The organism is Leptothrix mechoopdaensis (SeqCode), assembly GCF_053893855.1.
In genome coordinates, this window is the sequence record NZ_CM132699.1 from 2,786,541 (window position 1) to 2,842,729 (window position 56,189).

At 70.6% G+C, this 56,189-nt stretch carries 49 protein-coding genes (2 of these 49 cut by a window edge); 20 read left to right on the forward strand and 29 right to left on the reverse strand.

Annotation, left to right across the window (positions count from 1 at the left end; translation table 11 throughout):
• The 3 genes from ACWA7K_RS12090 to ACWA7K_RS12100 form a co-directional block, all read right to left on the reverse strand.
• Positions 1-924, reverse strand: the 5' portion of a protein-coding gene (locus ACWA7K_RS12090) for a Bug family tripartite tricarboxylate transporter substrate binding protein (protein ID WP_456161655.1). The gene continues 96 nt to the left of window position 1, outside the view; 924 of the gene's 1,020 nt are visible here — the first part of the coding sequence; the start codon lies at positions 922-924; its stop codon lies beyond the left edge, outside the window.
• 66 nt (positions 925-990) lie between these two features.
• Positions 991-2,307, reverse strand: coding sequence for a glycerate kinase type-2 family protein (locus ACWA7K_RS12095; RefSeq protein WP_456161656.1), 1,317 nt, complete (start codon positions 2,305-2,307; stop codon positions 991-993).
• Positions 2,308-2,333: 26 nt separating this feature from the next.
• A complete protein-coding gene (locus ACWA7K_RS12100; protein ID WP_456161657.1) occupies positions 2,334-3,410 on the reverse strand; it encodes a tartrate dehydrogenase in 1,077 nt (358 codons plus the stop codon).
• A gap of 132 nt (positions 3,411-3,542) precedes the next feature.
• On the opposite strand from ACWA7K_RS12100, the gene ACWA7K_RS12105 reads away from it, so the two are divergent.
• From ACWA7K_RS12105 to ACWA7K_RS12140, 8 genes are all read left to right on the forward strand, one after another.
• The gene (locus ACWA7K_RS12105) at positions 3,543-4,466 is read left to right on the forward strand and encodes a LysR substrate-binding domain-containing protein (RefSeq protein ID WP_456161658.1); all 924 of its coding nucleotides are present in this window, start codon (positions 3,543-3,545) and stop codon (positions 4,464-4,466) included.
• A gap of 87 nt (positions 4,467-4,553) precedes the next feature.
• On the forward strand, positions 4,554-6,434 hold the full coding sequence (locus tag ACWA7K_RS12110) for a diguanylate cyclase domain-containing protein (RefSeq protein WP_456161659.1): 1,881 nt from the start codon (positions 4,554-4,556) through the stop codon (positions 6,432-6,434).
• 157 nt (positions 6,435-6,591) lie between these two features.
• The gene (locus ACWA7K_RS12115) at positions 6,592-9,153 is read left to right on the forward strand and encodes a hypothetical protein (protein WP_456161660.1); all 2,562 of its coding nucleotides are present in this window, start codon (positions 6,592-6,594) and stop codon (positions 9,151-9,153) included.
• 10 nt (positions 9,154-9,163) lie between these two features.
• Positions 9,164-11,149, forward strand: a complete 1,986-nt coding sequence (locus tag ACWA7K_RS12120; RefSeq protein ID WP_456161661.1) for a GMC family oxidoreductase — start codon at positions 9,164-9,166, stop codon at positions 11,147-11,149.
• A gap of 10 nt (positions 11,150-11,159) precedes the next feature.
• Positions 11,160-11,591 (forward strand): hypothetical protein, encoded by a 432-nt coding sequence (locus tag ACWA7K_RS12125; RefSeq protein ID WP_456161662.1) that lies wholly within the window; start codon positions 11,160-11,162, stop codon positions 11,589-11,591.
• A 22-nt stretch (positions 11,592-11,613) separates the two neighbouring features.
• A complete protein-coding gene (locus ACWA7K_RS12130) occupies positions 11,614-12,951 on the forward strand; it encodes a hypothetical protein (RefSeq protein ID WP_456161663.1) in 1,338 nt (445 codons plus the stop codon).
• Positions 12,948-14,417 carry a Dyp-type peroxidase gene (locus ACWA7K_RS12135; RefSeq protein WP_456161664.1) on the forward strand — a complete coding sequence of 490 codons (1,470 nt, stop codon included), beginning with the start codon at positions 12,948-12,950 and terminating at the stop codon, positions 14,415-14,417. Before ACWA7K_RS12130 ends, ACWA7K_RS12135 begins: the two co-directional genes overlap by 4 nt.
• On the forward strand, positions 14,414-15,613 hold the full coding sequence (locus ACWA7K_RS12140) for a catalase family protein (protein ID WP_456161665.1): 1,200 nt from the start codon (positions 14,414-14,416) through the stop codon (positions 15,611-15,613). Before ACWA7K_RS12135 ends, ACWA7K_RS12140 begins: the two co-directional genes overlap by 4 nt.
• Before the next feature lie 3 nt (positions 15,614-15,616).
• Here ACWA7K_RS12140 and ACWA7K_RS12145 read toward each other — a convergent pair whose 3' ends face one another.
• From ACWA7K_RS12145 to ACWA7K_RS12160, 4 genes are all read right to left on the reverse strand, one after another.
• A complete protein-coding gene (locus ACWA7K_RS12145) occupies positions 15,617-16,432 on the reverse strand; it encodes an ATP-binding cassette domain-containing protein (protein WP_456161666.1) in 816 nt (271 codons plus the stop codon).
• A 2-nt stretch (positions 16,433-16,434) separates the two neighbouring features.
• The gene (locus ACWA7K_RS12150; RefSeq protein WP_456161667.1) at positions 16,435-17,463 is read right to left on the reverse strand and encodes an ABC transporter permease; all 1,029 of its coding nucleotides are present in this window, start codon (positions 17,461-17,463) and stop codon (positions 16,435-16,437) included.
• A gap of 192 nt (positions 17,464-17,655) precedes the next feature.
• The gene (locus ACWA7K_RS12155) at positions 17,656-18,633 is read right to left on the reverse strand and encodes a sugar ABC transporter substrate-binding protein (protein ID WP_456161668.1); all 978 of its coding nucleotides are present in this window, start codon (positions 18,631-18,633) and stop codon (positions 17,656-17,658) included.
• Between the two features lie 108 nt (positions 18,634-18,741).
• Positions 18,742-19,755 carry a sterol desaturase family protein gene (locus tag ACWA7K_RS12160; protein ID WP_456161669.1) on the reverse strand — a complete coding sequence of 338 codons (1,014 nt, stop codon included), beginning with the start codon at positions 19,753-19,755 and terminating at the stop codon, positions 18,742-18,744.
• A gap of 306 nt (positions 19,756-20,061) precedes the next feature.
• On the opposite strand from ACWA7K_RS12160, the gene ACWA7K_RS12165 reads away from it, so the two are divergent.
• The 3 genes from ACWA7K_RS12165 to iolG all read left to right on the forward strand — a co-directional run bounded on the left by ACWA7K_RS12165 (position 20,062) and on the right by iolG (position 22,794).
• Positions 20,062-20,853, forward strand: coding sequence for a TIM barrel protein (locus tag ACWA7K_RS12165; RefSeq protein WP_456161670.1), 792 nt, complete (start codon positions 20,062-20,064; stop codon positions 20,851-20,853).
• A 22-nt stretch (positions 20,854-20,875) separates the two neighbouring features.
• Positions 20,876-21,700 carry a 3-methyl-2-oxobutanoate hydroxymethyltransferase gene (locus ACWA7K_RS12170; RefSeq protein ID WP_456161671.1) on the forward strand — a complete coding sequence of 275 codons (825 nt, stop codon included), beginning with the start codon at positions 20,876-20,878 and terminating at the stop codon, positions 21,698-21,700.
• A gap of 86 nt (positions 21,701-21,786) precedes the next feature.
• A complete protein-coding gene (iolG, locus tag ACWA7K_RS12175; RefSeq protein WP_456161672.1) occupies positions 21,787-22,794 on the forward strand; it encodes an inositol 2-dehydrogenase in 1,008 nt (335 codons plus the stop codon).
• Between the two features lie 22 nt (positions 22,795-22,816).
• On the opposite strand, the gene ACWA7K_RS12180 is transcribed toward iolG, so the two are convergent.
• A complete protein-coding gene (locus ACWA7K_RS12180; RefSeq protein ID WP_456161673.1) occupies positions 22,817-23,836 on the reverse strand; it encodes a LacI family DNA-binding transcriptional regulator in 1,020 nt (339 codons plus the stop codon).
• An 85-nt stretch (positions 23,837-23,921) separates the two neighbouring features.
• On the opposite strand from ACWA7K_RS12180, the gene ACWA7K_RS12185 reads away from it, so the two are divergent.
• From ACWA7K_RS12185 to ACWA7K_RS12205, 5 genes are all read left to right on the forward strand, one after another.
• A complete protein-coding gene (locus tag ACWA7K_RS12185; protein WP_456161674.1) occupies positions 23,922-24,704 on the forward strand; it encodes a MurR/RpiR family transcriptional regulator in 783 nt (260 codons plus the stop codon).
• Positions 24,705-24,779: 75 nt separating this feature from the next.
• On the forward strand, positions 24,780-25,088 hold the full coding sequence (locus tag ACWA7K_RS12190) for a MocE family 2Fe-2S type ferredoxin (protein ID WP_456161675.1): 309 nt from the start codon (positions 24,780-24,782) through the stop codon (positions 25,086-25,088).
• A gap of 17 nt (positions 25,089-25,105) precedes the next feature.
• A complete protein-coding gene (purU, locus tag ACWA7K_RS12195; RefSeq protein ID WP_456161676.1) occupies positions 25,106-25,954 on the forward strand; it encodes a formyltetrahydrofolate deformylase in 849 nt (282 codons plus the stop codon).
• 13 nt (positions 25,955-25,967) lie between these two features.
• Complete coding sequence (folD, locus tag ACWA7K_RS12200) at positions 25,968-26,831, forward strand: bifunctional methylenetetrahydrofolate dehydrogenase/methenyltetrahydrofolate cyclohydrolase FolD (RefSeq protein WP_456161677.1); 864 nt, start codon at positions 25,968-25,970, stop codon at positions 26,829-26,831.
• 284 nt (positions 26,832-27,115) lie between these two features.
• Positions 27,116-28,299, forward strand: a protein-coding gene (locus ACWA7K_RS12205; protein WP_456161678.1) for an IS3 family transposase whose coding sequence is annotated in 2 segments (ribosomal slippage) — positions 27,116-27,386 and positions 27,386-28,299 — 1,185 coding nt in all. Because the reading frame shifts where the segments join, the coding sequence is not laid out codon by codon here.
• Between the two features lie 49 nt (positions 28,300-28,348).
• Here ACWA7K_RS12205 and ACWA7K_RS12210 read toward each other — a convergent pair.
• The 9 genes from ACWA7K_RS12210 to ACWA7K_RS12250 all read right to left on the reverse strand — a co-directional run bounded on the left by ACWA7K_RS12210 (position 28,349) and on the right by ACWA7K_RS12250 (position 39,921).
• Entirely contained in the window at positions 28,349-30,694 is a 2,346-nt protein-coding gene (locus ACWA7K_RS12210; RefSeq protein ID WP_456161679.1) for a glycoside hydrolase family 3 C-terminal domain-containing protein, read from the reverse strand.
• 33 nt (positions 30,695-30,727) lie between these two features.
• Positions 30,728-31,042 (reverse strand): Dabb family protein, encoded by a 315-nt coding sequence (locus tag ACWA7K_RS12215; RefSeq protein ID WP_456161680.1) that lies wholly within the window; start codon positions 31,040-31,042, stop codon positions 30,728-30,730.
• Between the two features lie 67 nt (positions 31,043-31,109).
• On the reverse strand, positions 31,110-32,117 hold the full coding sequence (locus ACWA7K_RS12220) for an AEC family transporter (protein ID WP_456161681.1): 1,008 nt from the start codon (positions 32,115-32,117) through the stop codon (positions 31,110-31,112).
• Between the two features lie 56 nt (positions 32,118-32,173).
• Complete coding sequence (locus ACWA7K_RS12225) at positions 32,174-33,205, reverse strand: phosphotransferase family protein (RefSeq protein WP_456161682.1); 1,032 nt, start codon at positions 33,203-33,205, stop codon at positions 32,174-32,176.
• Positions 33,206-33,230: 25 nt separating this feature from the next.
• Entirely contained in the window at positions 33,231-34,004 is a 774-nt protein-coding gene (locus ACWA7K_RS12230; protein ID WP_456161683.1) for an SDR family NAD(P)-dependent oxidoreductase, read from the reverse strand.
• Positions 34,001-35,182 carry an acyl-CoA dehydrogenase family protein gene (locus tag ACWA7K_RS12235; protein ID WP_456161684.1) on the reverse strand — a complete coding sequence of 394 codons (1,182 nt, stop codon included), beginning with the start codon at positions 35,180-35,182 and terminating at the stop codon, positions 34,001-34,003. Before ACWA7K_RS12235 ends, ACWA7K_RS12230 begins: the two co-directional genes overlap by 4 nt.
• A gap of 46 nt (positions 35,183-35,228) precedes the next feature.
• Entirely contained in the window at positions 35,229-36,980 is a 1,752-nt protein-coding gene (locus ACWA7K_RS12240) for a thiamine pyrophosphate-binding protein (RefSeq protein WP_456210121.1), read from the reverse strand.
• A gap of 33 nt (positions 36,981-37,013) precedes the next feature.
• Positions 37,014-38,894 (reverse strand): TRAP transporter large permease, encoded by a 1,881-nt coding sequence (locus ACWA7K_RS12245; protein WP_456161686.1) that lies wholly within the window; start codon positions 38,892-38,894, stop codon positions 37,014-37,016.
• Positions 38,895-38,901: 7 nt separating this feature from the next.
• The gene (locus ACWA7K_RS12250; RefSeq protein WP_456161687.1) at positions 38,902-39,921 is read right to left on the reverse strand and encodes a TRAP transporter substrate-binding protein; all 1,020 of its coding nucleotides are present in this window, start codon (positions 39,919-39,921) and stop codon (positions 38,902-38,904) included.
• 217 nt (positions 39,922-40,138) lie between these two features.
• On the opposite strand from ACWA7K_RS12250, the gene ACWA7K_RS12255 reads away from it, so the two are divergent.
• A complete protein-coding gene (locus ACWA7K_RS12255; RefSeq protein ID WP_456161688.1) occupies positions 40,139-41,716 on the forward strand; it encodes a class I adenylate-forming enzyme family protein in 1,578 nt (525 codons plus the stop codon).
• 125 nt (positions 41,717-41,841) lie between these two features.
• Positions 41,842-43,194: a Fic family protein gene (locus tag ACWA7K_RS12260; RefSeq protein WP_456210123.1), complete on the forward strand. Its 1,353-nt coding sequence runs from the start codon at positions 41,842-41,844 to the stop codon at positions 43,192-43,194.
• 22 nt (positions 43,195-43,216) lie between these two features.
• Here the strand turns inward: ACWA7K_RS12260 and aldA are convergent, their stop codons facing one another.
• The 3 genes from aldA to ACWA7K_RS12275 form a co-directional block, all read right to left on the reverse strand.
• Complete coding sequence (gene aldA / locus ACWA7K_RS12265) at positions 43,217-44,650, reverse strand: aldehyde dehydrogenase (RefSeq protein ID WP_456161690.1); 1,434 nt, start codon at positions 44,648-44,650, stop codon at positions 43,217-43,219.
• A 65-nt stretch (positions 44,651-44,715) separates the two neighbouring features.
• A complete protein-coding gene (locus tag ACWA7K_RS12270) occupies positions 44,716-46,452 on the reverse strand; it encodes a PQQ-dependent dehydrogenase, methanol/ethanol family (RefSeq protein ID WP_456161691.1) in 1,737 nt (578 codons plus the stop codon).
• A 68-nt stretch (positions 46,453-46,520) separates the two neighbouring features.
• Positions 46,521-47,129: a QcrA and Rieske domain-containing protein gene (locus ACWA7K_RS12275; protein ID WP_456161692.1), complete on the reverse strand. Its 609-nt coding sequence runs from the start codon at positions 47,127-47,129 to the stop codon at positions 46,521-46,523.
• A gap of 257 nt (positions 47,130-47,386) precedes the next feature.
• Here ACWA7K_RS12275 and ACWA7K_RS12280 point away from each other — a divergent pair, with 257 nt between their 5' ends.
• A complete protein-coding gene (locus tag ACWA7K_RS12280) occupies positions 47,387-48,058 on the forward strand; it encodes a GntR family transcriptional regulator (protein ID WP_456161693.1) in 672 nt (223 codons plus the stop codon).
• Positions 48,059-48,078: 20 nt separating this feature from the next.
• Positions 48,079-49,245: an NAD(P)/FAD-dependent oxidoreductase gene (locus tag ACWA7K_RS12285; RefSeq protein ID WP_456161694.1), complete on the forward strand. Its 1,167-nt coding sequence runs from the start codon at positions 48,079-48,081 to the stop codon at positions 49,243-49,245.
• Between the two features lie 40 nt (positions 49,246-49,285).
• On the opposite strand, the gene pufC is transcribed toward ACWA7K_RS12285, so the two are convergent.
• The 9 genes from pufC to ACWA7K_RS12330 all read right to left on the reverse strand — a co-directional run.
• A complete protein-coding gene (gene pufC, locus ACWA7K_RS12290) occupies positions 49,286-50,371 on the reverse strand; it encodes a photosynthetic reaction center cytochrome PufC (RefSeq protein ID WP_456161695.1) in 1,086 nt (361 codons plus the stop codon).
• A 71-nt stretch (positions 50,372-50,442) separates the two neighbouring features.
• Positions 50,443-51,420 (reverse strand): photosynthetic reaction center subunit M, encoded by a 978-nt coding sequence (gene pufM / locus ACWA7K_RS12295; RefSeq protein WP_456161696.1) that lies wholly within the window; start codon positions 51,418-51,420, stop codon positions 50,443-50,445.
• A 9-nt stretch (positions 51,421-51,429) separates the two neighbouring features.
• The gene (pufL, locus tag ACWA7K_RS12300) at positions 51,430-52,254 is read right to left on the reverse strand and encodes a photosynthetic reaction center subunit L (protein ID WP_456161697.1); all 825 of its coding nucleotides are present in this window, start codon (positions 52,252-52,254) and stop codon (positions 51,430-51,432) included.
• Positions 52,255-52,403: 149 nt separating this feature from the next.
• Entirely contained in the window at positions 52,404-52,586 is a 183-nt protein-coding gene (pufA, locus tag ACWA7K_RS12305) for a light-harvesting antenna LH1, alpha subunit (protein ID WP_456161698.1), read from the reverse strand.
• A gap of 11 nt (positions 52,587-52,597) precedes the next feature.
• Positions 52,598-52,825: a hypothetical protein gene (locus tag ACWA7K_RS12310; RefSeq protein ID WP_456161699.1), complete on the reverse strand. Its 228-nt coding sequence runs from the start codon at positions 52,823-52,825 to the stop codon at positions 52,598-52,600.
• Between the two features lie 29 nt (positions 52,826-52,854).
• Entirely contained in the window at positions 52,855-53,004 is a 150-nt protein-coding gene (gene pufB, locus ACWA7K_RS12315) for a light-harvesting antenna LH1, beta subunit (RefSeq protein WP_456168794.1), read from the reverse strand.
• A 105-nt stretch (positions 53,005-53,109) separates the two neighbouring features.
• Positions 53,110-54,594, reverse strand: a complete 1,485-nt coding sequence (gene bchZ / locus ACWA7K_RS12320; RefSeq protein ID WP_456168796.1) for a chlorophyllide a reductase subunit Z — start codon at positions 54,592-54,594, stop codon at positions 53,110-53,112.
• Positions 54,591-56,147: a chlorophyllide a reductase subunit Y gene (gene bchY, locus ACWA7K_RS12325; RefSeq protein ID WP_456161700.1), complete on the reverse strand. Its 1,557-nt coding sequence runs from the start codon at positions 56,145-56,147 to the stop codon at positions 54,591-54,593. The genes bchZ and bchY overlap by 4 nt, the downstream gene beginning before the upstream one ends.
• On the reverse strand, positions 56,147-56,189 hold the 3' portion of the coding sequence (locus ACWA7K_RS12330) for a chlorophyllide a reductase iron protein subunit X (RefSeq protein ID WP_456161701.1). Its footprint extends 980 nt past the window's final position; only the last 43 of its 1,023 coding nucleotides appear in the window; its start codon lies off the right edge, out of view — the gene reads right to left on this strand; the stop codon is at positions 56,147-56,149. Before ACWA7K_RS12330 ends, bchY begins: the two co-directional genes overlap by 1 nt.

Consider the following 56,189-nt stretch of genomic DNA (forward strand, 5'->3'; position numbering starts at 1 on the left):
CGGCTCGGCGCCGATCTCGTCCATGCGCTTGCGGAAGTCGGCCGACTGGATGATCTTCACCATCTCGGCGTTGAGCCGCGCGACGATGTCGCGGGGCGTCGCCGCCGGTGCCAGCACGCCGAACCAGGTGCCGATGTTGAAGCCCTTGAGGCCGGCCTCGTCGAGCGTCGGCACGTCGGGCAGGGCGGCCGAACGCCTGGCCGTCGTCACCGCCAGCGCCCGCAGCTTGCCGCTGCGGATGTGCGGCAGGACCGGCGTGATGGTGTCGAACGACATCGTGATCTGGCCGCCCAGCAGGTCGGTCGCCAGCGGGCCGCTGCCCTTGTAGGGCACGTGGACCAGGTCGGTGCCAGTGAGGTTCTCGAACTGCGTGCCGATCAGGTGCTGCGCCGTGCCGTTGCCGTTGGACCCGTAGGTCGACCCGCCCGGCCGGGCCTTGGCCAGCGCGACCAGTTCGGCCACGTTCTTCGCCGGTGTCGCGGCATTGACCACCAGCACGTTGGGCACCAGGGCGACCGTGGTGATCGGCGCGAAGTCCTTCTGGAAGTCGTAGGCCAGCTTGCGGTAGACCGCCGGGGCGATGGTGTGGTGGACCGCGCCCATCAGCAGCGTATGGCCGTCGGCCCGGGCCTTGGCGACGTAATCGGCGCCCAGCGTCGAGCCGGCACCCGGCTTGTTCTCGACGATCACCGGCTGGCCCAGGCTCTGCTGCAGCTTCTCGCCCAGCGCACGCGCCAGCACGTCGGTGGTGCCGCCGGCCGGGAACGGCACGATCAGCGTGACGGGCTTGTTCGGCCAGTCCTGCGCCCGGGCACTGCCGGCCGCCAGGCCGATCGCCACGGGCGCGGCAACGGTCCAGGCCAGGGCCTGCAGCAGGCGGCGGCGGTGCGGGTGCCAGGCAGGTGCGGGGCGGGTGTCGTTCATGTCGGTCTCCAGTGGGTGTTCTCTGTGGCGGGATCGGCCTGGGGTCAGGGAGGGGTCAGGCAGGTATCAGGGAGCGAGAGGCCGACCGTCGATGACGATGGCCCGGAAGTCGTTGACGTTGGTGCGGGTCGGCCCGGTCACGACGGCATCGCCCAGGGCCTCGAAGAAGCCGTGGCCGTCGTGTGCATCGAGCCGTTCGCGTGGCCGCAGGCCCAGCGCACGGGCGCGGGCCAGCGTGTCAGGCGCCAGCAGCGCGCCGGCGATGTCGTCCTGGCCGTCGACGCCGTCGGTGTCGCCGGCCAGCGCGTGGATGCCGGGCTCGCCGTCCAGCGCCAGTCCGAGCGCCAGCAGGAACTCGACGTTGCGCCCGCCCCGGCCCGTGCCGGATCGCTCGCCGCGCAGCGTGACCGTCGTCTCGCCGCCCGACAGCAGCACGCACGGCGGCCGGAACGGCTGGCCGCGACGGGCCACCTGGCGGGCGATGCCGGCCAGCGTGGTGGCGACGTCGCGGGACTCGCCCTCGATCGTGTCGCCCAGGATGTGGGCCTCGTAGCCGGCCGCGCGGGCCACGGCGGCGGCGGCTTCGAGCGCCTGCTGCGGCGTGGCGATGAAGCGCGTCTCGATCGCCGGCAGGCGCGGGTCGCCCGGCTTGACCGACTCGCCTGCGCCGCTGGCCAGCGTCTGCCGCACGGCGTCGGGCACGTCGATCGCATGGCGCGCCAGGATCGCCAGCGCATCGGCGCAGGTGCTGGCGTCCGGCACGGTCGGGCCGGAGGCGATGTCGACCGGGTCGTCGCCCGGCACGTCCGACAGCAGCAGGTTGACGACCCGCGCGGGGTGGCAGGCCAGCGCCAGCCGCCCGCCCTGGATCGCCGACACATGCCGGCGCACGGTGTTCATCTCGCCGATGCCGGCCCCGCTGGCCAGCAACGCGCGGTGCAGCGCCTGCAGGTCGGCCAGGCTCAGGCCCGGCAGCGGCAAGGGCAGCAGCGACGAGCCGCCGCCCGACATCAGGCACAGCACGAGGTCATCGGCGCGCAGGCCCTGCACGAGGCCGAACAGCCGCCGCGCGGCGGTCTCGCCGGCGGCATCGGGCACCGGATGGGCCGCCTCGACGACCTCGATGCGCTCGCAGGCCTCGGCATGGCCGTAGCGGGTCACGACCAGGCCCGTCAACGGCCCCGGCCAGTGCTGCTCGACCGCCCGGGCCATCGCGGCGGCGGCCTTGCCGGCGCCGATCACCGTCAGGCGGCGGCCGGCTACATCGACCGGACCGCCCGGTGGCAGCGGCAGGTGCGCCGGCAGGCACTGCGACGGCTGCGCGGCGGCAATGGCCGCATCGAACAGCGCGCGCAGCAGCTGGCGTGGATCGGGTCGTGTCACGCGGGGCTCCGGCTGGCTCGGCGGCTTCAGCGGGTGTTGCCGGCCAGTTCCTGGCAGACCGCCTGCGTGACCTGCGCGGTGGTGGCGCGCCCGCCCAGGTCGCCGGTGTGCAGCGCCGGGTTGGCGGTGACCCGCTCGATCGCCGCCATCAGGGCTTGCGCGGCCTCGGCCTCGCCCAGGTGTTCGAGCAGCATCACGCAGCTCCAGAACGTGCCGATCGGGTTGGCCAGGCCCTTGCCCATGATGTCGAAGGCAGAGCCGTGGATCGGCTCGAACATCGATGGATAACGGCGTTCCGGGTCGATGTTGCCGGTCGGCGCGATGCCCAGGCTGCCGGCCAGCGCGGCGGCCAGGTCGCTGAGGATGTCGGCGTGCAGGTTGGTCGCCACCAGCGTGTCCAGCGAGGCCGGGCGGTTGACCATGCGGGCGGTGCAGGCGTCGACGATCTCCTTGTCCCAGCGCACGTCCGGGAACTCCTGCGAGACCTGCTGCGCGATCTCGTCCCACATCACCATCGCATGACGCTGGGCGTTGCTCTTGGTGACCACCGTCAGCAGCTTGCGCGGCCGGCCCTGCGCCAGCTTGAACGCGAAGCGCATGACCCGCTCGACGCCGGCGCGGGTCATCATCGTCACGTCGGTCGCGGCCTCGATCGGATGGCCCTGGTGGACCCGGCCGCCGACGCCGGAGTACTCGCCTTCCGAGTTCTCGCGCACGATGACCCAGTTCAGGTCCTCCGGCCGGCAGCGCTTCAGCGGCGCGTCGATGCCCGGCAGGATGCGGGTCGGGCGCACGTTGGCGTACTGGTCGAAGCCCTGGCAGATCTTCAGGCGCAGGCCCCACAGCGTGATGTGGTCGGGGATGGCCGGATCGCCGGCCGAACCGAACAGGATCGCGTCCTTGCCGCGCAGCGCCTCCAGGCCGTCGGCCGGCATCATCACGCCGTGACGGCGGTAGTGGTCGCCACCCCAGTCGAAGTCCTCGAACACGAAGCGGAAGCGCTCGCTCGATGCCGCCAGCGCCTCGAGCACCTGGCGCCCGGCCGGCACGACCTCCTGGCCGATGCCGTCACCGGGAATCGTCGCGATCGAATACGTCTTCATGGGCACTCTCCGTCAGTCGTTGCAGGGTTGGGAATGAGCGGACTGTAGGAAGCGGACCGGCCGACGGATCGGCGATAAAGTGAATCCATCGTTTACCTGGATTCAACAATCCGCCGACCCGAAAGCGCCGCCATGACGACCCGCATTCAACCGGCCGACCTGGGCTTCTTCTCGGCGCTGGCGAGTGCCGGCAGCCTGAGCGCCGCCGCCCGCGAGCTGGGCATCACCACGCCGGCGGTCAGCAAGCACCTGGCGCTGATGGAGGCGCGGGTCGGCGTGCCGCTGGTCAACCGCACGACCCGGCGCATGAGCCTGACGCCCGAGGGCGAGCTCTACCTCGAACACGCGCGCCGCATCCTCGGCCAGATCGACGACATGGAGGCCCTGCTGGGCGTCTCCAAGGCCACGCCCAAGGGACTGCTGCGCGTCAACGCGACGCTGGGATTCGGCCGCAGCCACATCGCGCCGCTGATCTCGCGCTTCGTGCGCCAGCACCCGCAGGTCGAGGTGCAGCTGCAGCTGTCGGTCAACCCGCCGCCGCTGACCGACGACACCTTCGACGTCTGCATCCGCTTCGGCGCGCCGCCGGATGCACGGGTCCTCGCCAAGTACCTCGCGCCGAACCGGCGCCTGCTGTGCGCCGCGCCGGCCTACCTGGCCCGCCACGGCACGCCGCGCGTGCCCAACGACCTGACGCGCCACGCCTGCATCGGCATCCGGCAGGGCGAGGAGGCCTATGGCGTCTGGCGCCTGACCAGCGGGCGCGGCCGCCACGCCACGACCGAGGCCGTCAAGACGCGCGGCAGCCTGTCGACCAACGACGGCGAGATCGCGGTCAACTGGGCACTCGACGGCCACGGCATCCTGATGCGGGCCGAATGGGACATCGAACGCCACCTGCGCAGCGGCCGGCTGGTGCAGGTGCTGCCGCAGTGCCACACGCCCGACGCCGACATCCACGCGGTCTACCCGCAGCGCCACCAGCTGGCCGCGCGGGTGCGGGCCTTCGTCGACTTCGTCGCCGCCGCATTCCAGAAACGGACCGCGCCGCCGTGATCGTTTGCACGTGCACATGCCACGCACCCCCATTCAGGCTTTCCTGATCCATATCAGCTTTCACCGCATCACGACGAACATGTCGTGATGAACATGACGAACCTCGTCGCCGCGATGTCGCTGCGGGCCAAGCTGGCCACGTTGAACGCGGCCGTCGCCGCCGCGCTGCTGCTGCTGGCGATGCTGGCGTGGCGAAGTTCTTCTCACCAGGACGAGGCCCAGGCCCGGCAGGTCCGGCTGGCCGAGGCGCTGCACCTGAACAAGCAGGCCGACATGGTCCACGACGCGCTGCGCTCGGACGTGCTGGCCTCGCTGCTGGTCGGGCAGGTGCCGCAGCTGGCTCAGGACGACGTGCTGCGCCATGTCGCCGAAGACGCCCGCGAGCTGGAGGACGCGCTCGACCGGCTGTCGACCTTCGACGAGCTGCCGCCCGCGCTGGTCGCCCGGGTGCGCCAGAACCGCAGCGCCGCACGTGCCTATGGCCAGTCGGCGCTGGAACTGGCCCGCCATGCCGTCGACCACCGCGACGCCGCGCTGCTGGCGCTGCCCGCCTTCGACGAGCAGTTCCGCCACCTCGTCGGCGAACTGGATCAGCAGGGCGAGCAGCTCGCCGACTCGCTGCGCCAGGCCCAGGCCCTGGCCGCCCAGGAGGCCACCACCGCGCGCCAGTCGCTGGTCTGGACCTGCGTGGTCACGATCGCCGTGGCCAGCGCCATCGTCGCGCTGATGACGCTGGCGATCCGGCGCCGCCTGGGCGAGCTGTGCAGCGTCGCCCAGGCCATTGCCGACGGTGACCTGACGCGGCGCGCCAGCACCGGCCGGTCCGACGAGCTGGGCGCCCTCGGCGCGGCGGTCGACCGCATGGCCGGCAGCCTCAACGCGATGATCGACGACATGCGCCGCGAGGCCCGCCTGGCCGCCTTCGGCCAGCGCCTGAGCGACGCGCTGGACATGGCCGACCGCGAGCACCAGGTCTGCACCGTGGCGTCGCGCGCGATGGCCGAGGTCTCGGCCACGCACCCGATGGAGCTGCTGATCTCGGACTCCAGCCGGGCCCAGATGGAACGGGCGGCCGAACACCCGAGCGGCGGCGCGCCGGGCTGCTCGGTGCGTTCGCCCTACGACTGCGTCGCGGTGCGGCGCGGCACCGCCGTCACCTTCGACAGCAGCACCGACCTGCACGCCTGCGAACAGCTGCGCGGTCGTCCGTGCGGGCCGACCTCGGCGGTCTGCGTGCCGATCAGCTTCATGGGCCGGGCGATGGGCGTGCTGCACGCGACCGGCACGGTCGAGCAGCCGCTCAGCCCCGCCCAGGCGCAGCAGGTCGCCGTGCTGGGCGGCCAGCTGGGCATGCGCATCGGCACGGTACGGGCCTTCGAGCGGACCCAGCTGCAGGCCTCGACCGACACGCTGACGGGCCTGCCGAACCGCCGCACCACCGAACAGCGGCTGCGCGCGCTGGCCGCCAGCGGCAAGCCCTACGCGGTCGTGATGTGCGACCTGGACCACTTCAAGCTGCTCAACGACCGCCACGGCCACGCCACCGGCGACGCCGCGCTGCGGGTCTTCGCCGACGTGCTGCGCAGCACGATGGGCGAGGCCGACCTGGCCGGCCGCTGGGGCGGCGAGGAGTTCACGCTGCTGCTGGCCTTTGCCGACGCGGGAGCCGCCGCGCGGGTCGTCGAGAACATCCGCGAGCAACTCGCGATCGCCCTGCGCACCGGCCACGTGCCGGCCTTCAGCGCCAGCTTCGGCATCGCCGACGCCAGCATGTCCAGCCTGCCCGAGGACCTCGTTCACCTGGCCGACGTGGCGCTGTACAAGGCCAAGGCGGCCGGCCGTGACCGCGCCAGCATCGCCGACGCCACCATGCTGGCCGAGCTGGGCACCTTCATGCGCCGGGTCGATCCGCCGGCCGAGCCCGACACCGTCGCGCATCCGGGCGCGGCCGTGGCCGAAACCTGGTGAGGTCGGCTGAGTGCGGGTCAGGCCATCCTCACGATCGATGACGTCCCGGACCGAACTGGCAAAACCGCACGAAACGCGAACCCTGGCGCCGACTTGAGCATTTGCGGCCCGGATCGGGCAGGCGCATGCTTGGGCCGCCTCGCTTCCAGGAGTCGCCATGCCCAGCCGTGCCCTGCCCCTCCGGTCCACCCGCGCTGCCGCTGCACTCGTCCGTCTGGCGTGCATCGGCGCCCTCGCGCTGAGCGCCTGCTCGGACGGCCCGAAGCCCGGCGAGGTGCTGGACGAGGCCCGGCTGGCCGGCCGCAGCGGCGCGTCGTTCACGCATGCGCCGGAGCCCTATTTCCGCGCGATGGACAACGGCGTCGCGCTGACCCCGCAGGAAGAGGCCGGCCGCAACATGTGGCTGGTCTGGAGCGGCGGCAACGACCGCTTCTGGGAGCAGATGACGCGCTACACCTACGGCGCCTTCGACCTGCTGAAGGTCATCAGCTCGCACCCCAGCCTGGGCTATGGCCGGACCAACCGCTGGTCCTACCTGGGCCTCGTCAACGAACCCTGCTTCGAGCCGGCCAGCGCGCCCGATCCGGCCCGCCGCGGCCTGTGGCTGGACCAGCGCCGCCAGGACTGCGCGCCCGATCCGTTCGCCGATGAAGCGAAGTACCCGGGCGTCAAGATCGGCTCGCGCGGCCAGCCGCTGGGCGATGGCAGCGTGCAGCCGGTCGGCTCCTACTACGGCGAGCCGACCGGGATCATGGGCCTGCGGCTGTTCCCGAACCCGGCCTTCGACGCCAAGGCGGCCAAGGAATGGGACGCCGAGCGCTACTACACCGACCCGGCCTACTACAACCGCCAGGACCTCGTGCGGCCCTACCGCGTGGGCATGTCCTGCGGCTTCTGCCATGTCGGCCCGAGCCCGATCCACCCGCCAGCCGACCCCAATCATCCGGAGTTCGCCGACCTGAGTTCCTCGGTCGGCGCGCAGTACATGTGGGTCGACCGGCTGTTCATCCACAACGCCGGCAAGCCCGAGGGCCAGGCCAACTTCATGTACCAGCTGGCCCACACCTACCGGCCCGGCGCGATGGACACCTCGCTGGTCTCGACCGACAGCATCAACAACCCGCGCACGATGAACGCGGTCTACGACTTCGCCTCGCGGCTGGCGGTCGGCAAGCGGCTCTGGCACGAGCAGCTGGCCGGTGGCGAGCTGGACAACCGCCAGTTCAACGACCTGTTCCCGAGCGGCCCGCTGAGCGAGTTCTACGACAAGGACAAGGCCATTGCCCGGACGCCGCACGTGCTCAAGGACGGCGCCGATTCGGTCGGCCTGCTCGGCGCGCTGAACCGCGTCTACCTGAACATCGGCCTGTTCAGCGAGGAATGGCTGCTGCACTTCAACCCGGTGCTGGGCGGCAAGACGATCACGCCGATCCGCATCGCCGACGCGCAGAAGAACTCGTCGTACTGGCAGGCCACCGAGGCCGGCACGCCGGCCACCGCGCTGTTCTTCCTGAAGGCCGCGCAACCCGATCGCCTGAAGGACGCGCCCGGCGGCGCCGCGCTGGCCAAGGCCGACGACGCGACGCTGTCCCGCGGCCAGCAGGTCTTCGCCGACACCTGCGCGCGCTGCCATTCCAGCAAGGCCCCGACACCACCAGCCGAGCTGGCACTGGAGCCGCGCGCCTGCGCCGGGGCGGGCTACCTGGCCTGTTTCCAGCGCTACTGGAAGTGGACCCAGACCGACGACTTCAAGCAGCAGATGCGCCAGATCGTCCGGGCACCCGACTTCCTCAGCGGCAACTACCTGTCGACCGAGGCGCGCATCCCCGTCACGCTGCTGCGCACCAATGCCTGCAGCCCGCTGGCGACCAATGCGCTGGGCGGCAACATCTGGGACAACTTCTCGTCGCACGACTACAAGGCGCTGCCCTCGGTCGGCACGATCACCGTGCAGGACCCGTACACCGGCGAGGCCAGCCCCTACGAGATGCCGGCCGGCGGACGTGGCTACACGCGGGTGCCGTCGCTGATCAGCGTCTGGTCGACCGCGCCGCTGCTGGTCAACAACAGCCTCGGGCCGTTCGACACCGACCCGTCGGTGACCGCCCGGCTGAAGGTCTTCGACGCCTCGATCGAGCAGCTGCTGTGGCCCGAGAAGCGCGAGCGCGACACGCTGCTGGGCGACCGGGTGCCCGGCACGATCGACCGCACGACCCAGCGCAGCCAGATCACGATCCCGTTCGGCTACCTGCCCGAATCGCTGCAACCCTGGCAGGACCGCGCCCGCCACTGGCTGCATGCGCATCTGCCGCAATGGGTCGACGAGACCGGCGGCCTGACGCTCGGGCCGATCCCGGGCGGCGTGCCGGTCAACCTGCTGGCCAACCTGAAGCTGCGGTCGGAGAGCAGCGATCCGGCCGTCATCGCCGCCCACGCGAAGGACGCCGCCGAGCTGGTCATCAAGCTCAAGCTCGACCTGCTGGGCGCACCGCGCGGGGCCGACGATGCCGAGCTGACGCGCCGCATGGCCAACCTCAAGAAGCCGCTGCTGGCGCTGAGCAAGTGCCCCGACTTCGTCGTCAACCGCGGCCACTACTTCGGCACCGCCGAGTTCAACCGCACCGAGGGCCTGAGCGCCGAGGAACGTGCGTGGGGCACCGAGCCGGTGCTGGACGACGCCGACAAGCGCGCGCTGATCGCCTTCCTGAAGACGCTGTGAACGCCGCACCGTGACCGCCACGTTGACCTCCACGCTGACCTCCACCTGGCTGTCCTCGCTGGACACGCGCAGCCCCGGTGCGGGCCAGGAACGCGCCCACGAGAAGGACTGGGACTACGTGGTCGTCGGCTCCGGCGCCGGGGGCGGCACGCTGGCGGCCCGGCTGGTCGAGGGCGGCCAGCGCGTCTTCCTGATCGAGGCCGGCCTGGACCCGGGCCTGTCGCGCGCCGCGCAGGCCGATCCGCGCCTGCCCGACGACTACCTGGTGCCCGGCTTCCATGCCCATGCCAGCGAGAACCCGGCGATGCGCTGGGACTTCCACGTCCGTCACCACGACGATCCGGCGCAGCAGGCGCGCGACCCGAAGTTCGATGCCACGCGCGACGGCGTGCTCTACCCGCGCGCCGCCGCGCTGGGCGGCTGCACGGCGCACAACGCGATGATCTTCATGCTGCCGCACGACTCGGACTGGGACCACATCGCCGAGCTGACCGGCGACACCAGCTGGCGCGCCCGCGCGATGCGCCGCCACGCACGCGCGCTGGAGGCCTGCCACCACCGGCCGGCCTGGCGCTGGCTGCGGCACCTGGGCATCGACCCGACCGGCCACGGCTGGAGCGGCTGGCTGCGCACCGAACGCGCGGTGCCGCTGCAGGCGCTGGGTGATCCGGGCATGGTCGCGCTGGTCGCGAAGACCGCACGCGTGATGCTGGCCGGCTGGCGGGATCCGCTGGCCGCGCTGAGCCATGCGCTGTGGGGTGCCGGTGACCCGAACGCGCGCGGGCCGCGCCTGGGCCGTCGCAGCTTCGAGGGCCTGTGCTACACGCCGCTGTCCACCAACGGCCACCGCCGCACCGGCACGCGCGAGCGGCTGCTGCAGGTCGCCAAGGCCCATCCCGGCCGCCTGCACATCGAGACCGATGCGCTGGCCACGCGGCTGCTGTTCGACGACGAGGGCGCGGCCTGCGGCGTCGAGTACCTGAAGGGCCGCCACCTCTACCGCGCCCATGCCCGGCCCAGCGGCGAGGCCGGCGAATGCCGTCAGGTGCTGGCGCGCCGCGAGGTCGTGCTGTGCGGCGGCGCCTTCAACACGCCGCAGCTGCTGATGCTGTCGGGCATCGGCCCGGCCGAGGAACTGCGCAGCCACGGCATCACCGTGCGCCACGACCTGCCCGGCGTCGGCCGCAACCTGCAGGACCGCTACGAGATCGCCGTCACGCACCGCATGCGCGAGCCCTGGCAGGTGCTGGACGGCTCGCGTTTCCAGCGCGGCGACATCCCCTGGCAGCAATGGCGCTCGCGCCGGTCCAGCCTCTACGACGGCAGCGGCGCGGCACTGGCGGTGATCCGCCGATCGGACCGCCACGAGCCCGAGCCCGACCTGTTCTGCATGGCCCTGCCGACGCTGTTCGAGGGCTACGCGGCCGGCTACTCGCGCCTGATCGAGGCCCACCAGGACCGCCTGACCTGGGCTGTCCTGAAGGCCCACACGCGCAACCGCGCCGGCCGGGTCCGGCTGCGCTCGGCCGACCCGCTGGAGCCGCCGCAGATCGACTTCGGCTATTTCGATGCCGGTGACGACCCGAAGGGCGAGGACCTGCGCGCGCTGGTCGACGCGATCCGCTTCGTGCGCCGGCTGACCGGGCCGCTGCGCGACAGCGGCGTCATCGCCGAGGAGACCTCGCCTGGCCCGGACGTCGAATCCGACGAGGACCTGGCCCGCCATGTGCGCGACACCGCCTGGGGCCACCACGCGTCCTGCACCTGCCCGATCGGCGAACGCGCCGCCGGGGGCGTGCTCGACAGCGCGTTCCGTGTCCACGGCGTGCCCCGGCTGCGGGTGGTGGACGCCTCGGTGTTCCCGCGCATCCCCGGCTTCTTCATCGTCGCGGCCGTCTACATGGTCGGCGAGAAGGCCGCCGAGACCCTGCTGAAACACGGCGCACCGGCCCGCGTGCCGACGCCATCCCCGGCGCCCCTGGCGTCGCAATCCTGAGGAGCAGGCCATGAGCCTCGACGTCACCCAGTTGCTGGCGATGAGCCAGAAGGAACTCGACGACCTCTTCCTGGCCTCGCCGGCCGGCGAGATCCCGAATGGCCAGGCCAAGGGCACGGCCATCATCGCGCCGGGCACCCGCTACACCGAGACGATCGCCCAGCTGATCAACCACTTCGGCTGGCAAGGCAAGGTGTTCGACGCGGCCAAGGGCGTGCTCAAGAACAGCATCCTGGTCTTCCACGTCGAGGCCATCCTGGCGCGGGTCTACAAGGGCGACAGCTGGATGGACGGCAAGGAATGCATCGTGCTGGACTACTCGGAGACCTCGATCGTGGCGCACTACATCCGCGACGAGATCCGCCAGATCGGGCCGGGCTTCTACCTCGGCAAGGTCTACTGGGGCCGCGACCGGCTGATCGACTTCGCGCTGCAGTTCTGACGCGCACGCGGCGGAGCCGGGCATGACGCCGCAAGGCCACTACACCGTCGTCGCGCCGCTGGCCGACGGCCGCGAGGCCGCGCTGCGGCAGTTGCTCGACGGCATGAACCGCGTGCCCGGCGTGGCCGACCCCTTCAACCCGGTGCTGCCCTTCGGCGCCGTGCCGGGGCTGCACTTCGCCCGGCTGGTGCTGATCGACGACGCGCTGCAGGCCGACCTGGACCTGCTGCCGCCCGGCCCTGCGCAGCCTCGCCCGCGCCCGCACCTGCCGACCGCGCTGGTGCTGATGGGCGACTGCGACGGCGTTGGCCGCGACGGCCTGGCCGCGCTGGTCGAACACGCCGACGCCGGCCTGCGCACGCTGTTCGGCCACTGCGCCGGCTTCGATCCCGCCGCCGACGACGCGGCGCTGCTGGCCTGGCTGCTGGCGCACGAGCGGCCGGCCCAGGCGGCCTACGTCAACACGGTCGGCCGCACCGTCCGGCAGATCCGCGAGAACGCCGCGCTGCAGGCCTGGCTGGCACCGCGCATCCCGCGTGTGCCGCTGACGGCACCCGACGGCGCGCGGCGCGCCCACCGCGAACTGTGCGAACAGGTCCGCGCCGCCGTGCAGCGTGGCGAGCTGACGCTGACGCCCGAGGCGCCGACGCCTTGGCGGTGGCGGCTGCGGCAGTGGCTGCACCTGATCGGCATGCCACTCCTGGTCCTGTGGTGCACGGTGCAGTTCGCGCTCTTTCTGTTGCTGGTGTTGCCCTGGCTGCTGTTGCACCTGCGCCAGCTGGAAGAGACCGACCCCGAGATCTGCCCGCGCCCCGACCCCGCGCTGCTGGCGACGCTGCAGGTGCTGGAGGACCGCGACGTCAGCAACCAGTACACCGCCATCGGCCCGGTCAAGCCCGGCCGCTTCCGCGCCGCGCTGCTGGCCGTCGTGCTCGGGGTGATCGACTACACCTGCCGCCACCTCTACACGCGCGGCCACCTCGGGCGCGTGCAGACCATCCACTTCGCCCGCTGGGTCTGCCTAGACGAGGGCTCGCGGGTGCTGTTCATCAGCAACTACGACGGCAGTCACCAGGGCTACATGGACGACTTCATCAACAAGGTCGCCTTCGGTCTCAACGTCGTCTTCAGCAACGGCGTCGGCTGGCCGCGCACCCGCTGGCTGCTGCTCGGCGGGGCCCGGCTCGAACACCGCTTCAAGCCCTACCAGCGCCGCCACCAGGTGCCCACCCAGGTCTGGTTCAAGGCCTACCCGGGCCTGAGCCTGGCCGACCTCGCGCGCCACCAGCGCATCCGCGCCGGCCTGGCGATGACCGACCCCACCGAGGCCCAGGCGCTGGCCTGGCTGCGACTGCCATGAACGCCTGGCCACCCGTCGAGCTGGACGACGTCCAGGGCCTGCTGCGGCGCGGCTACGGCCAGCATGCCGAGTCGGCCTACCTGCTGCTGACGGTGCGTGATCCGGCCGCTGCGCGGCGCTGGCTGGGCCGCGCGCCGGTCGCCACCGCCCGGCGCGACGGCGAGCTGCCGGAGCGTGTCCTGCAGGTCGCCCTGACGGCCCCCGGCCTGCGCGCGCTGGGCCTGGCCGACGACGTGCTGGCCGGCTTCTCGGCCGAGTTCCTGCTCGGCCTCGGGCAGGACGAGAGCCAGGCTCGCCGGCTCGGCGACATCGGTCCGAACGCGCCGTCCGGCTGGGCCTGGGGCCACGGCGAGCGCACGCCGCATGTGCTGCTGGTGCTGCTGGCGCGGCCGGGTCGCCTGGCCGGCTGGGCCGAAGAACTGCAGGTCGACAGCGCCGGCGCCTTCGACACCGTGGCCACGCTGTCGGGCACCGCCCGCGACGGCCGCGAGCCCTTCGGCTTCGCCGACGGCCTGTCGCAGCCCGAGCCGGACTGGGACCGCCGCCGCCCGGTCAGCGATGCCGAACGGCCGGCCTACGACAACGTCGGCTGCCTGGGCGAGTTCCTGCTCGGCTACCCGAACGAATACGGCGGCTACACCGCCCGCCCGCTGCTGGACGCCGCCCGCGATCCGCGCGGCCTGCTGCCCGAGGCCGAGGACGAACCCGGCCGGCGCGACCTGGGCCGCAACGGCAGCTACCTGGTGCTGCGCCAGCTGGCGCAGGACGTGGCCGGCTTCTGGTCGTGCATGACGCGCATGGCCGAGTCGCTGGGCGATCACGACGGCGATGCCGCCGGCCGGCTGGCCGAACGCCTGGTCGGCCGCCGCCGCGACGGCCAGCCGCTGGTCGAGCGCCACGGCCCCGGCGCCGAGGACTTCGACTTCAGCGCCGACCCTGACGGCCTGCGTTGCCCCCTGGGCGCCCACATCCGCCGCAGCAACCCGCGCAATGGCGACCTGCCGCCGGGCGACCACACCGGTCTGACCTGGCTGCTGCGCACGCTCGGGCTGGACGCCGCCGCGCGCGAGCGTGACCGCGTCGCGTCGACCCGCTTCCACCGTCTGCTGCGACGGGGTCGTGCCTACGGGCCCGCCGACGCGCCGCAAGGTCTTGCCTTCGTCGCGCTGAATGCCAGCCTGAGCCGCCAGTTCGAGTTCGTGCAGGCCGCCTGGATTGCGAGCACGCACTTCGACGGCCTGAGCGGCGAGGCCGACCCGCTGCTCGGCCACCGCCTGCCCGACGAGGCCGGCCGCCCGTCCGATGCGATGACCTTGCCGCAGCCCGGCGCGGCACCGCAGCGTCTGCAGGGCCTGCCGCGTTTCGTCACGGTGCGCGGCGGCGCCTACTTCTTCCTGCCCGGCGTGCGGGCGCTGCGCTGGATCGCGGCGCAAGGCGAGCCGGGTCAGCAAGGGCTCACGTCATGAGCCACCCCGAGCCGGCCGGCGCGCTGGAGCGGGCGCTGCACCGCAGCCTCGTCCGGCTGATGCAGCTGGAACGCCGCATCGACCCGTTCTTCCGCCCGGCCGTCGACGCGCTGCTGCGCGAACCGCTGACCCGCGCGGTGCAGGCGCTGATCCGCCGCCAGCCCGGCGTGCTCGATGCGCGGCCGGGCGAGGAAAGCCTGCTGCCCGGCGAAGAAGCGCTGGTCGAGTCCATCGTGGCCGACATGCGCGACTACCTGCAGCGCCACTACCGCCCAGGCGGCGCCGAGCGGGCCGGCAACACCAAGACCCACGGCGTCGTGCGGGCCGAGCTGCGTGTGCATGAAGGCCTGCCCGAGGCGCTGCGCCACGGCGTCTTCGCGATGCCGCGCCGCTACCCGGCGTGGCTGCGCTTCGGCGGCCCCGGGCCGGCCAGCCCGCCCGACATCGACGACGTCGGCGTGCTCAGCCTGGGCCTGAAGGTGATGGACGTGCCCGGCCCGAAGCTGCTCGACGACGAGCGGTCGACGCAGGACTTCACCGCCATCAGCACGCCCGTCTTCACGACCCCGGATGTGCAGGCCAACGCGGCGCTGCAGGCCATGATCCGGCGCGACACGCCGCTGTGGTACTTCCTGCGCGGGCACCTGCTCGACAGCCTGATGCAGGCGCTCTGGTCACGCACCCAGACCAGTCCGCTGGAGACGGCCTACTGGGGCTGCGTGCCCTACCGGCTCGGGCCGCGTCAGGTCATGCAATACAGCTTCCGGCCGCCGGCTGGACAGCGCCCGAGCGCCATCCCCGGGCTGCCGGGCCGGCCGTCGCCGCACTACCTGCGCGAGGCCCTGGCCGCGACGCTGCGCGAGCGCGACGCCCGCTTCGAGCTGTGCGTGCAGTTGCAGACGGACCCGCGCACGATGCCGATCGAGAACGCCTCGGTGCGCTGGTGCGAACGGCGTTCGCCGCCGCTGCCGGTGGCCACGCTGCACATCCCGCAGCAGGTGTTCGACAGCGCCGCGCAGCTGGCCTTCGCGCACCGCCTGTCGATCCACCCGTGGCATGCGCTGGAGGCGCACCGCCCGCTGGGCAACCAGAACCGGGCGCGGCGGCGCATCTACCTCGAACTGTCGCGGCTGCGCCAGCAGATGAACGCGACGCCGCATGTCGAGCCGGACGGCTCGGAGCGGTTTGACGGCTGAGGCTCAGGCCACCTGCGGCGCGTGGCCGTCGTGGGTCGCCATGTAGGACTCGATCTCCGCCTCCAGCTCGGCCATCGCCTCGCCACCGGCCATCAGGTCGGTGATCTGCTCGCGCGTCTTCTCGCCCTTGCGGAAGTCGGCCGCCTTGGCGCCGCGGATCAGCACCGCGAAGTGGTCGCCCACGGTCATCGCGTGCGTCACGTTGTGGGTGATGAAGATCACCGCGATGCCCTTCTTGCGGGCCTGCAGGATGATGCGCAGCACGTGCGCGGCTTCCTTGACGCCCAGCGCGGCGGTCGGCTCGTCGAGGATCAGCACGCTGGCGCCGAAGTGGACCGCGCGGGCAATCGCCAGCGCCTGGCGCTCGCCACCGGACAGGCCGCCGACCAGCCGGTTGCCGTCGTCGATGCGGGTGATGCCGAGTTCGCGCATCTCGCGCACCGCGATCTCGTTGGCGGTCTTGCGGTCGAAGACCTCGAACGGGCCCCACTTTTTCGTCGGCTCGGCGCCGACGAAGAACGAGCGGCCGATGCTCATCAGCGGGAAGGTGCCGCCGAACTGGTGCACGGTCGAGATGCCGTGGTCGCTGGCATCGCGCGGCGAGCCGAACACCAGCGTCTTGCCATTCATCGACATCGTGCCGCTGGTGGGCTGGTGGACGCCCGACAGGATGCGGATCAGCGTGGACTTGCCCGCGCCGTTGTCGCCCAGCAGGCAGAGGACCTCGCCGGCGTTCACCTCCAGCGAGATGTCATGCAGGACATCGACCGGGCCGAAGGACTTGTTGACGCCGTCGAGCTTGAGCAGGGGTGCGTTCATGGTCAGGCCTTCTTGACAGTGGACTTGGCGGCGGACTTCACGGTGGACTTCGAATGCGACAGCGCCTTGGTCCGGAAGGTGTTGTTGAGCAGCACGGCGGCCAGCAGCAGCACGCCGATGATCAGGCTGGCCCAGTTGGCGTCGAAGCCGGTGTAGTAGATGCCCTGGTTCACGATCGCGAAGGTCATCGTGCCCAGCACGATGCCGATCACCGAGCCATAGCCGCCGGTCAGGATCACCCCGCCGATCACCACCGCGATGATCGAGTTGAAGATGAAGGACTGGCCGGCCGAGACCTGCGCGCTGTTGTAGAGGATGGCCTGGCACATGCCCACGAAGGCCGAGCAGAAGCCGCTGCCCATGTAGAGCGCGATGTTGAGCTTGTCGGTCGGGATGCCGGCGTTGCGGGCGCTGACCTTGTCGCCGCCGAGGGCCAGGATCCAGTTGCCGTACTTGGTGTGGCTGAGGATGAAGCCGACCAGCGCGATGGCACCGAGCCACCACAGCAGCACGACCTCGAACTTGCCGTCGATGAAGTCGCCCAGCACGGCCTTGGTGATCGGGTCGGCCTTCAGCGCGACGCTGGTGCTGCCGGCGATCAGGACCGACAGGCCGAGCGTCAGGCCGGCGACCGCGAACAGCGTGGCCAGCGTGACGACGAAGGACGGCAGGTCGGTGCGGATGATCAGGTAGCCGTTGAGCCAGCCGATCGCCAGGCCCAGGCCCAGCGAGGCGGCGATGCCCACGGGCATCGGCAGGCCGAAGTGGCCCGAGACGATCGCCACCGTCATCGAGCTGGCGGGGATCACGCTGCCGACCGACAGGTCGAGGTGGCCGGCAATCATCAGCAGGCCGACCGGCAGGGCGATGATGCCCAGCTCGGCGGCGATGTTGAGCCAGCTGGCCGCGCCGCTGGCCGACAGGAAGGTGTCGCCACCGAAGATCGAGAAGAAGACGAAGACCGAGACGAGGCCGATGAACGAGCCGGTCTCCGGTCGACGCATCAGGTTGCCGAGGTTGAAGGTGGGCATGCGCGGACTCGCGTCGAGAGGAGCCCCGGAAGCCGGAGCGGAGGTGAGGGACGGGTTCATGGCGTGGTCGGGTCAGGCACGGCGGAGGGACTGCAGGGGCCGCCAGCCGCCGTGTGGACGACCGACCCCGCCGGTCAGGCCCGGGATGGGGCCCGGACCCGACCGGCGCAACAGGTTCCGATCAACCGGTGATCAGCGCGCGCCGGCCTTGGCGCCGGCCAGCGTGGCGCCGACGTTCGACGCGTCGACGATGCCGGGGCCCGTCAGCAGCGGCGCGCCCGGCACCTTCAGGCCGTACTGCACGAAGCCGTTGAGCATCGACACGGCCAGGTAGCCCTGCAGATAGGGTTGCTGGTCGATGCAGAACAGCTGCGTGCCGTCCTGGATGCGGGCCAGGTTGGTCGGGTCGATGTCGAAGGTGCCCAGCTTGACCTGCTTGACCAGGCCGGCCTGGCTGATGCCGGTGGCCGCGCTGGTCGCGTCACCAGCGCTGATGGTGATGATCCCGTCGACCGTCTTGTCCTTCTGCAGCGCGGCCTTGACCGCCTGCGCCACCGCCGTCGGGTTGCCGAACGACGAGGCCGGCAGCGGCAGCTGGGTCGACTTGCCACCCGCCTTGGCCATGCCGTCGGCCACGCCCTTGCAACGCGATTCCTGGTTGGTGGAACCCGGCTGCGTGTTCACGCACAGCACGTTCTTGGCGCCGCTCTTGGTGAAGTACTCGCCACCGCCCATGCCGGCGACGTATTCCTCGCTGCCGACGTAGTTCATCGCGCCCAGGCGCTTGGCGGCTTCCATGCCACCGGCGTTGTAGATGATCAGCGGCACGCCGGCGGCGACCACTTCCTTGAAGGCGGCGTCCATCGCCTCGGGCACCCAGTCCGGACCGACGATGGCATCGGGCTTCTGGCTCAGCGCCGTGCGGATCAGCTTGGCGGCGTCCGGGCCGAGGTTGTCGTAGGTCTGCGGGCCGAGCCAGGTGACGCTGCCACCGGCCGCCTTGACGACCAGGCCGGCGTCGTCCGCGCCCTTCTTGACACGCGACCAGAACGGATCGTCAGCCTTGCCGCCGATCACGAAGATGCGCGGGCCGGCGGCCATGGCGCTGGTGGCGGCCACGATCGCGGCGGTGGCGGCGATCAGCTTGAAGGTCTTGCTGAGGAAGGTCATGGTTGTCTCCTGTCGGTCGGAAGGTCTGGGGCCGCCCGCGCATGGCGGCCATCGGGTTGGGAACAGCGCGTGGGGATCGGTGGATCGGTCGGTCGTTGGAAGGGCCGGTCAGCCGGCCTTGCCCGCGTTCATGCGGGCCAGCTTGCGTTCGTAGCGGGCCTGCATCTGGCGGTCGCCGTCCTTGCTGCCGTCGTGCCAGGTGCCCAGCCAGAGGTCCAGCGGGACGAGGCCGTCGCCGCCGAAGTTCACCTCGAAGTGCTTGTGGTGCAGGTAGTGCAGGTAGGCGTGGCTTTGCATCGACTGCTCGCCGCCCAGCTCGATGCGCTCGAAGCCGATGTGGCCGTTGATGGCGCCGAAGCCGGCCGCGTGCAGCTGGAACATCGCCACGATCGGGTTGGACGGGATCACCAGGTGCCACAGCGCGACCGCGTGGTAGAGGAAGCCCTCGACCGGGTGCATGCTCAGCGACGACCACGGGCTCGGGTTGACCGAGTTGTGGTGGATCGAGTGGATCCACCTGTAGAGCGTCGGCGTGTGGATCAGCCGGTGGATGGCGTAGAAGTGGACCTCGTGGATGGCCGGCGACAGCAGCACCAGCAGCGTCAGCCAGACCGGGTGTTCGGCCCACGTCAGCCAGGCGCCGATGCCGTTCGCCCAGCACCACAGGAAGATCACCTGCACCAGCGTCCACAGCGGGATCGAGATCAGGAAGCTGCGCAGGAAGTTGTCGAGGTTCTGGCTCTTGAACCAGAACACGTCCGACGGCGATTCGGACGGGAACTTGTGGTGGTACTTGAAGCGCGAGCCCTGCGCCCGCTGGCGGTACAGCCGCCACTCGAAGGCGCCGTACCAGATCAGGCAGCCGACCCAGTTGGCCGCCAGCAGCAGCGCCGGCCAGCCCCAGCCGAGCGTCTTGAGGGTCTCGACATCGGGCACGACGAAGAACCACCACAGCAGCGCGGTGGCCATGTGGAAGGCATTCCACGGCCAGACATAGCCGGGCAGCCAGGCCAGCACCTTCAGCAGGCGCGGTGGCCAGGCCCACAGCGGCGCGACCTCGCGCCGGGCGTTGGGCGCCCAGTCGCCGCGCTTGTTGCGGGTGCCGTGCAGCGTGTCATCCATGATCATCAGGTCCTGTTTTGCAACCGAGTGCAATGGACTTTATCTGCCACTTGAAAAAATTCTTCTACGTACTTACCCGAAAGGAATCCGGGTTGCACGGGCAGCAGACGCGTCAGGATCCCTTTGCAGACGCCTCATCCTGCAGTGCAGCATGACGGAACAGCGGCTGGATGACCGGACTTGGCCGCGTCGACCTATCGTTTTCCCGAGAACCATCGCTTCGGAAGAGAAAAATCTTTCTGTTCTTGTTGCACCCGAGTGCATCGCTTTCTACACTTCGCTCCGAACCCACTGAAGGATCCCGACGTGAACTCTCCCTTTGTGCTGGCCGCCTGCGCCGAAATGCTGTGGAACGACCGCCCGATGGCCTGGCGCCTGTCTCGCCTGACCGAGATGGGCTACGAGGTCGGCATCTGGAACTGGCCCAACCATGAGCTCTCGATGCTGGAGAAGGCCGCCGCCGCCGGCACGCGCTACTCGTCGATGACCGGCTACCTGCGCGGCCGACTGGCCGACGATGCCGGCGCCGACGAGCTGCTGGCCACCGCCGCCGAGGCCATCGCCATCGGCAAGCGCCTGAACGTGGCGCGCCTGAACCTGCACGGCACCGGCCTGGGCGACCGCGGCCTGCCGGTCACGCCTTGCGAGACCGTCACCGGCGCGATGTGGCTGAAGGCGCGCGACACGCTCAACCGCATCGCCGACCTGGCCGAGCGCGAGGGCGTGACCTTCATGATCGAGAACCTGAACCTGCCGGTCGACCACCCGGGCGTGCCCTTCGCGCTCGCCAAGGACACCCTGGCACTGGTCTCGTCCGTCAACCGGCCGGGCCTGAAGCTCAACCTGGACCTCTATCACGCGCAGATCGGCGAGGGCAACCTGGTCGAGCTGTGCCGCGCCTGCCTGCCGTGGATCGGCGAGGTGCAGGTCGCCGACGTGCCCGGCCGCATGGAGCCCGGCACCGGCGAGGTCAACTACGCCGGCGTCGCCCGCGCGCTGAAGGGCATGGGCTACACCGGCACGGTCTGCATGGAGGCCTACGCCTCGGGCGACCCGGAAGCCGCGCTGGACGCCTTCCGCAGCGCCTTCACGGTCTGACCCTCCACCCTCAGGACATCCGATGACCCTCACCACCAGCACCGCCCGGACGCGCCGCCCCACCGTCGCCGACATGCGCGCCCTGAAGGGCAAGCGCCAGATCTCGATGCTCTACGTCACGACGCCCGAGGAGGCCGCTGCGGCCGATGCGGCCGGCGTCGACATGCTGTCGATCGAGGGCCGATTCTTCAACGCCGAGATGCGCGCCGCCGCCGGCAACTGCTTCGTGCAGGTCGGCCTGCCCTACGGCCCGTACGGCCAGCTGATCACCGCCGAGGACTACCTGCGCGAGGCCTTCCACTTCATGGCCCTGGGCGGCGACTGCTTCTACTGCGCCGCCTCGCTGGCGGTGCAGAAGCGGCTGTGCGACGAGGCCGTGCCGGTCGTCGGCCACGTCGGCCTGATCCCGTCGCAGGCGACCTGGACGGGCGGCTTCAAGGCCGTCGGCAAGACCGCCCCGAGCGCGCTGGCCGTCTGGCAGCACGTGCAGCGTCTCGAAGCCATCGGCGTGTTCGCCGCCGAGCTGGAGGTGGTGCCCGACCGCGTCGCCGCCGAGATCTCGCGCCGCACCTCCGTGCTGATGCTGGGCATGGGTGCCGGCCCCGGCGCCGACGCGCAGTACCTGTTCACCGAGGACGTGCTGGGCCACACCCGCGGCCACAAGCCGCGTCACGCCAAGACCTACCGCAACTTCGCGGTCGAGTTCGAACGCCTGCAGCGCGAGCGCGTCGCCGCCTTCCAGGAATTCGTCGCCGACGTCAACACCGGCGCCTACCCCGCACCCGAACACGTCGTGCCGATCGCGGACGCCGAGTTCGAGCAGTTCCTCGCCAGGCTCACCGACTGAGCCAGCCCGGGATCGGTCAACATCACGTTCCCTTTCCTGTTCCCCGTTTTTCCTGTTCCCCTGACCTCAACACCGGAGTCCCCACCATGATCAACGTCGGATTGCTCGGCGCCGGCCGCATCGGCAACGTTCACGCCAAGAGCATCGCCGCCAACGCGGACAGCCGCCTGGTCGCCGTCTCGGATGTCAACCTCGGCGCGGCCGAGAAGCTGGCTGCGGCCTATGGCGCCAAGGCCTGCAGCTCGCAGGACATCATCAACGACCCGTCGATCCACGCGGTGCTGATCGCCACGTCGACCGACACCCACGCCGGCCTGATCGAGGCCGCTGCCGCCGCCGGCAAGGCCGTGCTGTGCGAGAAGCCGGTCGACCTGAGCCTGGAACGCGCGCTGGCCTGCCAGGCCGCCGTCGCCCAGTCCGGCAAGCCCGTGATGATCGGCTTCAACCGCCGCTTCGACCCGAACTTCGCCGCGCTCAAGCGTGCCTTCGATGGCGGCGAGATCGGCAAGGGCGAGCTGCTGTCGGTGACGTCGTTCGACCCGGCCCCGCCGCCGGTGGCCTACATCAACGTCTCCGGCGGCCTGTTCCGCGACATGGCCATCCACGACTTCGACATGGCCTGCTGGATCTTCGGCGGCGTGCCGGAAGCGGTCACCGCGATCGGCTCGTCGATCGTCGACCCCGCCATCGGCGAGGCCGGTGACGTCGACACCGCCGTCATCACGCTGCACTACGCCGACGGCCGCATCGCCGTCATCAAGAACAGCCGCCGCGCCGTCTACGGCTACGACCAGCGCCTGGAGCTGCTGGGCGCCAGCGGCCTGCTGCAGGCCGGCAACGTGCTCGAGAACACCGTCAACAAGGTGACGACGGCCGGCGCCACCAGCGCCAAGCCGGAGTACTTCTTCCTGGAGCGCTACATGCGCGCCTACGAGGCCGAATGGCGCGCCTTCATCGACGCGGTCAAGGCCGGCACCGGCTACCCGGTGACGCTGCAGGACGGCGTCAACGCGCTGGCCATCGCCGAAGCCGCGACGCTGTCGTGCAAGACCGGCAAGACCGTGCGCCTGAAGGACGGTCGACCGGTGGTCTGAGCCTGATCGAGCCGCCGCCGCCTCAGGCCAGGCGGCGGTGCGACGAACGCAGCACCAGCGTGCCGGGCGCCATCAGCGAACCGGCGTCGACCGCGTCCGCATCGAGGATGCGGCGGATCGCCTCGCCCACCAGGTAGGCGGTCGGCTGGCGGAAGGTGGTCAGCTCATAGGGCGGCGCCGACGCGATCTCGATGTCGTCGAAGCCGACCACCGCGATGCGGTGCGGGTTGCCGCTCAGGTGCAGGGCATCGAGCGCGCCGATGGCCAGGATGTCGCTCTCGCAGAACAGCGCCTCGATGCGCTGTTCGCGGGGGGTCGACTCCAGGTATTTCAGCAGCGCCTGCATGCCCTGTTCACGGCGGTAGTGATCGGTGGTCAGCACGCAGGACAGCGGCACGCCGCAGGCCTGCAGGCGATCGCGGAAACCGTCGAGCCGGCGCAGCTCGGTGCGGGCCGAGGCCGGGCCGGCCATGTGGCCGATGCGGCGATGGCCCTGGGCCAGGAACAGGTCGGCGATCTCGGCACCGGCCGCGTAGCCGTCGGTGGTGACGTAGGGAATGTTGGACAGCGAGCTGTTGCGGCTGACGACCACCAGCGGCACGCGGCGGATCTTCTGCGCCAGTTCGATGAGTTCCTCGTCCAGCGAGGTGCCCATGAACATGATCCCGTCGACCTGGAACTGGTCGGCCAGCCGCAGCGCCGCGGCAGGGCCGTATTCGGGGCTGAGGTTGAGCAGAAGCGAGCTGAAGCCGCGGGCCTGCAGCTGGCGGGTCGCCTCGTTGATCAGGAACAGCTGGTTCGGGTTGCCGAGTTCGTCGACCACGACGGCCACCAGCCGCGTGCTGCGGGTCGACAGGCTGCGCGCCAGCAGGTTGGGCGAGTAGCCCATCTCGGCGGCGGCCTGCAGCACGCGCTCGCGCACGTCGGGGGCGATCGAGGCGCCGTCGGTGAAGGCGCGCGAGACCGTCCACTTGGACACGCCCACCCGTTCGGCGACGTCGCTGGCGGTGATCTTGCGGGAGCTGGAAGGGTCGCGGGCCATGGTGGAGGTGTGGAGCAATCAGGCGCTGCCCAGTGCAGCTTCAAGGACTTTAGCCGCGGCATTCTGGCCGCAGGAGTCGGCAAGCATGGAGAACGTTTCCCTCGACATGCGCGGCGCCCATCCGCCGTCGCGGCTGCTGCTGGAGATGCAGCGCGAACTGCCCGCGCTGAGTCCGAAGCTGGGCCATGTCGCGCGCTTCTGCATCGAGCACGCGGCCACGCTGCACCACCACCGCATCCAGGATGTCGCGCGGGCCAGCGGGACGATTCCGGCCTCGGTCGTGCGGCTGGCCCAGCGCTTCGGGCTGCGCGGCTTCCAGGAACTCAAGTACGCGCTGGTCGACCGGGCCGGGCGCGAAAGGCCCGATCCCGTCGAGCCGCCGGACGACTGGCTGCAACCGGACAGCGCCCGCGCGCTCGAGGACATCGAGGCCAGCGCGCTCGCGATCGGCAGCCTGAAGGGCCTCGTCGCCCGACCCGAATTCCGCCTCGCCGTGCAGGCGCTGCGCGGCGCGCGGCGCCTCCACGTCGTCGCCGCCGGCCCGACCGACGAGGCCATCGCCGCCCACCTGCGCAGCGGCCTGCAGGTGGTCCGCCCCGACCCGACCGTGACAGCCCAGCCGGGCGACTGGCTGGTGCAGGTCGCCGTCTGGCAGGACCTCAGCCCCGAGACCCGGCCACGCGATCCGCGCCCCTACGGCCCCTGCGTGCTGAGCCTCGTGCGCGGCCGCATGAACCGATTCACCGGCCGCGCGCCCGACGGCATCGTCATGCGGCTGGGCACCGACAGCCGGCGCCTGCTCAACGCGCTGGCACTGGGCGAGGCGCTGACCCATGCGCTCCATCCGGACCGCCAGGTCGACGACTGAATCGCCGCTCCGGACCCGTTCATCCACCTTCGTCCCTCCACCTGCCAGCCACTTCCGCCGCGAAAGGAAACCGCCATGTCCACCTGGATCCCCACCGTCTCCTTCGACGCCATCGACGACGAGGACGTCACCCGCTTCGACCACGCCGGACGCACCTTCGCGATCTACCGCGTCGAGGACCGCGCCTATGCCAGCGACGGCCTGTGCACGCACGAGAACGTCCACCTGTGCGATGGCCTGGTGATGGACCACGTCATCGAATGCCCGAAGCACAACGGCCGCTTCGACATCCGCGACGGCCGCCCGCTCGGCGCGCCGGTCTGCGTGGCGCTGAAGACCTACGCCGCCAAGGTCGAGGCCGGCATCGTCCACATCGAGATCTGAACCCGAGGAACACCGCCATGCGCGCCGCCCACATCCTGACCCTCTCCTGCCCCGACAAGCCCGGCATCGTGCATGCCGTCTCCGGCACGCTGCTGCGCCACGAGGCCAACATCGAGGAAGCCGCCCAGCACCAGGACGTGCGCACGGGCCAGTTCTTCATGCGCGTTCAGTTCAGCTGCCCCGACGAGGCACGCGACGCGCTGGCCGCCGACCTGCACGCGATGGCCGGCGGCTGGGCCATGACCATCGGCCTGTACCCGCACCAGGCCCCCGTGCCGACGGTGATCCTGGTCAGTCAGCACGGCCATTGCCTGAACGACCTGCTGTTCCGCTGGAAGTCGGGCCTGCTGCCGATCACGCCCAAGGCCATCATCTCCAACCACCGCGACTTCTACCGCCTGGCGGCCAGCCATGACGTGCCCTTCCACCACATCCCGGTGACGGCCGCGACCAAGCCCGAGGCCGAGGCGAAGCAGCTGGAGATCATCGAACGCGAAGGCGCCGAGCTCGTCGTGCTCGCGCGCTACATGCAGGTGCTGTCGGACGACATGTGCCGCCGCCTCTCGGGCCGCGCGATCAACATCCACCACAGCTTCCTGCCCAGCTTCAAGGGCGCGCGGCCCTACTACCAGGCCCACGAACGCGGCGTGAAGCTGATCGGCGCAACCGCGCACTACGTGACGGCCGACCTCGATGAAGGCCCGATCATCGAACAGGACGTCGCCCGGGTGGATCACGCGATGAGCCCGGAAGACCTGACCGCCCGCGGCCGCGACACCGAAAGCCAGGTGCTGGCCCGCGCCGTCAAGTGGCACACCGAGCGGCGCGTGCTGCTCAACGGCCACAGCACGGTCGTCTTCAACTGAGTCCGGACCCGCGATGAGCGCCCAACTGATCGACGGCAACGCCCTCTCCCGCCAGCTCCGCGCCGATGTCGCGCAACGCGCCGCCGCGCTGACCGCCCGCGGCATCACGCCCGGCCTGGCCGTGATCCTGGTGGGCGACAACCCCGCCAGCGCCGTCTACGTGCGCAACAAGGTCAAGGCCTGCGCCGACAGCGGCCTGCATTCGGTGCTGGAGAAACACGACGCCTCGATGACCCAGGACGAGCTGCTCGCCCGCATCGACGCGCTGAACCGCGACCCGGCGATCCACGGCATCCTGGTGCAGCTGCCGCTGCCCAGACACATCGACGACCACGCGGTGATCGAGGCCATCTCGCCGGCCAAGGACGTCGACGGCTTCCATGTCGCGAGTGCTGGCGCACTGATGGTGGGCCGAATCGGTGGACCTTCGGGGGGCTTCAAGGCCTGTACGCCCTACGGCTGCATGAAGATGCTGGAGAGCATCGGCATGACCGACCTGCGCGGCCAACACGCCGTCGTCATCGGCCGCAGCAACATCGTCGGCAAGCCGATGGCGATGATGCTGCTGGCGGCGAATGCCACGGTGACGGTCTGCCACAGCGGCACGGCAGACCTGGCGCACCACACCCGTCAGGCCGACATCGTCGTGGCCGCCGTGGGCAAGCGCAACGTGCTGACGGCCGGCATGGTCAAGCCGGGCGCGGTCGTCATCGACGTCGGCATGAACCGCAACGACGAGGGCAAGCTGTGCGGTGATGTCGACTTCGACGGCGTCCGCGACGTCGCCGGCTGGATCACGCCGGTGCCGGGCGGCGTCGGGCCGATGACGATCACGATGCTGCTGGTGAACACGATCGAGGCGGCGGAGCGGGGGTGAGGTCGCGCCTGGTGGGGTGTGCTTGGTGAGAGACCCCTCACCCTCATTCCCTCTCCCGCAAGGGGCGAGGGATGACTCGGTTGGGAGGGTGTCGCGTTGAACAGGTGTCGTGGCGTCTTGACTGGCTCATTACATGAGCCACCACCAGCAACACCGATCAACACGAGGCAAGAACCCCTCTCCCCTTGCGGGAGAGGGATCAAGGGTGAGGGGTCCATCCCCCGTCTGTGCTGGTCCAATCTCCCTGGACACCTCGCTAGGTGGTCAACCCCCGGAGAGGACAGATGAGCAAGAAGGAAAGAAGGACGTTCAGCGCCGAGTTCAAGCTGCAGGTCGTGCAGATGATTCGGGATCAGGGACTGAGCGTGAGCGAGGTCTGCCGAGACATGAAGCTGGGCGAGACGGCTGTGCGTCGCTGGTTGACGCAGGTCGATGAAGAGGCGGCCGGTCGGTCGGGGATCGGCAAGCCGCTGACGGCCGAGCAGCAGCGCATCCGGCAACTTGAGGCCGAGAACAGGCAATTGCGGGGCGATGTGGAGATCCTAAAAAAAGCATCGGCCTTCTTCGTCCGGGAACTGCGATGAGCCACCGGCTCGTCGAGCATCTGCACAAGAAGGCCTACCCCGTCGAGCGGCTTTGCCACGTCCTGGGCGTGAGCCGATCGGGCTACTACGGCGCGCGACATCGACAACGGCAGGCGCCAGCGGCTTGCCTGGTCAGCGCCCAGCTCAAGGCCGAGTTTGTCGCCAACGAGAAGGTCTACGGCAGTCGTCGCCTGGTCTCGGCGCTGCAGGATCTGGGCTTGCGAGTGGGTCGCTACCGCGTGCGCCGCCTGATGCGCGAACACCGTCTGCGCCCCCGGTGGCAACGCAAGTTCATCCACACCACCGACAGCGCGCACTCGCTGCCGGTCTCGGAAAACCTGCTGGCTCGGCGCTTCGATCCGAGCCGGCCTGACCAGGCCTGGGTCAGCGACATCACCTACATCCGCACGCGCAGCGGCTGGCTGTACCTGGCCGTCGTGATGGACCTGTACGCCCGCAAGATCGTGGGCTGGTCGATGGCGCCGAACATGCCCGCCGAACTGGTGTGCTCGGCGCTCCAGATGGCCATTGCCCAACGTCGACCCGCCCCCGGTCTGATCGTGCACTCGGACCGCGGCAGCCAGTACGCCAGCGGCCAGCATCAAGCGCTGCTCGCACGCCATGGCCTGATCGGCAGCATGAGCCGAAAGGGCAACTGCTGGGACAACGCGGTCATGGAGCGCTTCTTCCTGAACCTCAAGATGGAGCGCGTCTGGCATCGCGACTACGCCAACCACGGCGAAGCCACCCAGGACATCGCCGACTACATCGTCGGCTTCTACAACAGCGTGCGCAGGCACTCGAAGCTGGGCAACGTCGCGCCCAACGTCTTTGAGCAACGGCAGGCTGTACAACAACCTATCGGCGTGTCCGTTGGGGCTTGACCAGCACAGTCGCCCTCCGGCGACGCACTTGCTGCCCGGCTGAAACCCCTCACCCCCCAACCACCCGGATCAGCTCATCCACCCGCGCATCCCCACACACCCCGCCCGACATCGCCGGGATCTTGTAGAGCGGCATCTCGTTGGCGAACGCCAGCGCGCCGCGGTCGCCCTTGCGCTTGGCGGTGAGCTGTTCGGGCGTCATGCGGGCGATCTGCTCCGGGTCCTCGGGGATCAGCAGCGCGCCCAGGCCCAGGGCTTGCAGCATCTCGGCGTAGGCTGCGTCGCCGCCCGGGCGGCCGAGGAAGTCCTGGACCATCGAACGCCGCGTCAGGGCCGGGCGCGATGCGCGGCTGGCCTCGATCTCGACGGCCACGGCCAGCGGTAGCTCACGCGATGAGCCACCCGCGCGGATGTCGTAGGTGCCCGGCGTCACGGCCCAGTCGTGCAGGCCGAGGTCGTGGTGCGCGAAGTCGCGGCGGGCCAGCGTAAAGCGCACGGTGGTCGACTCGCCCGGTGCCAGGCTGACCTTGGTGAATCCGCGCAACTCGCGCACCGGCCGCACGACCTTCGGTGCGCGTTCACCGACATAGAGCTGCACGACCTCCTGGCCGGCCCGCGCGCCGCTGTTGCGCAGCGTGACCTCGACAGAGAGCGTGCCGCCACCGTCCACGTCGAAGCGATCGGCACTGGCGCGGATCGCCGTGTAGTCGAAGCGCGTGTAGCTCAGGCCATGCCCGAACGGGAACAGCGGCTGCACGTCGCGCTTGTCGTAGTGGCGGTAGCCGATGAACGGGCCTTCGCCATACCAGGCCACGCCGTCCCGGCCGGGGAAGGACGGCCAGGCGGGCGTCTGCTGCAGCGTGACCGGGAAGGTCTCGCTGAGCTTGCCCGACGGGTTGACGCGGCCGGTCAGCACGTCGGCGATGGCGCCGCCACCGGCCTGTCCGCCCAGCCAGGCCTCGACGATGGCCGGCACACGATCGACCCACGGCATCGCGACGGCCGAGCCGTTGAGCAGCACGACGACGACGTTCGTGTGCACGGCGGCCAGCGCCTCGATCAGGCGGTCCTGGCCGGGCGGCAGGTCGATGTGGCGGCGGTCGAAGCCTTCGGACTCGTAGCTGTCGGGCAGGCCGGCGAAGACCAGCACGACGTCGACGTTCTTCGCGGCGGCGACGGCTTCGGCCACGAGTGCATCGGTCGTCACGCCTTCGCCGTCGCAGCCTTGCGCATGGACGACGCGGTCGGCGCCCAGCAGCGCGACCAGCTCGTCGTGTGCGTTCGAGACCCGCGTCGGGTTGACCTGCGAACTGCCGGCGCCCTGGAAGCGCGGCAGCTTGGCGAAGTCGCCGATCACCGCGACCTTCGCACCGGCCGCGAGCGGCAGGACATCGCCGTCGTTCTTCAGCAGCACGATGCCTTCGGCGCCAACGCGGCGCGACAGCGCGTGGTGGGCCTCGGCATCGAAGGTGCTGCCCGGGCGGTGGCTGGCGTGGGCCAGCAGCATGACCGCGACCAGCTCGGCGGTGATGCGCGCCAGCACCGCCGCATCGAGCCCGCCGCCGCGCACCGCGTCAATGATCTTCTGGCGGTTGTGCGCGCCGCTGCCGGGCATCTCGAGGTTGTTGCCGGCGATGACGGCGGCGACGCGGTCGTGGATGCCGCCCCAGTCGGAGACGACGAAGCCGTCGAAGCCCCAGCGCTCGCGCAGGATGCCGGTCAGCAGCTCGCGGTGTTCGCTGGCGTGCACGCCGTTGACGAGGTTGTAGGAACTCATCACCGACCACGGCCGGGCCTGGGCAATCGCGATCTCGAAGGCCTGCAGGTAGACCTCGTGCAGCGTGCGCTCGTCGACGTCCGAGCTGGTCGCCATGCGCTCGAACTCCTGGTTGTTGACCGCGAAATGCTTCAGCGACGTGCCCACGCCCTCGCCCTGCACGCCCTCGATGTAGGCGGCGGCCATGTGGCCGGTCAGCACCGGGTCTTCCGAGAAGTATTCGAAGTTGCGGCCGCCCAGCGGCGAGCGCTTCATGTTGATGCCCGGGCCGAGCACGATGTGCACGCCGCTGGCCTGCGCCTCGCGGCCCAGCGCCTGGCCGACCTCGCACGCCAGCGCGGTGTTCCAGGTCGCCGCCAGTCCCGGCGCGGTCGGGAAGCAGGTCGCCGGCACGCTGCCGTCCAGCCCGGCGCCCACGACCTTGCGCAGGCCGTGCGGGCCGTCGGAGACGACCATCGGCGCGAGGCCGAGCCGCTCGATGCCGTGGGTCTGCCACCAGCCGTCGCCGGACAGCAGCAGCGCCTGTTCCTCGATGCTCATCTGCGCGACGAGTGCATCGGCGCGGGCGCGGTGTTCGGCCAGGATCGTGGCCGGGCTGGTGGTAGGGGTCTTGCTCATGAGGGGATCTCGTTCAGGGTCAGGGGACGTCGCTCAGGCCAGCGGCTGCAGGTCCAGCACGACGACGCGGGTCCAGTAGGTCTTGCAGGTCGCGACGAAGTGCGCGTGCAGCGGGCAGGCGGTCTGGTAGTGGTCGTGATCGGCCATCGAGCGGAAGTGCAGCGAGGTGGCGTAGTCGAACGAATGGTCGGTCACCGGCGGACGCTCCGGCGTGGCGGCCGGCTTGCCGACGTAGCCGCGTTCGAGATACGGCAGCGTCGCGAGCTGGCGGACCTCGGTGTCGAAAAGCTCCCGCTCGGCGGCGGTCAGGTCGGGGCGGAGCCAGAAAAGGGCGCTGTGGATGAACATGACAGATCGCTTCGGTTCGAACAGGGCGCGAAGGATCGCACGTCCGGGCCGGGCTGTCCTGCCGACCTCACCCCACCATCACCGCCACCAGCCCCGTGAAGCTGAGGAAGGCCAGCGCCGTCGTCACCAGCACGATGCGGGCGATGCGGCCGGCGTCGGCGGCGTAGCGCTCGGCCAGCATCGGCACGTTGCTGGCGCTCGGCAGTGCGGCCAGCAGGGTCAGGACGAGCACGGCGTCGGCGTCCAGCGGCAGGCCCAGCGCGAGGGCGGCGTGGCAGGCCAGCCAGACCAGCAGCGGGTGGACCAGCAGCTTCAGCGCGACGACCAGCGGGACGTCACCTCGCGGATGGCCGGCCAGACGGGCCTCGTGTTCGACCGCATCGGCGGCCTCGGCCCGTGCCTGCGAGCGCGCCAGCACGGCGCCAAGCGTGAACAGCGCGGCGGGCGATGCGGCGTCGGCCAGCATCGAGACCGGCTTCATCAGCAGGTGCGGCAGTTCGCCGCCGCTGGCCGAGACCAGGCAACCCGCGCCGATCGCCCACGGCAGCGGGTTGACCAGCACGCCCTTGAGCGCCTTCATCGCCGCTTCGCCGGCACCGTGCGAGCCGGCCACGCCCAGCCGCGACAGCGCGATGCACAGCGAGGTGGTGACGATCATGTCCACCGACATCGAGACGATGGCCGGCGCCGCCGCGCGCTGGCCGAGCAGGTCGACCAGCAGCGGCACGCCCATGAAGCCCGAGTTCGGGAAGGCCGCGACCAGCGCGCCAAAGGCTGCGTCGTCCCAGCCGATGCGCGGCGAGCCGTCCGGGCCGCGCCTGCGGGCCAGCCAGATGGCCAGCATCACCATGACCAGCGCGCAGGCCAGCCAGGTGCCGATGACGGCGGCATCGAACATCCGCGTGATCGGCGTGGCCGCCGCGAAGCGCAGCAGCATGCACGGCAGCGCGAAGCACAGCACGAACAGGTTCAGGCCGGGGATGGCCTCCAGCGGCAGCCAGCGTCGCCGGGTGGCGAACCAGCCGACCAGCACGAGCGCGAAGAAGGGGAAGGTGACGTCGAGGATCTTCAGCATGTGGGGGCGGTCCGGCGCAAGCCCGGCAGTGTCTCAGGCCGGCGCCGACCGCGCGTTCAGGCCGGCGCCAGCTGCTGCACCAGACGCCAGCCGGCCTCGGCCATCGGCCGCGCCTGCCGGCCCGTGCGTTCGGCGTCGGCGCTGGCCGCACTGCCCTGCCGTGCCCGCGCCAGGATGCCTTGCAGGATCGCGGCCATGCGGAACATGTTGAAGGCCAGGTGGTAGTCCAGGTTCGGCAGGCTGGCGCGACCGCTGCGACGCGCGTAGGCATCGGCATAGGCGGCCTCGCCGGGGATGCCCAGGGCGGCCAGGTCATGGCCCTTCAGGCCGCGGAACTCGTCGGGCGTGACCCGCCAGGTCATCAGGTGATAGGCGAAGTCGACCAGCGGATGGCCCAGCGTCGACAGCTCCCAGTCCAGCACGGCCAGCACGCGCGGCTCGTGCGGGTGAAAGATCAGGTTGTCGATGCGGAAATCGCCGTGCACCAGCGACACCGCCTCGTCGTCCGGGCGATGGGCCTGCAGCCAGTCGATCAGCTGTTCCATCGGCTCGTGGCGCCCGGTCTCGCTGGCGCGGTACTGGCGTGTCCAGCGCTCGATCTGGCGGGCCAGGTAGTTCTGCGGCCGGCCGTAGTCGGACAGGCCCGCAGCGGCCACGTCCACGCCATGCAGCGCGGCGATGACGCGGTTCATCTCGTCGTAGATCGCGCCGCGTTCGGCCGCCGTCATGCCGGGCAGGTCGGGGCTGGCGAAGACGCGGCCGTCGACATGGTCCATGACGTAGAACGGTGAGCCGATCACGCCGGTGTCCTCGCACAGCACGTGCATCGCCGGCACCGGCACGGCGCTGCCGGCCAGCGCTTGCATCACGCGGTACTCGCGCTCGATCGCATGGGCCGAGGCCAGCAGCACGCCGGGCGGCTTGCGGCGCAGCACCCAGCGGTGGTCGCCGGCCTCGACGCGGTAGGTCGGGTTGGACTGCCCGCCCGTCAGCGGCGTGATGCGCACGCCGCCGTGGAAGGGCCGGACATGGCCGCGCAGCCAGTCGGCCAGCACGACGGGATCGGGGGGAGCAAGGGGCGTGGTCATGCGCGGATCGGGGTTCCGGAAGGGTTCACAGGCTGCTGACGAGGTGCCCGCCGTCGACCGCCAGCACGCTGCCGGTGACGAAGGCGCCGGCCTCGCTGGCCAGCAGCAGCAGCGGGCCGTCGAGGTCGTCGAGCCGGCCGAAACGCTGTTGCGGGATGCGCGAACGCAGCCGCTCGCCGGCACCGGAGGCCAGGAAATCCGCGTTCAGCTCGGTCGAGACATAACCCGGCGCCAGTGCGTTGACGCGGATGCCCACCCGCGCCAGCTCCAGCGCCAGCGCCTTGGTCAGCTGGATCAGGCCGGCCTTGGACGCGCAGTACGGCGCGACACCGCCGGCCACGCGCTCGCCGGTGATCGAGGCGATGTTGACGATGCTGCCCGGCCGGTTGGCCGCCACCAGCCGGCGTGCCGCTTCCTGCGCGACCAGCCAGGCGCCCTTCAGGTTGGTGTCGACGACGCCGTCCCAGTCGGCCTCGGTCTGCGCCAGCAACGGCCGCGACACCGCCATGCCGGCGTTGTTGACGACCACGTCGGCGCACAGTCCCTGGGCGGCCAGCACGTCGAAGGCGGCGCGCACGCTGGCCGCGTCGGTCACGTCCATCGCCAGCGCATGGGCCGAACCACCGGCCGCCGCGATCTGCGCGACCGCTTCTTCGAGCCGGTCGGCCCGCCGCGCGGCCAGCACGACCGTCGCGCCGGCCTGCGCCAGCACATGGGCGAAATGGCGGCCCAGGCCGCTGGAGGCACCGGTGACCAGCGCCGTGCGGCCGTCCAGCCGGAAGTCAGGCCCGCCGCTCATCGTGTGCCCTTGACGATGTGCTTGGCCAGGCTCCAACGGTGCACCTCGCTCGGGCCGTCGTAGATGCGGAAGGCGCGCATGTCGGCAAAGATGCGCGCGACCACCGTCTCGCCGGTCACGCCCTGCCCGCCCAGCACCTGCACGCAGCGGTCGACCACGCGCCAGACCGCCTCGGACACGATCACCTTGGCGCGGCTGGACTCCTGCAGCGCCAGATGGCCCTGGTCCAGCACCTCGGCGCAGTGGCGGATCGTCAGCCGCGCGACGTGCAGGTCCATCTCGTTGTCGGCCAGCTGGAAGCCGACGCCCTCGTGCTGGCCGATCGGCTTGCCGAAGGCCATGCGGCTGCGCGCATAGGCGACCGCGATGTCATGGGCCCGGCGGGCCGCGCCGAGCCAGCGCATGCAGTGCGTCAGGCGGGCCGGCGACAGCCGCACCTGGGCGTAGCGGAAGCCCTGCCCGACCTCGCCGAGGATGGCCGAGGCCGGCAGCCGCAGGCCCGTGAACCGCACCACGCCGTGGCCGCCCGGGAAGCAGCGGTCGAGCGTGTCCATGTTGCGTTCCAGCGTGATGCCGGGCGTGTCCATGTCGGCCAGGAACATGGTCGCGCCGACCTCCGGGACCATCGCCATGATGATGCCCAGCCGGGCCCCGTCGGCCCCGGTGATGAACCACTTCAGGCCGTCGATGACGTAGCTTTCCGCCTGGCCATCGGCCCCCGCGACCGGCGTCGCCGTGGTCCGCAGCATCGACGGGTCCGAGCCGGCGCCCGGCGCGGGTTCGGTCATGCAGAAACACGAGCGGATCCGCCCGGCGGCCAGCGGGCGCAGCCAGCGCTCCTTCTGTTCCGGCGTGGCGACGGCCTCCAGCAGGTGCATGTTGCCCTCGTCGGGCGCGAAGACGTTCAGCGCGACCGGGCCGAGCATCGAGTAGCCGGCCTCCTCGAACGCGACGGCACGGCCGACGTGGCTCAGGCCCATGCCGCCGTGCTGGCGCGACGCGTGCGGCGACAGCAGGCCGGCGCGGCGGGCGCGCGCGATCAGCTCCTCGCGCAGGCCCTCGTCGGGGCCGTGCGCGCCGCTGCGCGGGTCGCCTTCCATCGGGATGATCTCGTCGGCGATGAAGGTGCGGATGCGCGCGCGTAGCGCGTCCAGCTCGGGGGGCAGCAAGAGGTCCATGACGGGTTCGAGAAGGTGGAAGGTTGGAGCGGGATCGACCGGCCGGTCAGCCGCGACGCCAGGCCCGTTCGGCCTCGTCCCAGGCGCCCAGCGCCTGCAGGTCGGGCACCCAGGCCAGGCCGGACTTGGCATCCGACGAGGCCGCGTCAGGCGTCACCAGCACGTCGAGCAGCGCCGGCCGGCCATCGGCGACGGCGGCCAGCGCGCGGGCGATGGCCGGGGCCAGGTCCTCGGCCCGTTCGACCCGTTCGCCGTGCAGGCCGAAGGCGCGCGCCATCGCGGCGTGGTCGGCGAACTGCAGCCGCGTGCCGACGACCTTGCCGTGGGTCTCCTGCTGGTCACGCACCTCGATCGCCCAGCTGCCGTTGTTGGCGACGACGATCAGCACCGGCGCCCGGTGGCGCGCGGCGGTGTCGATCTCCATCGCGTTGAAGCCGAACGAGCCGTCGCCGGTGGCGACCACCACCGTGCGGCCCGGGCAGGCCAGGCTGGCGGCGATGCCGAAGGGCGTGCCGATGCCGATGCAGCCGAGCGAGCCGGGGTCGAGGTAGGTCGAGGCCGGCAGGCCGACCCGCGCGAAGCTGAGGAAGTCGCCGCCATCGGCGACCACGATCGCGTCGTGCGGCAAGGCCTCGCGCAGCGCGGCCAGCAGGCGGTTCGGGTGCATCAGGCCGTCCGGCCCCGCCGGTGCCTGGCGCATCGACGTGACCAGCTTGTCGGCCCGCGCCTGGTGCTTCTCGCGCACGCTGCGGGTCCAGTCGCGGTCGACCGCCGGGCGGCGCGCGCCGGCCCGTTCGACCAGCGCGGCCAGCGCAGCGGCCGGCGTGGCCAGCACCTCGGCGACACCGCGCCGGTTGTCGCGCAGCTCGGCGGCGCAGTCGGCGATGCGCACGAAGCGGGCCGCACCGAACACGGCTGGCGAGCCGTAGGCGAGCTGGAAGTCGAGCCGCCGGCCGACGGTCAGGATCAGGTCGGCCTCGGCCATCACCGAGCCCCGCATCGCGGCGACCACCGACGGGTGGTCCTCGGCGACCAGGCCGCGGCTCTCGCCGGTGTCGAGGTAGAGGGCGCCCAGCGCATCCAGCAGCCGCGTCAGCTCGGGCCCGGCCCCACGCGCCCCCCGGCCGGAGATGACCAGCGGCCGCTTCGCCGACCACAGCAGCTCGACGGCGGCGTCGATCGTGGCCGCATCGGGCAGCAGCCGGTGGCGGGCCTTGGGCGCGAACAGCTCGGGCAGCTGCACGGCGGCGCTGACCTCGGCGCGCAGCGTGTCGACCGGGAAGTCCAGGTAGACCGGACCGGGCTCGCCGCCGGCCTCGCCGAGCGCACGGGCGACCGCCTCGTCGAGTTCCTGCAGCACCAGGTCGGGCTCGCGCACGGTGCGGGCGCTGCGCGTCAGCGGCCGGACGAAGTCGGTGTGGACCATGTCCTGCAGCGCGCCGCGGTTCTCTTGCGCCCGCGGCGGCGTGCCGCTCAGCACCAGCACCGGTGCGCGCGCCACATGGGCGTTGGCGATGCCGGTCATCGCGTTGGTGACGCCGGGGCCGGCCGTCACCATCGCCACGCCCAGGCCGCCGGTCAGCTCGGCATGGGCATGGGCCATGTAGACGGCGGCGCGTTCGTCGCGCACGTCGACGATGCGGATGCCTTCGGCGTCCAGCCGCATCCACATCGGCATGATGTGGCCGCCGCACAGCGCGAACACGCGGTCGACGCCACGCGCCTTCAGGAAGCGTGCCACCAGCGCGGCGGCGCTGCGTTCGGAGACCTGCGGGGTGGTCGAGGAGGCAAGGGTCATGCGGAGCATCCGGGCCGGTTGGCGGCCGTGGGTTCAGAGGAAGCCGGTGGACAGCCACGGCACGGCGGCGACCAGCGCCAGCCCGGCGAGCAGCGCCAGCACGTAGCCGACGATCGGGCGCATGCCGTCCTTCGGATCGACCCGGCCGATCGCGCAGGCGGCGTAGTAGCCGACGCCGAACGGCGGCGCGAACAGGCCCACGCCCATCGCCAGCACCACGACCATCGCGTAATGGACCTCGTGGACGCCGACCTGGCGGGCGATCGGGAACAGCAGCGGGCCGAACAGCACGATCGCCGGGATGCCTTCCAGCACGCTGCCCAGGATCACGAAGGCCACGATCGACACGGCCAGGAACATGCCCGCACCGCCCGGCAGCGTCGCCATGGTCTGCGCCAGCGCCCGCGAGAAGCCCGACTGCGTCAGCGACCAGGCCATGCCGGTGGCGGTGCCGATGATGAAGAGGATGGCGCCCGACAGCGCGGCGGTCTCGACCAGCATCGGGCCAAGCCGCGACCAGTCGGTGCGGCGGTAGATCAGCAGCCCCGCCAGCAGCGCATAGGCGATGCCCAGCGTCGACACCTCGGTGGCGGTGGCCACGCCGTTGACGACCGCCGCGCGGATCAGGAAGGGCAGCGCGATGGCCGGCAGCGCGACCCCGAAGGCGCGGCCGATCTCGGCCAGGCGGGCACGCCGGACCTGCGACAGGTCCTCCGTGCGGTAGCGCCAGCCGATCACCGCGCACAGCGCCAGGCCCATCACCAGGCCCGGCAACATGCCGCCGGTGAACAGCGCCGCGATCGACACGCCGGTGACCGAGCCGATCGTGATCAGCACCAGGCTGGGCGGGATGGTCTCGGTCTGCGCACCGCTGGCCGCCAGCAGCGCGACCAGGTCGCCGTCACGTGCGCCACGCTGGCGCATCTCCGGGAACAGCACCGGCGCGACCGCCGCCATGTCGGCGACCTTCGAGCCGGAGATGCCCGAGACCAGATACATCGCCCCCAGCATCACGTACTGCAGGCCGCCAGGCACATGGCCTAGCAGCGCGGCGAGGAAGGCGACCATCGCGCGCGCCATGCCGGTCATCTCGATCAGCAGGCCCAGGAACACGAACAGCGGCACCGACAGCAGGACGATGTGGGACATGCCCTCGTCCATGCGGCCGACGATCACGCCGACCGGCACGTGGGTGGTCAGCGACAGGAAGCCGAAGGTCGCCAGCCCGAAGCCGACCGCGATCGGCACGCCGGCCAGCACGGTGGCGGCGGTGATGCCGACGAAGAAGATCACCAGGTTCAGGTGGCCCAGGCCCTGCAGCAGCGGCTGCGCCAGCCACAGCCCGCCACAGGCCAGCGCGGTGGTCAGCACGGCCGCGCCGATGTGGGCCGGGCGGGCCCGGGCGGCCAGCCGCAGCAGCGACATCAGCGCCATCAGCGCCAGACCGACCGGCAAGGCCGAGACCCGCCAGGCGGCCGAGATGTCGAGTGCCGGCGTGGTGACGATCGCCTCGTCGACCGCGTGTTCCCAGGCCGGCCCGACGTTGAGCGCCAGGAAGGTGATCGACACGACGATCGCCAGCGTGTCGAGAAAGGCCCGTGCCGACGGGCCCAGGCTGGCCACCAGCGCCGTCATGCGCATGTGCTCGCCACGCCGGAAGGCCACCACCGCACCCAGGCAGGCCAGCCACAGGAACAGCAGCGAGGCGGCCTCGTCGGACCAGACCAGCGGCGCGCCGAACAGGTAGCGCGCCAGCACGCCGGCCAGCAGGATCGCGACCTCGGCCACGATCAGCAGCGCGGCGGCGGCTTCGAGTGCCGTGCCGAGCACGCGGTCGAGCGCACCCGCCCAGGCGGCCGGCCGCGAGGACGGGGCCACCGGCAGGGCCGGCTGCGACGAGAGGGTGGCGCTCATCGCGGTCTCAGCCGATCTGGCCGGCGAAGGGCTGCAGCAGCGACCAGGCCTCGGCGCCGAACTTCTCCTTGGCCTGGGCGTAGAAGCCGCCGGCCACCAGCGCCTTCTGGAACGCGCTGTTGTCGACCGCGTTGAAGACCAGGCCCTTGCCTTCGAGCTGCTTCTGCAGGTCGAGGTTGGCGCGCGCGATGTCGTCGCGCTGCTTGCGGGCGGCGGCGTTGACGTGGCGCGTGATGACCTGCTGCAGGTCGGCCGGGATCGACTTCCAGACCTTGCCGCCGGCGACGAACCAGAAGCCGTCCCACGAGTGGTTGGTCAGCGAGCAGTACTTCTGGACCTCGTAGAACTTGGCCGAGTCGATCAGCGCCAGCGGGTTCTCCTGGCCATCGGCGACCTTGGTCTGCAGGGCCTGGTAGGCCTCGGCCAGCGGCAGGCTGACCGGCGCGGCGCCGATGGTCTTGAACATCGACACCCACAGCGGCACGACCGGCACGCGGATCTTGAAGTTCTTCAGGTCGTCGGGCGTGCGGATCGGCCTGGTGCTGGTGGTGATCTGGCGGAAGCCGTTGTCCCACACGGTCGAGAACGGCACCAGGCCGATCTTCTCGATCGAGGCGCGGATGTGGTTGCCCACCGCGCCGTCCATCGCCGCCCAGACCTTGTCGTAGCCGCTGAAGGCGAAGCCCACGCCGGTGATCGCGGTGACCGGGATCAGCGTCGACATCACGGTGCCGGGGAAGGTCGCCAGCTCCAGTGCGCCCGAACGGATCTGCGACATCATGTCCGAGTCGCTGCCCAGCTGGTTGTTGGGAAACAGCTCGATGGCCACGCGACCCTGCGTCTCCGCCGCGATGGCGGCGATGGCTTCCTGCAGCCGCACGTTGACCGAGTGCGTCGCCGGCAGGTCGGTGCCGAGCTTGAGCCGGAACTCGGCCGGCCGGTTGGCCTGCGCCAGTGCCACGCCGCTGCAGGCGGCCAGTCCGGTGGCCGCGCTGCCGGCCAGGAAGTTTCTGCGGGTCAGTTCCATCGTCGTCTCCAGGTTCGAGGTGCGTCGTCACGTGGCGGATGCGCGTCGTCATCGCGATCCGATCGGCGGCAATCGTATTCTGAATTCAGAGTACCAGTCTACGTGGATTCCCGAAGCGAACTCTGAATTCAGAGTTCTAAGATCGGCGCATCACCGTCCTGCGGTGCGTGCGTCCGTGCGCGCGCCTCAGGCCCACCGCCCCACCCGGAGTCAACCGATGAACCACCTGCTCACCGTCGCGGATGCCGTGGCCACCCACGCCCGCCTGCATCCGCACAAGCTCGGCGTCCGCGATTCGCGCCGCGCCCTCACCTACGCGCAATGGCACGCGCGCGCCGCGCGCCTGGCCGCCGGCCTGCAGGGCCTGGGCCTTGTCAAGGGCGACCGGGTCGTGCTGCTGGCCTACAACTGCGTCGAATGGATGGAGCTGTACGCCGGCCTGGCGCGCGCCGGCCTGGTCGCCGTGCCGGTCAACTTCCGCCTGACGGCGCCGGAGATCGCCTACATCGCCGAACACGCCGAGGCCCGCGCGCTGATCGTGCAGGACGACCTGCTCGACCGCGTCACGCCGCTGCGCGGCACGCTGGCGTCGATCACCGCACGCGGCTGGATCCACTTCGGCGGCGACGCCACGCCCGAAGGCTGGCAGGGCTACGAGGCGCTGATCGACTCGGTCGATGCGGCCGTCGCATCCGCCGATCCGGCCGAGGTGCGCCCGGGCGACCCCTGCGCGCTGATGTACACGTCGGGCACCACCGGCCGGCCCAAGGGCGCCATCCGCAGCCATGAGGGCAACACGCTGATCGCCCTGGCCACCGCGCTGGAGATGGGCTTCACGCGCGACGACACCGCGCTGCTGGTGATGCCGATGTGCCACGCCAACTCGCTGTACTTCAGCCACACCTTCACGCACCTGGGCGCGACCTGCGTGATCGACGACCGCAAGAGCTTCGACCCCGAGGCCCTGCTGGCCACGCTGGCCCGCGAGCGCGTCACCTTCACGTCGCTGGTGCCGACCCACTACATCATGATGCTGGCCCTGCCCGCCGAGGTGAAGGCGCGCCACGACGTCAGCGCGGTCGAGAAGCTGATGATCTCGTCGGCCCCGGCCCGGCGCGACACCAAGCTGGCGATCCTCCAGCACTTCCGCAATGGCCGTCTCTACGAGCTGTACGGCTCGACCGAGGCCGGCTGGGTCACGCTGCTGCGGCCCGAGGAACAGATCGAGCGGCTGGGCACCGTCGGCCGCGAATGGGCCGGCTCGGGCGCCATCCGCCTGCTCGATGCCGACGGCCGCGAGGTTCCCGACGGCGAGGTCGGCGAGCTGCATTCGCGCACGCCCTACGTCTTCGACGGCTACTGGCGCAACCCCGAGAAGACCGCCGAGGCCTTCCGCGGCGCCTGGTGCTCGGTCGGCGACATGGCCCTGCGCGACGCCGACGGCTACATCACGCTGGTCGACCGCAAGAGCAACATGATCATCAGCGGCGGCGAGAACATCTATCCGTCCGAGGTCGAGAGCATCCTGGGCGCCCACCCGAAGATCAAGGACGTCGCGGTGATCGGCGTGCCGCACGACAAGTGGGGCGAGGCCGTCGAGGCCGTCGTCGTGCTGCACGAGGGCCAGACCCTCGATGAACACGAGGTCCTGCAGTGGTGCCGCACCCGCCTGGCCGGCTACAAGCGCCCGCAGGCCATCCGCTTCGTGACCGAATCCGAGATGCCCCGCACGGCCACCGGCAAGATCCTGCACCGCGTGCTGCGTGACCGGCTGGCGGTCGGGGCAGGTGCCTGACATCGCCTCGACAGGCCGGGAATCTTGTCAACTTGACAAGATTCCGGCCTATTCTTGTCACGGTGACAAGATTCAAGCCCAGCCCCACGAAGAGCGCCCCACCCCTCACGGCCCGCCATGAGGCCGTGCTGCGCCACGTCCTCGATGCCGCGCAGCCCCTGCCGCCCGGCGAGCTCGCGGAGTCCCTGGGGTTGTCACGCCCGACGCTCAATCGGACCTTGCGGGACCTGGTGGCAGACGGCCTGCTGAGCCGGATCGGAGACGGTCGTTCGACCCGCTACGAAGCCACGCTCGCGGCGCGGCAGGACGCCGAGGTTCGCGGCTGGTGGACACCGGCGGCAGACGAGTTCTCCGTGGCGGCGGGACCTGCGCCACTGGCGTGGTCTGCCGCCGCGCGACCGCTCGTGGCATCGCTGCAGGCGCCGTTGGGCACCCGCAGCCCCGTCGGTCATGACCGCCGCTTCGTGGCCGACTACGTCCCGAACCAGTCCGCGCTGTTGCCACCGACATTGGCAGCGGACCTCTTCAAGGCGGGCCGCAGCCCGGATCAGCAGCCCGCCGGCACCTATGCCCGCGAGGTGCTGGAGCAGTTGCTGATCGACCTTTCATGGTCGTCATCGCGGCTGGAAGGCAACAACCGGAGCCTGCTCGACACGCAGCGGCTGTTCGAGATCGGGGAGCAGCCGGGTCCGCTCGATGCGGATGACCTGATGCTGCTCAACCACAAGGACGCCATCGAGTTCATGGTCGATGCCGTGCCGACCGAGGGCATCACCGTGCCCGTCATCATCGACCTGCAGGCCAAGCTGATGCGCGACCTGCTGAAGGACTCGCGCGACATCGGCAGCATCCGGCGACGGCTGGTCAACATCGACGGATCGGTCTATTCGCCGAGCAACATCCCCTCGCTGCTCGCGGACACGCTGGCCTCGATCGTCGACAAGGCCCGGCAGATCCGCAACCCGGTGGAGGCCGCCTTCTTCCTGTGGATCCAGCTGGCCTATCTGCAGCCCTTCGTGGATGGCAACAAGCGCACCAGCCGTCTGGCGGCCAACCTGCCGCTGATGCTGCACAACTGCGCGCCCCTGTCCTTCCTGGACGTGACACGGGCCGACTACGCGACGGCCATGCTGGGTGTCTACGAACAATGCAACGTGGCAGCTGCGGTGGACCTGTTCGAGTTCATCTACCGACGCTCGATCCGCAAGTACGGCGTGCTGCGCGAGTCGCTGGCCCTGCCGGACCCGTTGCGCACGCGCTACCGGCAGACGCTGAACGAGTTGATGCAGTTCGTCGTCTTCCATCGCCGCACGCTCGCCGACGCGCTGACGGATGTGCCGGTGGACCCGGCCGATCTGGCCGGTCTGCGTGCGGTCGCGGAGACCGAGCTGGACCATCTCACGCCCGGCAACTGCGCCCGCTACAACCTGGCGCGCGGCATGACACAGCGCTGGCTGGATGCCGGTCGGCCCCGCTAGGGCGGCCGACCGGCCAGATGCCTCACGGCGTCTGCAGATAGACCACCTGGGTCTCCATGTACTCGTACAGGCCGTGCTTGCCGTCCGCGCCGCCGATGCCGCTCTTGCGGCGGCCGGCGTGGAAGCCCTGCATGGCCTCGAAGTGCTCGCGGTTGACGTAGGTCTCGCCGAAACGCAGCTCGCGGGTGGCCTTCATGGCCAGGTTGAGGTTGCGGGTGAAGATCGACGAGGTCAGGCCGAACTCGGAGTCGTTGGCCAGCGCCAGCGCCTCGTCGAGCTCGTCGACCACGCGCAGCGGCAGGACCGGGCCGAAGATCTCCTTGGTCATGACGTCCATGTCGTCGGTGCAGCCGACCAGCACGGTGGGCTCGTAGTGGAAGCCCGGACGGTCGGCGACGCGGCCGCCGGTCAGCACCTGGGCGCCCTTCTGGCGGGCGGCGTCGACCAGCGAGGCGACCTTGTTGACGGCGCCCTGGTTCATCAGCGGGCCCATGTGCAGGCCGGCGTCGGTCAGCGGGTTGCCGTAGCGGGCCTCGGCCATCAGGCGGGTCACGCGCTCGGCCAGCGGCTGGGCCACGGCGCGTTGCACGTAGACACGCTCGGCGGCGTTGCAGACCTGGCCGGTGTTGAGCACGCGCGAGTTGAACAGCGCGTTGGCGGTCAGGTCGAGGTCGGCGTCGTCCAGCACGATGGCCGGGGCCTTGCCGCCCAGTTCGAGGTTCACGCGGGTCAGGTTGCGCGCAGCGGCCGACATGATGTTCATGCCGGTGCCGACGCTGCCGGTGAAGGAGATCAGGCCGACGTCTTTGTGCTCGGCCAGGCGGGCACCGGTGTCACGACCGCCGCTGACGAGGTTGAAGACGCCCTTGGGCAGACCGCATTCGGCCAGCAGCTCGGTGAAGTCGAAGGCGTTGAGCGGCGTCTCCTCGCTCGACTTGATCACGATGGTGTTGCCGGCGACGAGGGCCGGCGCCATCTTGCGGGCGATCAGGAAGAACGGGAAGTTCCACGGCAGGATGCCGGCCACCACGCCGATCGGGCGACGGTGCAGGTAGATGGTCTCGCCGGGACGGTCGCTGTTGAGGATCTCGCCCTCGATGCGACGGGCCCATTCGGCCATGTAGTCCATGTAGTTGGCGGTGAAGTCGATCTCGACCTCGGCCAGCGGCAGGATCTTGCCCTGCTCCAGCGAGATGCGGCGCGCCAGGCGGGTCTTGTGCTCGCGCAGCTTGTTGGCCACGTTGCGGATGTGGCCGGCGCGCACGATGGCGGGCAGGCGCTCCCAGGCCGGCTGCGCGGCACGGGCGGCGGCGACGGCGCGGTCGATGTCGGTCGCGTCCGAATCGGGCACGGCGGCAATGCGTTCCAGCGTCGACGGGTTCAGCACGTCGAGGGTGCGGGTCGACGAGGGCGTGACCCACTCGCCGTCGATGTAGTTGCGTTCGAAGCGTTCCATGGTCGATGTCTCCAGTTGACCGTTGGGATGGAACGGGCAGCCACGCCGGGCTGCCCGGGGGTGGCTCACTTGTCGAGCTTGAAGACCATCACGGTGCCGCCTTGCGGAACCGCCTTGGGCTTGCCGGTCAGCGAGTCGATGCCGGCCTGCATGCGCTGGGCGTCGATGCCCCAGCCGGCCTGCACGGCGATGTACTGCTCGCCACCGACCTCGAAGGAAGTCGGCACTGCCGTGACGCCCGAAGGCATGGTGTGCTGCCACAGCACCTTGCCGGTGCTGGCGTCGAAGGCGCGGAACTGGCGGTCGTTGGTGCCGCCGGCAAACAGCAGGTTGCCGCCGGTGGTCAGCAGCGGGGCCCACAGGTGGGTGTCGAACTTGTGGACCCAGGCCATCTTGCCGGTCTTCAGGTCCCAGGCCTGCAGCTCGCCGATGGTCGACGGGGTCTTGCCGTCCTTGTAGCGCAGGCTGCCCAGCACGCCCTCGATCGGGTAGCCGATGTAGAGGTCACCCTTCTTGTACTTGACCGGATCGGCGGCCGGCAGTTCGGCGCACAGGTTGTTGTTGGCGGGGATGTAGAACAGCCCGGTCTTGGGGTTCCACGCTTCCGGCGGCCAGTCCTTGCCGCCCCACAGAGACGGACAGAAGCCCACCGCCTTGCCCATGCCCGGAGTCTTGCTGGCGTCGTAGGTCGGACGGCCGGTCTTCTTGTCGATGCTGGTGAAGACGTTGTTGTGGACGTAGGGGATGGCGTCGATGAAGCCGATCTTGCCGCCGGCCTGGCGCTCCAGCATCCAGAGGTAGCCGTTGCGGCCGGCGTGCACGGCGGCCTTGACCTTGCGGCCCTTGACCTCCGTGTCGATCAGCACCGGCGCGGAGACCTCGTCCCAGTCCCAGGCGTCGTTGTGGTGGTACTGGTGATGGCCCTTGATGGCGCCGGTGTCGACGTCCAGCGCGATCGCCGAGGTGGTGTAGAGGTTGTCGCCCTTGCGGCCTTCGGTCGGCCACGGCGCCGGGTTGCCGGTGCCCCAGTAGGCGAGATTGGTCGCGGCGTCGTAGGTGCCGGTGATCCAGATGCTGCCGCCGCCGTTCTTGTAGGTCTCGCCGGGCCAGGTGTCGCCGCCGGGCTCGCCCGGTGCGGCGGTGGTGTAGGTGCGCCAGGCTTCCTTGCCGGTGTTGGCGTCGAAGGCCGCGACGAAGCCGCGCACGCCGGTCTCGCCACCGGACGAGCCCACCATGATCTTGCCCTTGGCCGCCAGCGGCGCGAGGGTGATGTACTGCAGCGCCTTCGGGTCACCGACGGCCTGGATCCACGCGACCTTGCCGGTGCGGGCGTCGAGCGCGACGAGGTGCGCGTCGACCGTCGCCATGTAGACCTTGTCGCCGTACAGCGCCACGCCGCGGTTGGTCGGGTGCAGCTGCATCAGGTCGGCCGGCAGCTCCTTCTTGTAGCGCCACAGCTCGATGCCGCTGACGGCGTCCAGCGCGATGACCTGCGCGCCGGGCGTGGTCACGTACATGTAGCCGTTGTTGACGATCGGGGGCGACTGGTGGCCCTCGGTCTGGCCGGTGGCCATCGACCACGCGAGCTTGAGCTTGCCGACGTTCTTGTCGTTGATGCGGTCCAGCGGGCTGTAGCCCCAGCCGCCGTAGTTGCCGCGGTACTGCAGCCAGTTGGCCGGCTCGGGGTTGGCCAGCCGGGCATCGGTCACCGGCGTGTAGGGGCCCAGCTCGGTGTCGGCATGGGCGGCCAGCGCGGCCACGGCCAGGGCGGCGGCGGCCAGGGGCTTGAAGGCGTGGTTCATGGGTTCTGTCTCCTCTGGATGGGGTCGGGTCGGGCGGGTGAAAACGTCTTGCGGGTCGGACTCGGGGATCACGCCGGGTTGCCACCCGGCGGCGCGGTGAAGGCCCCGGCGATGACCAGCCGGTCACCGTCGAGCGCCAGGGGAATCGCGGGCAGCGGCCGGTTGGCCGGGCCGCTGGTGACGCTGCCGCCGTCGAGCAGCGCGAACTTCGACGAGTGGCAGTAGCAGATCAGCTGCTTCTCCTTGGCCAGCCACGTCTTCACGTCGCAGCCCTGGTGGGTGCAGATGGCCGAGAAGGCCAGCACGCCACCGGCCGCACGCTGGCGCGAGGCAGCGTTCAGGTCGGCTTCGGCGAAGCGCACCAGCACGATCTTGTTGAGGCGGGTGTCGTCGCGCGGCTTGCCGCCGGCCTTGTCCCAGGGGAAGGCCAGCAGCGGCTTGCCGATCGCGAGGTCGGTGACACGCAGCGGCGCCGGGGCGCCCTCGGCGTCCTCCTCGACCAGCAGGTCACCGGCCAGCGGTTGCGACGGCGCGGCGGCGCGCACCAGCGGCGCGGCCAGGCCGGCGGCGGCCAGGCCGATGACGCGGCGACGCGGCAGGTCGATGGCACGCGCGCCGGCGGCATCGGCCAGCGGCGCGTGTGCGCAGGTGCAGGAACAGCTCGTGGGGGTGGACATGGGCGGATCTCCGGAAGGACTGGCCGGGCGGCGCCACCACATCCAGCGACCCGGCCCGAAGGCATGGACGCCATCCTATTTTTGAATTCAGAGTTCCATAACCAGTGTTATCCCGAGTGCGTTCTGAATTCAGAGTTCTGTGTGTAGAAAGCAGCATCCAGGATGTAGCGGGCTACAGCGCGGCGCTGGCGGACCCTAGAATCGGTCGACGCCTGCCGCCCCATCCCGGGGTGGCCCGACGTACCGGGAGTCCGCGCATGAAGCAACTGACCGCACAGCCCAACCTCGTCGACCAGGTCCGCGACGCGATCCTTCAGGAGATCGCCGCCGGCGCCCTGGCCCCCGGCGAACGGGTGGTGCAGGAACGCATCGCCGAGCAGCTGGGCGTGTCGCGCCAGCCGGTCCAGCAGGCGCTGGCGCTGCTGCTGAGCCAGGGTGTGCTGCGCGATGCGCCGGGGCGCCGGCTGATCGTGGCGCCGCTCGATGCCGACTACGTGCGCCAGATGTACGAGATGCGCGCGGTGATCGAGGGCATGGCCTTCAGCCAGGCCGCGCTGCGCGGTGCGGAACGCGCTGCCAAGCTCGGACCGGCGCTGATCGAGGCCGGCCGCAAGGCCGCGAACACCGGCTCGGTGCCACGCATGATCGCGGCCGACATGAAGTTCCACGCCTTCATCCACGAGCTGTCGGGCAACACGCTGGTCGTGCCGACGCTGGCGCCGCACCTGACCTACATGCAGCGCGTGATGGGCCAGGTGCTGCTGCGCGACGACAAGCCGCGCGACATCTGGGACGAACACGAGCGCATGCTCGACGCGGTCGCACGTGGCGATGCCGCGCAGGCCGAGGCGCTGACACGCGCGCATGTCACGACCGCCGCCGACTTCATGATCGCGCGGCTCGCGGCGGGTGATCAGCCGGTGACCTGAGCCGGTGACCTGAGCTGGCCATGCCCGACTGCGACGTGCTGATCCTGGGTGCCGGCATCGCCGGTGCGTCGCTGGCCTGGACGCTGGCCTCGACACCAGCCCATCACGGCCGCCGCGTCGTTCTGGCCGAACGCGAGGACCAGCCCGGCCGGCACGCCACCGGCCGCTCGGCGGCGATGTTCATGGAGAGCTACGGCCCGCCCGGCGTGCGCGCGCTGACCCGCGCCAGCCGGGCCTTCTACGAACGGCCACCGGCCGGTTTCCTGCCCGAGGACGCCGCACCGCTGCTGACGCCCCGCAGCGTGCTGTACGTCGCCTTCAGCGGCCAGGAGACGCTGCTGGCCACGCTGCGCGACGAGCTGGCCGGCACCGGCCTGGCACTGCAGGTGATCGATGCCGACGCGTGCTGCGCGCGGGTGCCCTGCCTGCGCCGCGACGGCCTGGTCGGCGCGCTGCTCGACCCGTCCGCCGAGGACATCGACGTGCACGCGCTGCACCAGGGTTACCTGCGCGGCCTGAAGCGCCTGGGCGGCGAGCTGCGCACCCGCACGGCGCCGCGCGAGGCCCGCCACGACGGGGCGGCCTGGGTCGTCACCTTCGAGGACGGCCAGGTGCTGCGCGCCGGCTGCATCGTCAATGCCTGCGGGGCCTGGGCCGACGAGGTGGCCGTGTTGTTCGGTGCCACGCCGCTCGGGCTGGAACCGCGCCGCCGCAGCGCCTTCACCTTCGCGGCGCCGGACGGCGCCGACGTGTCGGGCTGGCCGGCCGTCGTCGGTGTCGACGAGGGCTGGTACTTCAAGCCCGATGCCGGCCGGTTGCTGGGCTCGCCGGCCAATGCCGATCCGGCCGTGCCGCATGACGTGCGGCCCGAGGAGCTGGACATCGCGCTGGGCATCCACCGCATCGAGGCGGCGACGACGCTGTCGATCCGCCGCCCCGCCAGCACCTGGGCGGGCCTGCGCACCTTCGCGGCCGATGGCGAGCTGGTGATCGGGCCGGATGCGCACGTGCCGGGCTTCTTCTGGCTGGCCGGCCAGGGCGGCTACGGCATCCAGTCGGCCGCCGGTGCGGCGGCGCTCGCAGCGGCGCTCCTGAACGACAACGCCCTGCCGGCCGTCTTGGCCGATCAGGGCGTCGATCCGGCGCGGTTCGCGCCGGTGAGGTTCGAGGCCGGGCGCAAGCCCTGAGCCTCGATCAGGTCAGGCTCAGGGCCGCGTCAGGTCTGGATCAGGGCTTGACCAGCGCCAGCTTGGCCGGCTCCGCGTCGACCGAGGCCGACACGCCAGAGGCCGCTGCCGGGGCCGCAGCCGCGCCGCCACCCTTGCTCTGCAGCTCCGGGTAGTCCTTGGCCATCGGCGCGCCGTACAGGGGCTTGTGGGCACCCTGGTGGCAGGTCGCGCAGTTGACCTTGGCGACGTCGCCGGTCGGGCCGTGGCGGTGGGCCGGGAAGGTGTCGGTCAGCGGCACCATGAACTCGCGGTTCAGCGTGCGCGCCATCCGGATGCCCTGCCAGGCCGTGACCCGCGGCGGCGAGCTGTTCTCCCACGATCCGAAGGCCCGCGTGTTGTGGCACTGCGTGCAGTTCACGCCCAGCGCGCTGGACATGTGGACCATCAGCCCGTAGGTCCATTCGGCCTGCTTGGTCGACTGCCGGTTGCCACCCGGCAGGGCCTGGTCGCCCTGCACGCGGATCGGCTCGGCATCGAGCAGGAAGGGCGTGAACGGGTCGTTCGGCAAGGACGTCAGCCCGACCACCGGCGCCGGCGCGTTCTGCCCCGCACGGTCACCGGCGAAGTTGTTGGCGCGTGCTTGCGGAGCGGCCTTGAACCAGACCTCGCTGGGCACGTTCTGGCCGCGGTGGCAGGTGTAGCAGGTCACACCGGTGGCGCCGACGTGCGCGCCCCAGTCGGCGTTGACGGTCTGCGTCATCTGCAGCATGCGACGCGCCACCACCTTGGTGTAGAGCTTGTCGTCGGCGAAGTTCTGCGGGTCGTGGCAGTAGACACAACCCTGCTGCGGCGCGACCCAGGCGGTCATCGCGGCCATCGTGCGGGTGAACTGCGCGACGCTGACGTCGCCCAGCACCTTGACGTTCTGGAACACGTCGCGGGCCTTCGGGCCGTCGCTCGATGCCGGCGGTATGGCATCCGGCGCCGCGTTCAGGCTGGCCTGCTGCGCCAGCGTGCGCGGGTTGTAGACCTGTTCCATGCCGGTGCCGCGGTAGCCGCGCTGCACCGTGTTGACGGGCGGACGCTCGCATCCGGCGAGCAGCGTGAGCCCGATCAGGGACACGCCAAGGCTGAACAGCTTCATGCGGACGCTCCCTGAAGGTGAACGGCGGGGGCGAGCGAGGCTCGCGGGGCCTGGGTTCGAACGGGCCGGGTTCATGGCGTGACCCCACCGACCAGGGCCGGATCGGCCACCGCCGGGAACACCGCCGGATAGAGCGGTGCGACGCCATGCTTGACGGCCCACAGGTACCAGTTGTCGACGACGGTGCCGGTCAACAGGATGCCGATGCCACCGCACAGCGGGCACAGCACGGCGAACCACCAGGCCCAGCGGTGGATGGACTCCATCGTCGCGTTGAAGCCCATCGTCCAGCGCCAGAACAGGGCCGCCCGTTCGCTGGCGGTGCCGCGATCGGTGATCTGCTCGATCTCGCGCTCACCACCGTAGCGGCTGACCGCCAGGATGGTCGCCCCGTGCATCGCGAACAGCAGCGTCGAGCCGTACAGGAACGCGATGCTGAGCATGTGGAAGGGGTTGTAGAACAGGTTGCCGTAGCGCAGCGAGAAGGCCGCCGTCCAGTCCAGGTGCGGGAACAGCCCGAACGGCACCGCCTCGCCCCAGCTGCCCATCAGCACCGGGCGGATGAAGCCCAGGACCAGGTAGAGCCAGATGGCCGCCGCGAAGGCCCAGGCCACGTGCGTGCCCATGCCGAGCTTGCGGGCGCGGCGGTACATGCGGGCCCACCACAGCAGGATCGCGGCGGTCAGGAAGAAGCCGGCCAGCAGCCACCAGCCGCCCTGGTTCAGCGGCGGCAGCTTCAGCCCGTAGCCGGGCGGCGGCGGCTCCAGCGCGAGCCAGGGCAGCTGGCGCACGAACTGGATCGGGTCCCAGCCGACCGAGGCCCACATGTTCAGGCCGATGATCTCGAGGGCGATGAAGCCGCACAGCAGCGAGCAGATGCCCAGCCAGCCGAGGTAGATCGGCCCGATCTGCGCGTCGCCGATGCGGCCCAGCAGATGCACGTGCGTGGTGTCGCGGATGCGCTCGTGTTCATCGCGACCCAGCGACACGCCGGGGTAGGACGGCGCCGTGACCTGCACGCTCGTGAAGAGGTTCTGATATTCAGCCATGACCGTGCCTCACTTCCAGACCGGAAGGTTCAACCACCAGCTCCACCACTCGGGCCAGCCGCGTGTCCAGAAGGGCCCGCTGATGACGATGCAGACCGCGCTCCAGAAGCCCGCCGACAGGGCCAGGAACAGACCCAGGCGGTGGATGCCCAGGGTGCCGATCGAATAGCCGATCGTGTCGCGGAAGAAGGTGTTCTCGTGTTCGGCGGTCCTGACCGTCTCGCCCGGTGCCGGGTTGGTCGACGACAGGATCAGCGAGCCGTGCAGGCTCAGCGCGAAGGTGGTGGCGAAGAAGAAGCTCACCGCCAGCATGTGCGCCGGGTTGTAGTGGAAGTGCAGGTACTGGTAGCCCGTGTTGGACACCCAGTCCAGGTGGCTCATGATCCCGTAGGGGAAGCCATGACCCCAGGCACCCATCAGCAGCGGGCGGATCACCACCAGCGTGACGTAGGCCAGGATCGCCACCGAGAAGGCGAAGGGCACGTGCAGGCCGATGCCGAGCTTGCGACAGATCTCGACCTCGCGCAGCGCCCACGACACGAACGAGCCGATCGCGCAGACGGTGATGAGCTGCCACAGCCCGCCTTCCATCAGCGGCGCCAGGCCGAGCCCGTATTTGAGGTCCGGTGGCGCGATGCTGATCTGCCACAGGTTCCAGGTACCGCCCTGGGACGCGCCCCAGACGATGAGCAAGGTGCCGACCAGCGCGAAGAACGCGGTCGTCACACCGAAGAATCCCACGTAGAACGGGCCGACCCAGAAGTCGAACAGGTCGCCTCCCAGCAGGGTGCCCCCGCGCACGCGGTACTTTCTCTCGAAGTTCAGCATGGACATGCTTGCCACCCCCGCGAGGCGCCGCGGATCGGATCCGGACGTCGTCGTCTATGGATTTGGATTGGGTCGAATGGGCGCGCCAGGCATCCAGTGGCCGATGCCCTGAAGCCGGCGCGCCGCGAACGGGCCGTGTCGGCCCGCACCGGTGCCTACTTGGGTGCAGCCGCAGGCATCGACGAGTTCTGGCTCACGGGGGCGCGGGCGCCATCCAGCCAGTTGAACTTGTTGGTACTGAGCAGCACGAAGTGAATCACCAGTGCCAGCACGAACAAGAAGGCGAACAAGGCGACCAGCGCACGGCGCGGGTCGAACAGAAGCCAGATTCTCCACATGCTTTCTTCTCCTAGTTGAGGTGCGACAGGAAGGTGTAGACACCCGCCCGGACACCCTTGATCAGCGATTTCTCGCTCTCTGCGCCGGGGAACCAGCTGCGCCAGCGGACAAACAGCAGCTGCGCTGCGCAAGCCACACAGAACACGACGGCGAAGCTCAGGAGGAACAGTGCCTCGTTGGCCACGGCGTCGTGGAACGTGCGTCCCGACGGGGACAGGGTGTTGGTCTGCTGGGTCATGACGGTTCCTTCAGCGCGTGTTCAACGTCTCAAAACCAGGGACGCCACATCCAAACCAGCACATGGGCCACGACGGCGATCGCCGTGAAGCCGATGAAGCTGGACATGAAGATGCCGTGGAATTCCCGGGCCTCGTTCTCGGTCAGCCCGGTCAACGAGCCTTTCCTTTCCTCAGCCATAGCGATCTCTCCTCGATCAGTGGCCTTGCGGCCGACACCGCGCATCTCCCGCGCGGCAGGGATCACCAGGGCTGATCCCCGGCAAACCTGCAAATCCTTCGGCCCTCAGGCCAGCGTTCCCAGCACCGCTGCCGCCATCTGGCGCGTGCGGCCTTCCAGATGCTTGAGCTGCACGGCGGCCGCGCCCTCGGCGCGTGCGTTCGCCTCGGCCTGGTCGCGCAGACGGCGTGCCGCCGAGATGCGCACCAGCACCGGCTGGGCCTCCAGCAGCTCGTCGAGCAGTTCCCTCGCCTCGTCGGTCCAGACCAGCTCGGGCAGGGCCCGCGCGGGCGTCGGCGCGGCGCGGTCCATGTCGGTGGCCAGCGGCAGGATGTGGAACAGCGCATCGAACAGCGCGTTGCAGAACTCCTGCACCAGATAGGTCGCCCCGGCATAGCCCATGAAGGGCGTGCCGGTGGCGCGTCGGATCAGCGCACCGGGGAAGCTGGCGGGGATCCAGGTCGGCCGCATCGGTCCCTGGCCCGTCATCTCGGCCAGGTACATGCGCTCGTTGACGCTGCCGTAGAGCACCAGCGGCGTGCTGCCGTGGACCAGCTCGCGCACGCTGGCGTGGTCGGTCTTCTCGCCGGGCTTGCGGGCAATCGCGAAACGGCAGGGCAGGCCCAGCTCGTCTTCCAGGAAGTGCCGCACGCCACGCGTGTAGGTCTCGCTGGCGACGATGGCAAAGCTCGCCGTGCCGAAGAAGTCCTGCGTGACCGAGCGCCACAGGTCCCACACCGGCTTGATGGTGGTGTGCTTCTCGCGCTCGATGAACGGTTCCGGGTCCAGGTGCAGCAGCTCGCCGAGCTGGCGCAGGAAGGCGGTCGTGCTGTGCAGGCCGATGGGCGCCTGCAGGTAGGGCCGCTCCAGCGCCTCGCACAGCAGCCGGCCGAACTCGCGGTACAGGCAGATGTTGACGTCGGCATCGGCCAGCTTGGGCACATCGACCAGGTGGCTGCCCAGCGGGAAGACCAGGTTGACCTCGGCGCCGATGCCCTCGACCAGGCGACGGATCTCGTGCACGTCGCTCGGGCCATTGAAGACGCCGTAGCTCGGGCCGATCAGGTTGACACGCGGCTTCTCGCCGGCCGGCCGTTCGGCAAACGGCTTGCGCTTGGGCACATGCCGGCCGGGGCCGTGTTCGGTCCACAGCCACAGCATCGCGCGGTTGGCGCACTGCCACTGGTCCTCGTCGATCGTGCGCGGCAGGAAGCGGGCAATCGTCGTGCCCTCGGGCGTCACGCCGCCGCCGATCATCTCGGCGATCGAGCCGGTCACGACGACGGCCGGCAGGTCCGGGTCGAGCACCGCATGGGCGCGCTTCATGCTGCCCTCGGTGCCTTCGCGGCCCAGCTGTTCCTCGGCCAGCCCGGTCACCACGATGGGCAGCTCGTGCGGCGGCAGCGCGTCGGTGTAGTGCAGCACAGAGGTCACCGGCAGGTTCTCGCAGCCCACCGGGCCGTCGATGACGACCTGCAGGCCCTTGATCGCGGTGAAGACGTAGACGGCACCCCAGTAGCCGCCGGCCCGGTCGTGGTCGATGACCATCAGATCATCTCCTCGGCCTTGCGGCGCTTCTGGATGCGGATGACCTGGCGACGGGTCTCGGCGCGGAACTCGGGGTGCAGCACCGGCGTCTCGGTCCAGACACCGGCCCGGTCGCCCTGGCCGGCCTCACCGAAGAACTCGTGCATCTGCTCGAAGCGGGCGCGGTTGCCGATCGCGGCGTTGATGACCTGTGCCAGCGAACCCGCACCGGCCGGCCCCATCAGCGGACGGGCCGAGATCAGGTTGGTGAAGTACAGCGCCGGCAGCGCACGTTCCTTGGCGTACTGCACCACCGGCGTGGTGCCGATGGCGAGGTCGGGCCGATGCTGCTCGATCGCGGCGATGTCCTGTTCGAGCGTGGCGCGGTACTGCACCTGCACGCCGCGTGCGGCCAGCCAGGCGCGGTCCGGCTCGGACCACGGCGTGTGCGGGCAGGCGGTGCCGACGTAGGGCACCTCGGCGCCGGACTCGATCAGCAGCCGGGCGACCAGCAGCTCGGAACCCTCGTAGCCACTGAGCGTGACGCGGCCGCGGATCGGCGACTTCGCCAGCACCGCGCGGATCACCGGCAGCACGCGCTGCTTGGCCGCGTCGATCAGCGCCTGCGGCACCTCGGCGGCTTCGCCAATGGCTTGCAGCCACGCCTCGGTGCCGTCATGGCCGACCGGTGCGGAGGCCACGATCGGCCGGCCGGCGGCCTGGAACTCGCGCACGCTGGCCGTGTAGAACGGGTGGATCGCGGCGACGACGGCGCCGTCGAGCGCGGTGTAGAGCTCGCGCCATTCGCGTGTCGGCACGGTCGGGCCGACCGCAAGGCCCATCGGTTCGAGCAGCTGGCCGATCACCATCGGGTCGGCCGGGAACAGCTCGCCCAGCAGCGTCACGCTGCGGCGTCCCGGCACCTGCCGTTCACGCCAGCCTTGCGGTGCGGCGACCGGGCCGGCTTCGGCCTCGGCACGGGCATACCGCAGCATCGCGCCGGCCAGCACGTCCTTGGCCTCGGCATGGGTCGGCACGCCGAAGCCCGGCACGTCGATGCCGATGATGCGCACGCCGTTGATCGCCTTGGGCAGCAGCTGCAGCGGCACGCCGCTGGCGCTCGGCACGCACAGGTTGATGACCACCAGCGCATCGAGCCTGGCCGGATCGGCCTGGGCATGGACGGCCTCGCGGATGTCCTCGAACAGCTTGCCGGTCACCAGGCTCTCGCTGTTGAAGGGCACGTAGCCGACGCTGCGGCGCGCGCCGTAGAAGTGCGACGTGAAGGTCAGGCCGTAGACGCAGCAGGCCGAGCCACTGAGGATGGTCTCGGTGCGGCGCATCCGCAGGCCCACGCGCAGCGCGCCGAAGGCCGGGCACATGCTCTGCGGCTGGTCGTGCGGGCCGGTGGCCGCACTCGGGTAGTCGGCCGCGTACTGCGCCAGCAGCTCGCCCTTGCCGGCGGCGGTGGCCGCCGCGCGCAGCGTATCGGCACCGGCGTGACAGCCCAGGCCGTCGACGGGTTCCGTCGGCGCGGCCGTGGCCGTGGCCAGGGTGGGAGCGGTGTCGGTGCTCATCACGCGGCGTCGTAGACGACTTCGAGGCTCGGGCGGATGGCG

What these genes read in the sequence shown, in the direction of transcription:
- ACWA7K_RS12100 (WP_456161657.1), bottom strand. Translation starts at nt 3,410, where the DNA reads ATGAAGACGTATTCGATCGCGACGATTCCCGGTGACGGCATCGGCCAG.
- ACWA7K_RS12105 (WP_456161658.1), top strand. Translation starts at nt 3,543, where the DNA reads ATGACGACCCGCATTCAACCGGCCGACCTGGGCTTCTTCTCGGCGCTG.
- ACWA7K_RS12110 (WP_456161659.1), top strand. Translation starts at nt 4,554, where the DNA reads ATGAACATGACGAACCTCGTCGCCGCGATGTCGCTGCGGGCCAAGCTG.
- ACWA7K_RS12115 (WP_456161660.1), top strand. Translation starts at nt 6,592, where the DNA reads ATGCCCAGCCGTGCCCTGCCCCTCCGGTCCACCCGCGCTGCCGCTGCA.
- ACWA7K_RS12125 (WP_456161662.1), top strand. Translation starts at nt 11,160, where the DNA reads ATGAGCCTCGACGTCACCCAGTTGCTGGCGATGAGCCAGAAGGAACTC.
- ACWA7K_RS12130 (WP_456161663.1), top strand. Translation starts at nt 11,614, where the DNA reads ATGACGCCGCAAGGCCACTACACCGTCGTCGCGCCGCTGGCCGACGGC.
- ACWA7K_RS12135 (WP_456161664.1), top strand. Translation starts at nt 12,948, where the DNA reads ATGAACGCCTGGCCACCCGTCGAGCTGGACGACGTCCAGGGCCTGCTG.
- ACWA7K_RS12140 (WP_456161665.1), top strand. Translation starts at nt 14,414, where the DNA reads ATGAGCCACCCCGAGCCGGCCGGCGCGCTGGAGCGGGCGCTGCACCGC.
- ACWA7K_RS12145 (WP_456161666.1), bottom strand. Translation starts at nt 16,432, where the DNA reads ATGAACGCACCCCTGCTCAAGCTCGACGGCGTCAACAAGTCCTTCGGC.
- ACWA7K_RS12150 (WP_456161667.1), bottom strand. Translation starts at nt 17,463, where the DNA reads ATGCCCACCTTCAACCTCGGCAACCTGATGCGTCGACCGGAGACCGGC.
- ACWA7K_RS12155 (WP_456161668.1), bottom strand. Translation starts at nt 18,633, where the DNA reads ATGACCTTCCTCAGCAAGACCTTCAAGCTGATCGCCGCCACCGCCGCG.
- ACWA7K_RS12160 (WP_456161669.1), bottom strand. Translation starts at nt 19,755, where the DNA reads ATGGATGACACGCTGCACGGCACCCGCAACAAGCGCGGCGACTGGGCG.
- ACWA7K_RS12170 (WP_456161671.1), top strand. Translation starts at nt 20,876, where the DNA reads ATGACCCTCACCACCAGCACCGCCCGGACGCGCCGCCCCACCGTCGCC.
- iolG (WP_456161672.1), top strand. Translation starts at nt 21,787, where the DNA reads ATGATCAACGTCGGATTGCTCGGCGCCGGCCGCATCGGCAACGTTCAC.
- ACWA7K_RS12180 (WP_456161673.1), bottom strand. Translation starts at nt 23,836, where the DNA reads ATGGCCCGCGACCCTTCCAGCTCCCGCAAGATCACCGCCAGCGACGTC.
- ACWA7K_RS12185 (WP_456161674.1), top strand. Translation starts at nt 23,922, where the DNA reads ATGGAGAACGTTTCCCTCGACATGCGCGGCGCCCATCCGCCGTCGCGG.
- ACWA7K_RS12190 (WP_456161675.1), top strand. Translation starts at nt 24,780, where the DNA reads ATGTCCACCTGGATCCCCACCGTCTCCTTCGACGCCATCGACGACGAG.
- purU (WP_456161676.1), top strand. Translation starts at nt 25,106, where the DNA reads ATGCGCGCCGCCCACATCCTGACCCTCTCCTGCCCCGACAAGCCCGGC.
- folD (WP_456161677.1), top strand. Translation starts at nt 25,968, where the DNA reads ATGAGCGCCCAACTGATCGACGGCAACGCCCTCTCCCGCCAGCTCCGC.
- ACWA7K_RS12210 (WP_456161679.1), bottom strand. Translation starts at nt 30,694, where the DNA reads ATGAGCAAGACCCCTACCACCAGCCCGGCCACGATCCTGGCCGAACAC.
- ACWA7K_RS12215 (WP_456161680.1), bottom strand. Translation starts at nt 31,042, where the DNA reads ATGTTCATCCACAGCGCCCTTTTCTGGCTCCGCCCCGACCTGACCGCC.
- ACWA7K_RS12220 (WP_456161681.1), bottom strand. Translation starts at nt 32,117, where the DNA reads ATGCTGAAGATCCTCGACGTCACCTTCCCCTTCTTCGCGCTCGTGCTG.
- ACWA7K_RS12225 (WP_456161682.1), bottom strand. Translation starts at nt 33,205, where the DNA reads ATGACCACGCCCCTTGCTCCCCCCGATCCCGTCGTGCTGGCCGACTGG.
- ACWA7K_RS12230 (WP_456161683.1), bottom strand. Translation starts at nt 34,004, where the DNA reads ATGAGCGGCGGGCCTGACTTCCGGCTGGACGGCCGCACGGCGCTGGTC.
- ACWA7K_RS12235 (WP_456161684.1), bottom strand. Translation starts at nt 35,182, where the DNA reads ATGGACCTCTTGCTGCCCCCCGAGCTGGACGCGCTACGCGCGCGCATC.
- ACWA7K_RS12240 (WP_456210121.1), bottom strand. Translation starts at nt 36,980, where the DNA reads ATGACCCTTGCCTCCTCGACCACCCCGCAGGTCTCCGAACGCAGCGCC.
- ACWA7K_RS12245 (WP_456161686.1), bottom strand. Translation starts at nt 38,894, where the DNA reads ATGAGCGCCACCCTCTCGTCGCAGCCGGCCCTGCCGGTGGCCCCGTCC.
- ACWA7K_RS12250 (WP_456161687.1), bottom strand. Translation starts at nt 39,921, where the DNA reads ATGGAACTGACCCGCAGAAACTTCCTGGCCGGCAGCGCGGCCACCGGA.
- ACWA7K_RS12255 (WP_456161688.1), top strand. Translation starts at nt 40,139, where the DNA reads ATGAACCACCTGCTCACCGTCGCGGATGCCGTGGCCACCCACGCCCGC.
- aldA (WP_456161690.1), bottom strand. Translation starts at nt 44,650, where the DNA reads ATGGAACGCTTCGAACGCAACTACATCGACGGCGAGTGGGTCACGCCC.
- ACWA7K_RS12270 (WP_456161691.1), bottom strand. Translation starts at nt 46,452, where the DNA reads ATGAACCACGCCTTCAAGCCCCTGGCCGCCGCCGCCCTGGCCGTGGCC.
- ACWA7K_RS12275 (WP_456161692.1), bottom strand. Translation starts at nt 47,129, where the DNA reads ATGTCCACCCCCACGAGCTGTTCCTGCACCTGCGCACACGCGCCGCTG.
- ACWA7K_RS12280 (WP_456161693.1), top strand. Translation starts at nt 47,387, where the DNA reads ATGAAGCAACTGACCGCACAGCCCAACCTCGTCGACCAGGTCCGCGAC.
- ACWA7K_RS12285 (WP_456161694.1), top strand. Translation starts at nt 48,079, where the DNA reads ATGCCCGACTGCGACGTGCTGATCCTGGGTGCCGGCATCGCCGGTGCG.
- pufC (WP_456161695.1), bottom strand. Translation starts at nt 50,371, where the DNA reads ATGAAGCTGTTCAGCCTTGGCGTGTCCCTGATCGGGCTCACGCTGCTC.
- pufM (WP_456161696.1), bottom strand. Translation starts at nt 51,420, where the DNA reads ATGGCTGAATATCAGAACCTCTTCACGAGCGTGCAGGTCACGGCGCCG.
- pufL (WP_456161697.1), bottom strand. Translation starts at nt 52,254, where the DNA reads ATGTCCATGCTGAACTTCGAGAGAAAGTACCGCGTGCGCGGGGGCACC.
- pufA (WP_456161698.1), bottom strand. Translation starts at nt 52,586, where the DNA reads ATGTGGAGAATCTGGCTTCTGTTCGACCCGCGCCGTGCGCTGGTCGCC.
- ACWA7K_RS12310 (WP_456161699.1), bottom strand. Translation starts at nt 52,825, where the DNA reads ATGACCCAGCAGACCAACACCCTGTCCCCGTCGGGACGCACGTTCCAC.
- pufB (WP_456168794.1), bottom strand. Translation starts at nt 53,004, where the DNA reads ATGGCTGAGGAAAGGAAAGGCTCGTTGACCGGGCTGACCGAGAACGAG.
- bchY (WP_456161700.1), bottom strand. Translation starts at nt 56,147, where the DNA reads ATGAGCACCGACACCGCTCCCACCCTGGCCACGGCCACGGCCGCGCCG.